The following is a 57174-nucleotide window of genomic DNA, read 5'->3' on the forward strand; positions in this document are numbered from 1 at the left end:
AGGCGCGTTGAGTTGCAGCAAGCAATGGTTATTTCCGGATTGGCAAATTATCGGTTTGAACAGCCAAAAACCGGGAAGTCCCGGCGGTTATTTGACCGGCGAGGAATTGGACTTTTTAGATCGAACCTTGGCGGCTTGCGCTTTGCCGGCCTTGCTGGCCGTGCACCACCATTGCGTTGCCAGCGGCAGCCCGTGGATGGATACGATGATGATCGAGAACGGCGAAGAATTGTTACGGATTGCGGAAAACTATCCGCAAGTCAAAGCCATTACCTGCGGCCATGTGCATCAGGAAATTGCCCAGCAACAGCGGACTATCCAAATCGTCTCGGCACCGGCCAGTTGCTTCCAATTCAAGCCCGGCGCAACCGAATTTGCATTGGATATCAAGCCCCCGGGTTACCGCGTGTTCGAACTGTACGCCGACGGCAGCCTGAAAACGGCCTGCCACAGGATCGCTGCCGAACAGCCGGAATTGCGGCTGGATTTAAACAGCTACTAGCCGGCCTCCAATCTGCCTGACAAATAACTTTCGGCATTTACGCCGACATCGTTGGCAATCAGCAAAGCGCCCAACTCGTCCATCGCCTTGCGGTAAACGCGACGTTTGAAGTAGACCACGTCTTTCAGCGGATACCAATACTCGACCCATTTCCAGCTATCGAATTCCTGTTTGTGTCCGCAATCGAAGCGCACCATCGACTCGTCGGTGTTCAGGCGCAAAATGAACCAAATCTGCTTTTGGCCGATGCATAGCGGCGTGGAATTTTTGCGGATATAACGGTCGGGTAATTTATAGCGCAACCAGTAACGGGTTCTACCCAGCAATTGCACATGTTCGGCGCGCAGTCCGGTCTCCTCCCACAACTCCCGGTACATCGCGGTTTCCGGGTCCTCGTCGCCGTCGATTCCGCCCTGCGGAAACTGCCACGAATTTGCGCCCTTGCGCTTGGCCCAAAACACACGACCCTCGTCATTGCAAAGGATAATCCCGACGTTCGGCCGGTATCCTTTCGAGTCTATCATGTAAAAAACCTGTATCATTTGCCGCCCGGTTGTTAATGCCGGAATGTTAAAATCAACAACGGTGCGGCCATTAAAATTAATGCCGCAATTGTTCCACAAATACTCGGCCGACGCTACAGGCCTTATCTTTTTCTTTACGACGACAGGTTTGCCGTGAGCTTAGCGATTTTTGATCTGGATAACACGCTGATCGCCGACGACAGCGATTTTTTATGGGGCCAATTTTTGGTCGACCGCGGCATCGTCGACAAAGACCATTACGAGCAGGCCAATAAAAAGTTTTACGAGGATTACAAACAAGGCACGCTGGACATCGTCGAATTTCTGCATTTTTCGCTGGCGCCGCTGGCGCGGCACGATGCCGAACAGCTTTATCGCTGGCGAGAAGAATTTATCGACAGCTTGATTAAACCGATCATGCTGGAGGCGGCACGGGAACTAATCGACCGGCACCGCCAGGCCGGCGACACGCTGTTGGTGATTACCGCGACCAACCGGTTCGTGACCGAACCGATCGTGAAACTTTACGGCATCGACAACTTGCTGGCGACGACGCCCGAATTCAAAGACGGCCGTTATACCGGCAAATTCGAAGGCACGCCCTGCTTTCAACAAGGCAAAGTCGAGCTGTTGCGGGATTGGTTGGCAGAATCGGCGGAAACGCTGGCAGGTTCCTGTTTTTACAGCGACTCTCACAACGATCTGCCGCTGTTGAATCTGGTGGACCGACCGGTCGCCGTCGATCCCGACGAAAAGTTGCGCCAGGCTGCAGAGCTGGCCAACTGGCCTATCATCAGCCTGCGCTAAGCGGGTTATTTTTTTTGGATGTAGAAAATTTGCCGGTCGGCGTCTTTTAAATTGTGAACCAATTGATGGCCGGCTTGATCGATGTAAACGCCGAAATCCAAATGAGCGGCCGGATCGGTGGCAATCACCTTGACCACCGAGCCGCTGTTGATTTCCATGATGGCTTTTTTCAGACGCAACAACGGCAACGGACACTGTAAGCCGCTGGCGTCGACTTCCAAATCAAATTCAATCATATCGGTATTCGCTCAATCCTAATTTAACGCCGAGTATCATAACATCAACCCCAGACCGCGAAAATCAAGGACCATGGATTACTTTCCGCTATTTTTAAAACTCAAAGACCAGCCTTGTCTGGTGGTAGGCGCCGGCGAAATCGCCAGCCGGAAAATTGAGCTATTGCTAAAAACCGGCGCCAGAATTAGCGTGGTCGCGCCGGAGATCGGCGACAGCATTGCCGAGTTGGCAAGCGAGGGCCGGGTTACCCTGTTGCAAAGAAATTTCGCCGCTAGCGATCTGGACGGCATGTGTCTGGCCGTTTCCGCTACCAACACCAGAAGCGTCAACGAAGCGGTCGCACAAGCGGCAACTACGCGCAACATACCGGTCAACGTGGTCGATAATCCGGACTTATGCAGCTTCATCTTTCCGGCCATCGTCGACCGCTCGCCATTGACCGTCGCGGTATCTTCCGGCGGCGTATCGCCCGTTTTAGCTCGCTTGCTGCGTTCCAAGGTCGAAGCAGCCATTCCCGGCGCCTTTGGCCTGCTGGCGCAATTTGCCGAAGAATTCAGATCTTTGGTCAAACAACGCTTGCCGGAAGCGGCGCGGCGCCGAGTATTTTGGGAAGACGCGCTACAAGGCAATATCGCCGAGTTGGTATTTTCCGGGCGCCGCGACCAAGCCGCCGCCGAATTGCGGGCCAAACTCGATGCGGCCGAGCAGGCTCTCCCCCGCGGCGAAGTTTATCTGATCGGCGCCGGACCGGGCGATCCGGACCTGCTCACCTTTCGCGCCTTGCGGTTGATGCAACAGGCGGACGTGGTCGTTTACGACCGGCTGGTTTCCAAAGAGATTCTGGAAATGGCCCGCCGCGACGCCGAGAAAATCTACGTCGGCAAGCAACGCAGCAACCACAGTCTGCCGCAGGAATCCATCAACGAGCTCCTCGCCGACCTGGCCTTGTCCGGCAAACGCGTGGCGCGCTTGAAAGGCGGCGACCCGTTTATTTTCGGCCGCGGCGGCGAAGAGATCGAAACCTTGCTGCAACAGGGTATTCAGTTTCAAGTGGTACCCGGCATCACCGCGGCCGCCGGCTGCGCCAGCTATGCCGGCATCCCGTTGACCCATCGCGACCACGCCCAATCCTGCACCTTTGTTACCGGCCATTTGAAAGACGGCAATATCAATCTGAATTGGAGCCAATTGGCGGCCCCCAACCAAACCATCGTGATCTACATGGGCTTGGTCGGACTGGAAAACATTTGCCAATCCTTGATCGAACACGGCTGTCCGCCCGACCAACCGATTGCGCTGATTCAACAAGGCACCACTCGCCACCAACGTGTGATTACCGGAACGCTGAGCGATATGCCGCAAAAAGTGGAAAATGCCGATATAAAGCCGCCGACCCTGATTATAGTCGGCACCGTGGTGCGCTTGCGCGAGCAATTGGAGTGGTTTCAACCCGTCTGATGGGCGGTTGCGGGACAATTTCCCGATTTCAGCCAAATTTAAGTTTTGGTTGGAAAAATCAGGCCGCAAGCGGGTTAAAGGCCGGAGCGAAACAGAAAATCGATTGAATTTTTTGCTAAAGTTCCCTATCCTTTACCCGCTTAACTTCCCAATGAGCTGCTTATTCAAAACAACAATATGCAGTTCTTTTTTTAAACACAACGAGAGAAGAAAATGAAAAAATCATTCGGTTTATTAGTAGGCGCAGCTCTTATCGCGATCAGCGGCCAAGTTGCAGCTAACGAAGCGGAAGAAATCGGCGCAAAAATTTACGAGCGCGCTTTCGGCCGTGGTTGCGGCGCTTGCCATGACATCGCTTCCAACCCACAACTGAAAGAACTGATCAAAGCCGGCAAACTGCCAAAAGACCAGTTCGCCAGCGTTCTGAAAAACGGCAAAAACGGCATGCCTAAAGCGACTGCAGCAATCATGGAAGTCGGTCCTGTCAAAAAAGCCGGTTACACTGAAGACCAAGCTATCGACGCTGTTTACGAATATCTGAAAAAATAATCGTAGCCGTCAATAGGCAAATAAAAAGCCGCTATCCAAACGGATAGCGGCTTTTTTGTTGCCTACATAAAAGTGGGCTAATCGCCTCGGCCGAGATAAGTCTGGCTACTGCGTTGATGCGTTAGACCGTAGCGGCTACGCAACCAAACTCCGGCAATGGCCGCGACCATCAAGCCGCAAGAGACGAAGGTCAGGTAAACCAAATCCTTCACATCGTTCAATTCCTTGATCAAGGCTTGGTTAACTGCGGCACCGTCTACTCTAGCCGGGGAGTCGATCGAATAGGTCGTCAGAATTTTTACGTCGCCTTTCAAATCGCGTATCGTATCCAAAGAATCGGCCACGCTGCCTTTTTTGATATTCTCTTCCAAGGTGCGCAATTTGCTTTCGATAGAGCCGCTCAACAAACCGAACAATTGCCCTTTCAAGGCGCTGATCTCGGCCGATAACGCCGGATTCTGAGTCGCATAAACCGCGGAAATGGCTTGATGTTTTTGGATTTCGGTCAGCAGGTTTTGCCGGGGCAACAACACAAAGCCCAGCACGAATACAACCGCCATCAATCCCATCACCAACAGCAACAATACGCGGTTGGCTTTTACCAATCCCTGATGCTGGTTTGCGGTCCGCAAATAGACAATCTCTCGCTTGTCGCTGGTGACTTCATCCAGATTAATCTCAGGCATGTCGCTCATTATTGTTTTAATGTTGCTAATCGGGAAGCTTTACCGCCCGCCGGCCAAGAAAATCCTACGGCCGGCGGTAAGTTATCGGGGCATTATACAAGCTTGAATAAAAATGTCCTGTTTTCTGCCCTCGCCTTCAACGGCCTTTTTTTGCGGCGATCCGCATCCGCAGCGCATTGAGCTTAATAAAGCCTTCGGCGTCTTTTTGGTTGTAAGCGCCGCCGTCTTCCTCGAAGGTCGCAATATTTTCGTCGAACAAGCTATTGGTTTCGGATTGGCGACCGACCACAATCACATTGCCTTTATACAACTTGACCCGCACTTTGCCGTTAACGTTGACTTGCGAGGCGTCGATCATGGTTTGCAACATCTTGCGCTCCGGGCTCCACCAGTAACCGTTGTAAATCAACGAGGCGTAGCGCGGCATCAATTCGTCTTTCAAATGCGCCACCTCGCGGTCGAGCGTTAAAGATTCGATCGCGCGATGGGCCTTCAACATCACGGTGCCGGCCGGAGTTTCGTAGCAGCCGCGCGATTTCATGCCCACGTAACGGTTCTCGACGATATCCAAACGGCCCACGCCGTTGGCGCCGGCGATTTTATTCAGTTTTTCCATGACTTGGTGCGGCGTATGCGGTTCGCCGTCGATAGCGACGATATCGCCGTTTCGATAGTCCAATTCGACGTAAGTGGCTTGATCCGGAGCGTTTTCCGGCGACACGCTCCAACGCCACATATCTTCTTCCGGCTCGGTCCACGGATTTTCCAGAATCCGGCCTTCGTAAGAGATGTGCAGCGAGTTGGCGTCCATAGAGTACGGCGAGGATTTGCCCTTCTTCATCTCGACCGAGATACCGTGTTGTTCGGCGTAATCCAACAGTTTCTGCCGGGAATTCAGATCCCATTCCCGCCACGGCGCAATAACTTTAATGTCCGGACGCAAGGCGTAAGCGCCCAGCTCGAAACGCACTTGGTCGTTACCTTTGCCGGTAGCGCCGTGGGAAATCGCGTCGGCACCGGTTTCGTTGGCGATTTCGATCAAACGTTTGGCGATCAGCGGCCGGGCAATGGAGGTACCCAACAGATATTCGCCTTCGTAAATGGTATTGGCGCGAAACATCGGAAATACGAAATCGCGGGCAAATTCCTCGCGCAAATCGTCGATATAGATTTCCTTGATGCCGGCTGCTTTAGCCTTGGCCCGTGCCGGCTCCAGCTCTTCGCCCTGGCCGATGTCGGCGGTAAACGTCACCACCTCGCATTGGTAAACGTCTTGCAGCCATTTCAAGATTACCGAAGTATCCAGACCGCCCGAATAGGCCAGCACCACTTTTTTAATATCCGACATAATCCGCTATACACCTAAAAAATTAAAAACCGGCGAATTATAACGGAAAACACCGCGCGCTTTCCGCCAAACCGCCGTGCCGGGTTCAAACCTTTAAACTTTCAGCCAATAACGCAGCGGCCCGCTCAGCCGCACCTTGGTTGTCGGCAACAAACTGCCTGGCGTTGCCCACCAGACGGTGTGTAAACTCGCCATCCCGATGCAGGCGCAATACCGCGGCCGACAATGCCGTGGCATCGGCGCATTGAATCGCCGCTTCCGCGGCAAGCATGCGCTCGGCAATTTCCTGAAAATTGAACATTTCCGGACCGAACACTACCGGTACGCCGACAGCCGCCGGTTCCAGCACGTTGTGCCCGCCGACCGGCACCAAACTGCCCCCGACGAATGCGGCATCGGCCGCGGCATACAGCATTTTCAATTCGCCCATGCTATCGCCGATATAAACGTCGGTCTGTGCGCTGCAAGGCCGCTGCTCGCTACGCATCACCACGCGCAAACCGCGTTGCTCGCATAACGTTCTGACCGGCTGGAAGCGTTCGGGGTGGCGCGGTACGATCAGCAACAACAACTCGGGTAGCGCCGCTTTGAGTTGCGAATACAAGTCGGCAAGCACATCCTCTTCGCCGTGATGGGTGCTGGCCGCGATTAATACCCAGCGATCCGCAAACGCCTGCGCCTTCAAACTTTGCCCTTTAGCAACCGCCGCTGGGTCGATGGTGACGTCGAATTTGATATTGCCGAGCACCCGAACTTTTCCGGGTTCAGCGCCGATCTCGATGAACCGGGCGCGATCTTCATCGGTTTGCACCGCAATCGCTACGACACTGGCCAAAGCCGGCCGCACCAAGGCCAGAATTTTTTGGTAAGAGCGCGCCGACCTCGCCGACAAACGCGCATTGACGATAAACAACGGTATGGCCGCCTCGGCACAAGCGGCAAACAGATTCGGCCAGATCTCCTTTTCCATCACCACGGCCAGGCGCGGCCGGAAATGCGCGATAAAGCGTCGCACCACGATCGGCAAATCGTAAGGCAAGTAAACATGCTCGACACGCTCGGCCAAAACCGCTCGCACCCGGGCCGAACCGGTCGGCGTAGTCGTCGTCACTAAAACCGGCAACTCCGGATATCGTGACTGCATTAATTTGATCAGCGGAAACGCCGCCTCGGCTTCGCCGACCGATACCGCGTGAAACCAAACTACGCCCTGCCGTGACCGAAACGGATAAATAGCCAGACGTTCACGCCAGCGCCGCCGGTATTCGGGAGCTTTGGCCCCGCGCCAATATAAGCGAAGCAGCACCATCGGCAACGCCAGATGAAACAGCAGTGTATAGAGGATTCTCATAAGCAAATTAATCCGTACCGGCCGGCGTAGCGGATTCCTGGCGTGCGGCATGGAGTTCTCCTGAGTAATAGGCGGAAATTATAACAACGCAGTTTGGAGAAATGGCATAGCGCGGTTTTTGCGCCTAGGCTCCGGCAACCACACAGAAAGCGGCAATTGGCGGCAGACCGCAGCCGGGCGGCACGGCAAAAGGCCTATGCAAGCAATCTAAAAAAAAACGCTTGGCTACCGCCCCAAGCGCTGTTCCAATGCCAATACTCGTTGCGTCGTCGCCAGCACAGTGTCCGGGTTCAGGCTCATCGAGTCGATGCCGATTTCAACCAGATATTCGGCCATTTCCGGATAATCCGACGGCGCCTGGCCGCACAAACCCGAATGGCGGCCGTTGCGACGCGCGCCTTCCACGGCCAGCCGGATCATGGTTTTGACGCCGGGGTCGCGCTCGTCGAAGTCGTTGGCGACGATTTCCGAATCGCGGTCGACGCCCAGCGTCAATTGGGTCAAATCGTTGGACCCTATCGAAAAACCGTCGAACAATTTGGCGAACTCATCGATCAGAATCACGTTATTGGGAATCTCGCACATCACGTAGATTTCCAAACCGTTGTCGCCGCGCTTCAAGCCGTGGCCGGCCATTGCCGCCAGTACTTTTTCGGCTTCGTCCAGCCGCCGGCAAAACGGGATCATCAGTATCAGATTGCTTAATCCCATCGTCTCGCGCACCCGCTTCATCGCCGCGCATTCCAACGCAAAACCCTCGGCGTAGGCCGGATGCACGTAACGCGAGGCGCCGCGAAAGCCGATCATCGGATTGGGTTCGTCCTGCTCGAACCAACGCCCACCCAGCAACGTGGCGTATTCGTTGGTTTTGAAATCGGACATCCTGACCACGACCGGTTTGGGATAGAACGCGGCGGCGATGGTCGCCACGCCTTCGGCCAGGCGCTGGATGAAAAACTCTTCGGCTTTGGCGTAGCCCTCGGTCAATTGGTTTAGTTGCTGCAACTCGTAGGTATCAAGGACTCGCTCCGGATGAATCAAGGCCAGCGGATGTGCCTTGATATATTCGGTGATGATGAATTCCATCCGCGCCAGGCCGACGCCGTCGTTCGGCAGGAAGCTATGCTTAAAGGCCAGTTCCGGATTGCCCAGATTCAGCATGATCTTGGTCTTGGGCCGCCGCATTTGCGCCAGATCGGTCCGCAACACGTCGAATTCGACTCGGCCTTGATAAACTTTGCCGGCATCGCCCTCGGCGCAACTGACCGTGACTTCGCTGCCGCTGGCGATTGCCGTCGTAGCGTTTTCGCAACCGATCACCGCCGGCACGCCCAGTTCGCGAGCGATGATCGCCGCATGGCAGGTACGGCCACCACGATTGGTGACAATCGCCGCGGCGGTTTTCATGACCGGCTCCCAGTCCGGCGTGGTCATGTCGGCGACTAACACCTCGCCGGGCTTGAAGCTGGACAATTGCGCAACGCCGGCGATCACCCGCGCCTTGCCGGCCGCAATCTTGCTACCGACGGCGTGACCGCGGGCGACGACCGGGCCCTGCCCCAACAATCGATATTGCTCCAACACATTGCCGCTACGTTGCGAAGCCACGGTTTCCGGTCGAGCCTGGACGATGTAGAGCCGGCCGTCGAGTCCGTCTTTGGCCCATTCCATGTCCATCGGCCGGCCGTAATGGCGTTCGATCTTGATCGCATAATCGGCCAATTCCAGCACCTCGCCATCGCTGACGCAGAAGCGGCGGCGCTCGTCGTTGGCAGTAGCGATATTGCGCACCGGTTCGCGGGTGCTGCCGTCGCTGTAGACCATCTTGATTTTTTTCGCGCCCAGATTGCGCCGCAGCACCGCGCGGTAACCTTGAGCGAAGGTGGGTTTGTGCACGTAAAACTCGTCCGGATCGACCGCCCCCTGCACCACGTTTTCGCCTAAGCCGTAAGCGCCGGTAATGAACACTGCATCCTTGAATCCGGACTCGGTATCCAACGAAAACATCACGCCGCTGGCGGCCAGGTCCGAACGCACCATTTTCATGATCCCGATCGACAGTGCCACTTTGAAATGGTCGAAGCCCTGGTCGATGCGGTAATGGATCGCCCGGTCGGTAAACAGGCTGGCAAAGCAACGCTTGCAGGCGTCCAGTAAACTCTGGCCGCCGCGGATATTCAGATAGGTATCCTGCTGGCCGGCGAAACTGGCGTTGGGCAGATCCTCGGCAGTGGCCGAACTGCGTACCGCGACGCTCATGTCGGCGCCATATTCGCACTGCAACTCGGCAAATGCGGCGTTGATTTCGGCTTGTAAATCGGCCGGCAGCGGCGCGGCGTAGACCAGCTCGCGCGCTTGTTGGGCGCGGCGCGCCAGGTCGGCGACGTCATCGGCGTCGACATCGTCCAACAGTTCGTGCAACCGCGGCCAAGCACCGGCTTGATCCAACAGGTAGCGATAGGCTTCGGCAGTGATCGCGAAACCGTTCGGCACCCGGATGCCCTCGCCTGCCAAGGCCCGGTACATTTCGCCGAGCGACGCGTTCTTGCCGCCAACCAGCGGGATATCCTGGATGCTCAGTTGGTTAAACCAACGAATGTATCGGTAGTCTTGGGACATTTGGTGCTCCTTGGCTGTTTTTATACTTATCGCTATAAGCATACGCGCTTGGAACGCGACCGCAACCAGGATTTATCGGAATGAGCGGGGCTAACGCTATCGGTTCAGCCACTCCATATAGAGCTGCACGCCCTCTTCCACCGCTTTAAACTGATGGTTGCAACCAGCGGTTCGGAGTTTTTCCAGATTGGCCTCGGTAAAACTCTGGTAGCAACCTTTCAGATGCTCCGGAAACGGAATGTATCGGATATGTCCGCGTTGGTAGTAACGAATCACCGCATTGGCGACGTCGTTGAAAGTCTGACTGCGGCCGGTACCGCAATTGAAGATGCCGCTGGCTTGGGGATGATCCAGAAACCATAAGTTCACGTCAACCACGTCGCCGACGTAGACGAAATCGCGGCGTTGTTCGCCGTCGCCATAACCGTCGCAACCTTCGAACAATTTCAGCTCGTCGGATTGCTGGATCTGGTTATGCAAATGAAACGCCACGCTGGCCATGCTGCCCTTGTGCGCCTCGCGCGGCCCGTAAACGTTGAAATAACGCAAACCGACCACCTGCGCCGTCAACTTGGTCTGGCGGCGCAGATATTGGTCAAATTGAAACTTGGAATAACCGTACACATTCAACGGCCCTTCGTAGGCCAGCTCTTCCTTGAAGGTTAGATCGGCGCCGTAAGTTGCCGCGCTGGATGCATAGATGAATGGGATTTTGTGGCTTTGGCAATAATGAAACAGGGCTTTGCTGTATTCATAATTGTTTTCCATCATGTAACGTCCGTCCCATTCCGTGGTGCTGGAACAGGCCCCCTGATGGAATACGGCCTCTATCGATTCGGCCCGGAACACGCCTTGTTGCAAGCGTTCCAGAAAAGTGGCGCGGTCGAGATAGTCGGCAATGCGGCAATCGACCAGATTGCGGAATTTAACGCCGTTGCTTAAATGGTCGACCACCAAGATATCATCGTAACCGCGGGCGTTGAGACCCAATACCAGATTACTGCCGATGAAGCCAGCGCCACCGGTTACGATGATCAAGGGTTTACTCCGCTACGACTTTGATCGGCAGCGTGGCGACGACGTCGGAGTGCAAATTAATCGCGACGTCGTATTCGCCGATGTTACGGATCACGCCGTTCGGTAGGCGCACTTCGTGTTTTTCGACGTTAACGCCGGCCGCGGCAATCGCATCGGCAATGGTCTGAGTACCGACCGAACCGAACAGGCGGCCTTCATCGCCGGTTTTGTGGGCAATCGTAATAGCCAACTTGCTTAAGGCTTCGGCGCGGGCGTTGGCAGCGGCTAATTTCTCGGCTGCTTGTTTTTCCAACTCGGCGCGGCGTTCTTCGAATTCCTTGATTTTAGCCGGAGTTGCCGGAACGGCTTTACCCTGCGGAATCAGGTAATTTCTGCCATAACCCGCTTTAATGGTGACTTTGTCGCCCAGGTTGCCCAGGTTGGCGGTTTTTTCCAGAAGAATGACTTCCATCGTTTATACCTCTTGGTTCGACTCGAATGTCGAAAAATCGGGAGCTTTACGCTCCATTGGGTTTAAATTTGTTTCGCAAATCCAGCCAAGTATCGCTCAAGCCGCATAGCACGACCACAGCAGTCACGTGCGGCACCAGCATCAGCGTGATATACAGGAACGGCACCATGAACCGGCCGCCCTTACTGCTGGCAAAAGCCGCGTGCAGCACCGCAGTGCCGACGAAGACGTACAGCACGAACGCAACCAACAACACGTTCCAGCAAAATTCGGCAATGCCTTCCGGACTCAACCAGGCCACCGCCATCAGCGCCAGCGTAACCAGCGTGAACGGCATGTGCGCTCGTAAAGTCAGAAACTCGCTTCTGAAGCCGCCGGGATTGAACAGCGCCGCCTGCCACCATCTGGCCAAAAACAGCCCCAGCAACAAGCCGCAAACGCTGCCCGCCGCCGCGACGCCGGTCATGTAATGCGCCAACGTGTCCGCGGATTGATGAATTTGCTCTACGGCGGCATCGCTCTGCCCGCTCAACATCGGCTGAATCATGAATTCCAGGACTTGCCGCCAAAATTGCGCCGGATGTTCCTGAAAGCTGTAAATGCTGAATACTGCGGCGACTCCGAGCAACACGGCGATTTCGATTGCCACGACCAGATGCCTGCCTTCGCGTAGCACGATCGAGATCAACCACACCGGCAGCCAGAACGCCAGCCCATACATCAACGAGTATTGGTAGTTACCTAGCAACAGCAGGCTCAACACCCCGGCCGCCAGGCAGGAACACACCAACACGTACATGCCTTCGCCGGCTCCGCGCCGCAACGTGACCAATGCGAGCGAGGCCGAACTAACGATACTTATCGGAGGGAACAGCAGGGAAAGCAAAGCCAAACTGGATGCAACGGTCATCGCTTGCATCCTTCCCTTCATGATGAAAGCGGCCAAGAATTGCATGCCTGCTTCCTCCGCGCTGCGAATCCGTTACTTATGCGCGTCGCAAAACGGCAACAAAGCCAGGAAACGAGCCTGTTTGATTGCTGCAGTCAACTGCCGTTGGTATTTCGCGCTGGTACCGGTAATCCGGCTTGGAATGATTTTGCCGGTTTCGGTGATGTATTCGCTGAGCAAATCCAGATCTTTGTAATCGATCACGATTGCGTCTTCGCCGCTGAAACGGCAACCTTTTTTACGTCTGATATTGTTACGTGCCATGAAAATTCTCTACGTTAAGTTGGGTTACTCTGAATCGGCGGCTACTTCAGCTTCGTCGCTGGTTTCGACTTCAGCTTCAGCTTCCACTTCTTCTTCGGCTTCTCCCTTGGCTCGGCCGGCGGATTTCTGGCCGTCGCTGCCGCTGGTGGCAATCACGGAAGGACCGGTGATAGCTTCCTTTTTCGCCAAGGTCAGGCTACGCAGAATCGCGTCGTTGAAGCGAAAACCGGCTTCCAGTTCTTCCAGAGTGGCTTGGTCGCATTCGATATTCATCAGCACGTAGTGCGCTTTGTGAATTTTCTTGATCGGATAGGCCAAATGTCTACGGCCCCAGTCTTCCAACCGGTGAATTTTGCCTGCGGCTTCTTCAACGGTGGATTTATAACGTTCTACCATAGCCGGCACCTGAGCACTTTGGTCAGGATGGACTAAGAAGACGATTTCATAATGTCGCATGATTTCTCCTTACGGTTTGAAAAGCTTCCCGCCCGCGGGCAGTGAAGCAAGGATTCGGGGCCATAAGACCCCAAAAAGCTGGGCATTATAGAAACCGGCGTTGTTTTTGCAAAGCGATTTTTGCGGCAACGCCGGTCGGGGATCAGGCGAACAGGCTCAGCAAACCGTTGCTGGCTATGGCGCGGCCGGCTTCGATTTCGTCCAGAATGTTGGCCGCGGCGACATTGGTTGCCGCAGTGTCGTTCGAATCCGGATCTTGATTGCCGCTCCGGCGCTGGTCGCCGGCCATTTGGTAGGATTCGCGGCCCTGTTTTTGTTCGGCGTGTTGTTGGGATACGTTCACGTCCGCCAAATCCAATTTTTGCTCGCTCAACATTTCGCGCAGTTTCGGCAAGGCAGCTTCGATGGCTTCTTTGACTCCGGCATGCTGAGTGGTGAACGACACGCTGGTTTGGTCCTGGTTGACGTCGATTTTGATCGAAATAGGCCCCATGTGTTCGGGGTTAAGCCGGATCTCGGCCGACGGGATATCCTGTTTGTGCATCCAAAGCAATTTTTCGCCGAGTTCGGCATTCCATTCCGGATGGTTCAAATGCCTGGAAATTTGCGGCGCGGCAGTGGGTGCGGCCGCGTCGGCCGATTTCGACAACTGGGCGATATCGGCCGCCAGCGCCGAAAATCCCTTGCCGTGCTCGGCCGAAACCGCGGCGCTTTTCGGCGCAAGCGCATCGGGCTCGGCAGCCGGTTCGTTGCTGGCGTTATCCTGAGTACCTTGCCCGGCGGCGTTCTGGCCGGACACGGCCTGCGCCAGACCGGCATCGGCAGCGGACGCAGCCGAAGGCTCGCCTTTACCCAGCAGCGACGTAGCGTCTTGCCGGCTTTGCCCGCCCGAGTCCGACGCATTTTTCTTGACCACGGCCAAGGCCTGGCCCAGCGCATCGGCATTTTTCAACGCGTTGTCCAACACCGCTTCCTGAGTCATCGGCGTTTCGACCGGTTTAGTGAAATTCTGAAGCGGCGAGCCGACGATAGCGGCCGTCTGTGCATCGGCTGCGGCATCGGCTTTGGCCTCAACGTCAGCGCCTGCGGCCGGCGCAGCGGAATCGGCAGCGACAGTTTGCGCCACGGCCGGTGCAGCATCCAGGTTCTGCAAATACTGCAAGACGTCGGCCAAAGCCGCCATCGTATCGTCCAAATCGATATCTTGATCGAGTTTGGTTGCCGCAGGCACGTTATTGCCGAACAGAGCGGCAAATTCCTGCAGGTTGCGGCCGGTCAAATTTTCGGCAGACAAACCGCCCAACTGCGGCAAATTCGCCAATTCGCCGCCGTTTCCGGCGACCTTCATTGCCAAACATTGCTGCAGTTGCGCCAGTTGATCCAGGAAAGTTGCGGAAAACAAGCCGGCATTTGTACCGTCGCCGAGCATGCCGGCGCCCAAACCGGCCGCCGCATCTGACGCGGCCAGCATAGACAGCGGATTAGAGCTTTGTATATTCATGACCATTCTCCTGACGTTTTTCTGGCATCAAGCACTTCCCGTGCCATTGCCGTTTACCATGCGCGCAGCCCGGTCGTCTTGCTCGGCCTGTTCCCGCTTTTGTTCGATTTTGACTTCTTCGGCCAACGCCAGCTCACTGACTTTCCGCAAACTTTTGGTCCGTTGCCGGGAATCTTCCCAATGCTTGCGTGCCCGTTGTACCTCGCGTTCGTATTGCGCCACCACCTGCCGTTGGCTATCGATTGCGCTGTCCAGTTTTTCCGAAAACGCTCTAAACTCCAGCAGTTGGCTGACCGGTATTCCGCTTTGCTGGCGCGCGGCGAAATTTTGCAAATACTCCACCCGGTAATTCTGCAAGCTATCCAATTGCGCTTGCTGTTCGCGCAAGCGTTGTTGAGCGGCGCCCAATGCCGCCAACGCATCCTGTTCCTGGCGGGCTTGCAGTTCGATGACCACATTCAGGCGTTGCGACTTTTTCATCAGCTTGCCAATAATTGCGCCAGCTCGCTAATGCTGCGGCTGAGATCGACCGACTCGTCCATGCTCTGTTGCAGAAAGTCCATGATCGCGGCGTTCTTGGCCACTGCGCGATCGATACGCGGATCGGAGCCGGCGCGGTAGGCGCCGACACTGATCAAATCCCGGTTCTGCTGGTAAATCGAATACAGCCGGCGTAAGTCCCGCGCCATCTGCATGTGTTCGGCCTCGACGATGTCCGGCATCACCCGGCTGATCGACGCTTCGATATCGATGGCCGGATAGTGGCCGGATTCCGCCAGGCTGCGCGACAATACGACATGGCCGTCCAGAACGCCGCGTGCCGCATCGGATATCGGATCGTTGGTGTCGTCGCCTTCGGCTAGCACTGTATAAAAAGCCGTAATCGAACCGCCGCCCTCGTCGCCGTTACCGGCCCGTTCCACCAGTTGCGGCAGTTTGGCGAATACCGACGGCGGATAGCCCTTGGTCGCCGGCGGCTCGTTGATAGCCAACGCGATTTCCCGGTAGGCCTGGGCATAGCGCGTCAAAGAATCCATCAATAGCAAAACATCCAAGCCCTGGTCGCGAAAATACTCCGCAATACTGGTCGCCAACATCGCACCGTGCATCCGCATCAACGGCGAGTCGTCGGCCGGCGACGCCACCACCACGGCCCGGCGCAAGCCTTCCTCGCCCAGGATTTTCAACACGAATTCGTTGACCTCGCGGCCACGTTCGCCGATCAGCCCGACCACGACCACGTCGGCGTTGGTAAATTTGGTCATCATCCCCAACAGCACGCTTTTACCGACCCCGGTGCCGGCAAACAGGCCCATCCGCTGGCCGCGGCCGACGCTGAGGACGGCGTTGATCGCCCTGACGCCGACATCCAAGGCTTCGCGGATCGGTTTGCGGCTCAACGGGTTGATCGGCGTGCCGGCCAACGACACCTTGGCATCGGTATCCAGCGGGCCTTTGTTGTCCAACGGATAGCCGGAACCATCCAGCACCCTGCCCAGCAGGCCGAACCCAACCCGAGCCAGACTGTTCTTTCCCATCGGAATTACCCGGCAGCCGGGCTCAAGGCCGTGAGTGTCGCCGGTCGGCATCAGGTAAAGATGGGCGCCGCTGAAACCGACCACTTCGGCGGTAATGATTTTGCCGGACTTGGTGACGACTTGGCACAACGAACCGATGGCAGCCCGACAACCCTCCGCCTCCAGGGTCAAGCCGACCATGCGCGACAATTTGCCCTCGACCACCATTTCCAACGGCTCGTGCAAGCGCTGCCGGTAAGGCCGCAAGCGCGCCAACCAAAACTCGGAACGGTCGGCATTCGGAATCATTTATCGGCGTCCTCGCGCCGGTCGCCGCCCAGCAAGTTGGCGATGACGGCCGCCAGCCGGCTTTCGACGCTGGCATCCACTCGGGATACTTCGGTTTCGACGATACAGCCACCCCGACTTAACAACGGATCTTCCTGCAACCGCCAAGGCGGCATGCTCTCGTCCAATTTCAGCGCGCTGCGTACCAATGCCGCATCCTCGGGGTGCAAATTCACGGTGACTTTCTGCGCAGCCAGCGGCAGGACTTTGATGGCTTCCCTGACCACGGCTACGATTTCGCCGGGTTCGGACTTGAGCTCGCGCCGGATCAATTGGCTGGCGATGGCAATCGCTAGTTTCACCAATTCCTGCTCCACGGCATCGTCGAGCTTTTTGAAAGGTTCGCTTAACGCGTCGAGCAAACCGGCCAATTCGGCGGCCTGGGTTTGCAGCAGATGCAGGCTTTCCTCGTAACCTTGCTTGCGGCCGGCTTCCAGGCCTTCCGCCCTGCCCTCGGCAAAACCTTGTTGCCGGCCCTGCTCGAAAGCTTCTTCGTAAGCCTGTTTTTGGATTTCCTCGATCTGTTCGACCGTCAAAACTTCGGTCGCCTGTTCCAATTCCACCGGCTCGGAATGCGGTGGCGCCTTGAAATCCTGCAGGCCGGTCCAGGGATTCAAAGCCTGTAATTCGTCTTCGGAAAACTTGGTGGGTTTAGACGAACTCATCGCCGCCGCCGCCGCCCAAGCTCAATTCGCCGGCATCCGCCAAGCGTTTGGCGATCGCCAGGATATCTTTCTGTGCAGCCTCGACTTCGCTGAGCCGCGCCGGCGGTGCAGCTTCCAGATCGTCGCGCAGCATTTCCGCGGCGCGGCGCGACATATTGGCGAACACTTTGTCGCGCAGCGCCGCCTCGACACCGCGCAAGGCCAGTAACAATTGATCGGTGGAAACTTCGCGCAGCAGGGTTTGAATACCGCGGTCGTCGACGTTGATCAGATCGCCGAACACGAACATCTTATCCTGGATGCGTTGGCCCAGATCGGCGTTGATTTCGTTGATATCCTGCATCATCGGATCGCTGATGCCGCTTTCGATGAAGTTGAGGATGTTGGCTGCGGCGTCGATACCGCCGATTTGCGAAGACTTGACGCCTTCGCTGCCGGTCAGTTGTTTTTCCATGATATCGTCCAACTCGCGCAATGCCGCCGGTTGCACGCCTTCCAACGTGGCGATCCGCATCAAAATATCGGACCGCATGTTTTCCGGCAGCAGAGTCAGCACGTCTGCGGCCTGGTCGGCATCCAGCAAAGACAAAATGATGGAGATGATCTGCGGATGCTCCAGCCGGATCAAATCGGCGATCGCGCGAGTATCCATCCACTTCAACTGCTCGATACCCTTGCTGTTGGCGCCGAGCAGAATGCGGTCGATGATGCTGCCCGCCTTGTCCGCACCCAGAGCATTGGTCAACATATTGCGGATGTATTCGTCGGAATCCAGGCCCAGGCCGGTTTCATTCTTGATTTCGATGATGAATTCTTCCAACACCTGGTCGATCATGCTGGACGTGATCGAGCCGAGCTGGGCCATGGTCGAGCCGACCAACTGCACTTCTTTGGGCCCCATGTGCCGCAGCACCGACGCCGCCCTATCCTGGCCGACCGCCAGCAGCAGCAAAGATGCGCGTTGCGCTTTGTTAAACTTGTCGTCCTCAGCCATCGTCTTTCAACCAGGATTTGATGACCTGCGCGACCAGTTTCGGGTCTTCGTCGATCATTTTTTGTACGTATTCCAAACGTTTCTCGTAGCTTTGCGGCGCTTCCAGCAATAACAAGTCTTCCATCGCGCTCGGCAAGGCATGAATTTCGCCGGTTTCCTGGTCGACCTCGACCGGAACCGCGACCGGCCGGCCCTCTTCGTCGAAACGCACCACGCCGCCGGTGGCTTCGGCAATCGCCCGCGCTTCTTCCAGAGCCTTTAATTGTTCTTCTTTGCTGATCAAACTTTTCAGCGCCGGCCGCAACACGCCCATGATCAGCAGCAGCACCACCAACACCGCACCCAACTGTTTCAGCGCGCTGGCAAACCAGGGTTGGTCCCAAATCGGTTCGGAAGGCAGGTCTTCCAAGGCCTCGGGCAGTTTGAACGCCACATTGGTTACCGTGACCTGGTCGCCGCGGCTGTTATCGTAACCCACCGCCTGTTTGACCAAATCCCGGAGTTGGTTCAAATCTTCCTGCGAATAAGCTTGTTGCGCGACCTTGCCGTCGGCTTGCACCACTTTTTTGTCGTCGACCACGACCGCGATCGACAGCCGGCGCAACGCCCCGGTCGCCAAGCGGGTATGGGTGATGGTTTTATCCAATTCGTAATTGCGCGTAGCCGACTTGCTGGCCGCACCGGATTCGCCGGCCGCCGATTTTTCCTGGCCGCTGGCCACTTCCGGCGCGACGCCGGTCGGCGGCGGCTGGTTGGACAACGCCCCCGGCACGCCTTGAACTTTAGACGAAGAATTGGTTTCTTCCTGAGTTTGTTCGCTGCGCAAGGCCGGCAAATCCGGATTGAACATCTCCTGGGTTTTTTCGGTGACGGTAAAATCCACGTCGGCCGAAATTTGCGCGCGCATGCCATCGCCGCCGACCAGCGGCGTCAGGATATTCTCGATGCGCTCGCGCAAGTGTTCTTCGATATTTTTCTTGTACTCGAATTGTTTGCTGGACAGCGAAATGTCTTCGCCGCCTTCTTTGCTGTTCAGCAGCCGGCCCTTTTGGTCGACCACGGTGACTTGGCTGGCTTCCATCAGCGGCACGCTGGACGCCACCAGATGCACGATCGATTCGATTTGCTCTTTTTCCAGCGAGCGCCCTTGGTAGAGCTCGACCACGACCGATGCGCTGGGTTTTTTTCGTTCGCGGACGAACACCGATTGCACCGGAATCGCCAGCAAGACTTTGGCGGCCTTGACGTTTTGAATGGTTTGGATGGTTAACGCGATTTCGCCTTCCAAGGCGCGCTGAAAGCGCATTTGTTCGACACTCTTGCTGGTACCGAAACCGTTCTCCTTGTCCAACAGTTCGTAGCCCAGGCTGGCGCTGCGCGGCAGACCTTGCGCGGCCAGCTTCAGCTTCAATTCCCTGACTTTATCGGCCGGCACCATGATGGCGCCGGAGCCGGTCTCGACTTTGTAGTCCACACCCAATTTGGCCAGACTATCGAGAATCTCGGCCGAATCCTTTTCGGCGACGCTGGCGAACAGCAAATCGTAAGCCGGCGCCTGCGACCACAGCACCACTGCGACGCCGATGGCCACGCTCAGCGCCAATCCCAGCATCAGACCGACTTGGCGCGACACCGGCAGCTTGCTCAGGCTGATCAGCGCCTGTTGCATTTTACCGTTCTCGGCCGTCGCTTGCGGCCGCGAATCCATCGGTAGATTTCTGTCCAACTCGCTCATGGCCGGCTTCCGCTACGCTTAAATCGACATGCCCATCACGTCTTTGTACGCATCGACCAGCTTGTTACGTACTTGCAACATGGCTTGAAACGACACGCTGGCTTTTTGCGACGCAATCATGACTTCGGCCAGGCTGACGTCGCTCTGGCCCATTTCGAAAGACTTCGCCAAATTGTTGGCGGTTTGCTGCGTCTGGTTGACCGAATCGATGGACTGTTTCAGCATCGCGGCGAAATCGCCGCCGCTATCGGCCGGCTGCGCTTTGCCGCCGGCTTCGATGGACATGGCCCGTATCTGGGCCAGGACTTGGTTGACATTGATATCTGACATGATATTGACTCGTGTGTATTGCCTGCCACTAGGCAAGCATTTTCCAGGCCAATACTCCTAGCCAGGCACAGCCACCCCCGCTTCCTTCATTCGCGCAATCTTGTAGCGCAAGGTACGGGGGCTGATGCCGAGCTTGGCTGCCGTGGCTTTACGGCTGCCGCTGGCGTCACGGAGCATTTGCAAAATAATTTTTTCTTCGGCGGAGCGCACGCCCTCGCCCAAGCTGCCGGCCTCGTGGATATCGATAGCCGGGTCGTAGGCCCAGGATTCTACGGCAATTGTTTGCCCGGCGGCAGATTGGGCCGGCAAAATCGCGGCCTCGTCGTCCAAAATCAGCTCTTCGGCGCCGATGATGCCGTTATTTTGCAAGATCAGCGCGCGCTGCACGACATTTTCCAATTCGCGCACATTGCCCGGCCACGCGTAGCAGCACAGCTTGTCCAATGCCGCGTCGTCGAAACGGCACAGCGGCCGGCCCGGCGCAGTATGTTTTTGCACCAGTTGCTGTGCCAACGGCACGATATCCGCCGGCCGCTCGCGCAAGGCCGGTATCTTCAACGGAAATACGCTGAGGCGGAAATACAGGTCTTCGCGAAACCGGCCTTCCCGGACATAGTCTTTCAACTTGCGGTTGGTGGTCGCCAAAATTCTGACATTTAGCGCGATCTTGCGTTGGCTGCCGAGTCGCTCGACCTCCTTTTCCTGCAATACCCGCAGCAGCTTGGCCTGCAGTGCGATATCCATTTCCGAGATTTCGTCCAACAGCAAAGTGCCGCCCTGCGCCGACTCGAATTTTCCTGGCGCGGACTGGATCGCGCCGGTGAATGCGCCCTTTTCGTAGCCGAACAACATGGCTTCCAGCATATTTTCCGGAATGGCCGCGCAGTTGATCGCCTCGAACGGTCCGGCGTGGTAGTGGGAATTTTTATGGATGTAGCGTGCCAAGATCTCCTTGCCGACGCCGCTTTCGCCTTCCAACAGCATCGTCACGTTGGTTTTCGCCACCTTGCCGGCCAAAGCATACAGTTTTTTCATCGCATCGTCGGCAACCACCCGCTCGACGGCAACCTGCGGCAACGGTGCGATCAACGCCGCCACCTTGTCGACCAATGCCGTCGCTTCGAACGGCTTGATCAAATAATCGGCCGCGCCGGCCTGCATCGCTTCGACCGCCTTGGGGATCGTGCCGTAAGCGGTCATCAACAGCACCGGAGTATCGGCGAATTTTTGCTGCATATTGCGCAGTAACTGAAAGCCGTCCATCACCGGCATTTGTACGTCGCTGACCACCAGTCGAACCGAATGCTTGGCTAACTGGCTGAGCGCTTCGGTACCGTTTTTGGCGGCGGCGACGCGGTAACCCTCGATTTCCAAGGTATCGCATAAGGCTTCGCACAGCGCCGCGTCGTCCTCAACGATTAATACATCAAACTGCTTCATGGCTCTTCTCCGTAGCGGCGGCGCCGGCCGACAGGCTCAACGCGTTTTGGTTGCTGCAGGGCAGCGTCAAGGTAAAGCAGGCGCCGTTTCCCGGCGCGGAGCGGCAACCGACCGTGCCGCCGTGGGCACGGGCAACGCTTTCGACGACCGCCAAACCCAGACCGGTACCGTTGGATTTGGTAGTAAAAAAAGGCTCGAACAATTTGGCGCGTTGCTCGGGTGCGATTCCGGGACCGTCGTCGGCGACGCTGATAGCGATGCCGCCAACCCCGACCGTCGCCCGCACGCTGATTTTTCGCGCACCGGCTTCCGCGGCGTTGTTGATCAAATTCAGTAACGCACCGCGCAGGGCGTCCTGGTTGCCGAACAACAACAGGTCTCCGACCGAGTTGTCGATATCCAATTCGCCGCTAAAGCCATCCTTGGCTTCGCGCAAATGCGCCATCAACCGGTTCAATGAAAAACCCTGCATCGCCATCCGCCCCTGCTTGGCGAAGATCAGCATGTCGTTGACCTGCCGCTCCAGGTAATGCAGGCGCTCCAGAATTTTTGCGGAAAACTGGCGGCGCTTGTCGTCGGCAATTCCGGGCCGATTCATTTGCGAGGCATACAGGATCGCAGTCGCCAACGGCGTGCGTACTTGATGCGCCAGACCGGCCACCATTTCCCCCATCGCGCTGAGCTGCTTTTGCTGCACCAGCGTCTCCTGCAACGAACGGATTTCGCTGACATCGGACAGCAGGATGACCTGCTCGGCATCGTTACCGAGTACGTTGTGAGTAATGTTGACTTTACGGCCGTCGCGCAATTGCCGTTCGTGCGGAGATTCGAACACCGGCTGCAAACTTCTGCCCACGACATCGGACCAGAATTGGCCGAGCAACGGTTCGCCGAGGAAATCCAGCGCATGGTTGTTGCAATCGACTACGACGCCTTGCGCATTCAACACCACTACCGCCGCCGGTAATGCCGCCAGAATTTGCTGCAAACGGCTGGCCAACCTCTCTTTTTCGACCAAGGTGCGCAGACGCTCGTCGCGGGCGGCGGCCAGTTCCCGATTCAACCTGGCGATTTGTTCTTCCAGGCCTTGGTAGGAATGAGTCAAATTCGCGGAAAGCTCGTTGAACAAGCGAAACGCGTCGGTCAGACGTTCGGCTTTTTGCTGTTGCTGAAACGATAAAGAGTTCATCGATATTTCACCAAATTACTTTAATCGCCGAAAAGCAAAAAGCAGACCACAATAATATTTAATTCAAAAACATAGCGTTACAACTCAATGCCAAGATTTTGACGGACACCATTCCGATCAAACGCAAGCCGAATGCGGACCGCGCTTCCAGACGGCAACCCAGCGCCGGACGTTATGAAATGCGGATGTCGCTTAACTGGAGACAAATCCGCTTTGCGGCTATCCTATGCCGACTTTTTGAACGAAAACGGTCCCCCCCCATGCGCATATCCAAACTACCCTCGCGTATCACTTTCGGCACATGGCTATTGGTTGCCGGTATTGCGCCCATAAACTACGCTCTAGCCGACGACGTGCTGGCCGGACAATATTACGAGCGGGCGTTGCAGGCCTATCGGGAACATAACAACGAAGCAGCCATTATCGAGCTGAAAAACGCGCTGCAGCAGAACGAACGTTACGTCGCTGCCCACGTGTTACTCGGCGATATCTACTTGCAACAAAAATCGCTTTCCGAAACGGAAGTGCAATTGAACCTGGCCAAGCAACTGGGCGCCGACCCTTCTTTAATCGTCGAGAATCTGGTCAAACTCTATACGTATGAAATCCGCTACAACGACTTGATCAAGGAAATCGATCCGGTCAAGTTCAACAATGAGTTGCGTCCGATTTTGCATGTCTACCGCGGAAACGCCTATCTTCAGCTCAATCAAATCAGCGAAGCTTTGAACGAATTCGACAGTGCGGCGCAAATCGATCCCAGCCACGTCGCCGCGGTCGTCGGCCGCGCCAATGCGCTGTTAAAGCGCGGCGACCGGAAAGGGGCCGATCTGGCTGCCGATAAAGCCATGCAGATCCAACCGGACGACCACGGCGCCTGGTTCGCCAAAGGTTCTATCAAGCATGCCAATATGGAGCTGGAGGAAGCGCTCAAGTTTTACGACAAGGCGGTCGAACTGAATCCCGACCACGTCGACACTCGTTTGGCACGGGCCGGTTTGTTGATGGACTTAAAACAGGACGATAAAGCCAAGCAGGATTTGGAATACGTGCGGAAGGCCTACCCGTTCGAACCCAAGGCTGCTTACCTAAACGCAGTGTTACTGGATAAAAATAAGCAAAAGGAAGCCGCTGCCAAGGAGCTGGTAGCCGCCGCAGATATAATTTCATCGATAAAGCCGGAATACTTATCCGCGCATGGCTCGACCTTGATGCTGTCCGGCTTAGTAAATTACAGCCTACAGCGATTCGATCTGGCTGCCGAATATCTCCGCCTTTATGTCAAGCAATTCCCCGAACAGTCCGGCCCATACACACTGCTAGCCACAATTCTGTTGAAAAAAAACGAACCGGAGCAAGCGATCGAGTTACTTCGCCCTATCCAAATCCACAACCCGCAAGACTCTCGATTGGCCTACCTATTAGGAAATGCGTTTATGCAGGCAGGCAAACACGACATGGCGAACATAATGTTCGGCAAGGCCGCCGCGTTGGGCGATGGTAAAGGAAGCCTACAAGCCGAGATCGGCTTGAATCGGCTGGCGATGGGCCAGGAGCAAGCCGCGACTCAAGACTTGGAAGCAGCTTACAAGCAAAACCCCGACTCATTACAAGCCGGCATTCCGCTGGTAGCCCTAAAAATGAGTCAAGGCGACTCGGAAAGCGCGTTACAAATCGCTCAAACGCTTTATAAAAAAGCGTCGAAAAATTTAACACTTCTTAATTTATTGGGTACAGCCCAGGTCAGCCACGGCCAATACAAACAAGCCAGGCAAAGTTTCGAGAAAGCGATCGAATTGGATCCGAATTTTCTCGCCGCGCAAATTAACCTAAGCAAACTCGACGTTGGCGAAAATAAATTCGATCAAGCTCGACAACGCCTGCAAGCCTTGAATCAAAAGGACCCGAACAATCTGGATATTTTGGTGGAATTGGCCAAAGTCGAACAAAGCGCCGGACGCCTCGACGCTGCCAGCGATTGGCTGGAGCGGGCAAAAAAGCTGGATTTAAAATCATTACCCGTGCTTTTGGCATCGGTCGATTTGAATTTAAAGATGGGTAAGGTTAGTGAAGCGACTGCGGCCGCACAAGCCGCAGAAGCCCTCGATAAGAACAACCTGCATGTTATCGATGCGTTGGCGCGCAGCTACTTGGCCAGCAACAATCGAGAAAAGGCCCTGGGCGTGTTCGTCCGAATGGCCGACCAAGCGCGCTTCAACGTAAAACAGCTCTACAAAGCAGCCCGATACCAAATCGACGCCGGCGACTATTACGAAGCCATCAAAACCCTAAAAAAAGCCGTATTGGTCGACGAAGGCCATATCCCGTCGCAAATTGCGTTGGTCGAGATGGAACTTAATCATGGCAAGCCGGTATTTGCCGCCAGCCGTGCCGAAAGCTTAATGAAACGCTACCCAAAACGGGCTTTCCCGCGCCAACTGCTGGGCGACGTTGCCCTGCACGACCAAAACTTCAGCTTGGCCAACAGCCACTACCAAGCCGCATTCGAACTGGAACCGAATACGACATCGTTAATGCAGCTCTACGACAGCTTGTACAAAACTAACCAACCGGATAAGGCATTTACCTTGCTGGAACAATGGGTAAAAAAACATTCGCAAGACTACGTACCAATGGCTGCATTCGCCAACGAATTATTGAAGAGCGGAAACTTCAAAGAAGCGGAAAAATATTACGATCTATTACTCAAACAATACCCCAACGAACCGCAATTCTTGAACAATCTGGCTTATACCTATTTGAATCTTGGCAACAACAAAGCGCTCTCGTTAGCCGAACAAGCCCATAAACTGGCCCCCGGTCAGGCGGCAACCAACGATACGCTGGGTTGGATTCTAGTTAACTCGGGCCAAGCGGAACAAGGCCTGCATTACTTGCGTAACGCCCATTCGCTGCAATCACAAGACCCGGAAATTCGCTACCATATCGGTGTGGCGTTGAGCAAAATGCAACGCAACGACGAAGCCAGGCAAGAACTCGAACAAGCGTTAAAAGCCAATACGCTGTTCAACGGCCGCGACCAAGCGAAGGTACTATTGGAAAAGTTACGCTGATAATCGAATACACAGCATCTGTCGTATTTTTTTACAACACCGCAGCCATTCGACAAAAAACAAAACGCAACCATTTGTTTAAAAAAAAAAACAATCATGGCCCAATAAATGCTTGTCAATTATCGATAAGAGCGTTTTGTCCTTTGGCCGATAGTACAATAGTTATTTTCAGACCGGCAAAGACAATGATGGAAATGAATAAAAAATAGCGAGGATTTTATGACCCGGAAATATTTGGCTGTTGCAGCTCTGTTGTTGGCACCGTTAACGGCAAACGCCACATTGTGGACCATAGGCGGCACAAACACGGTGACACCGGGTGGAGTACAAAGCATGACTGCTTACTCGGTCGGTACTTTGAGCTACTCAACATTTTCTACCGCCACCCTTCAGTGGTATGGAAGCGCTAACGGCCTGGGCGTGTTGAGCGGCTCCGAGACAACGTACAGTTATCCCGACCATGCCATCGACAACAATGGTCGCATAGAAGCGGTACTGTTTCGATTTGACGACAGTACCATCTTGGATAAACTAACGGTAGGCTGGCCGGACGCTACCACCGGCTACGATTCTGATATCTCGATTGTCAGATATACTGGTGCAGTGCCCACCACCGGCGCCCTTAGCGGTGATGCGGATATTAGCGGAAAATCCATTAACACCCTTCTCAGCAACGGCTGGGAATTCGTAGGTAGTTACAACACTATCGGAGACGTGCAAGAGGACGTTAATCCGAGCGATAAGTCGTCAAGCCTTTGGCTTATCAGCGCTTATAGCAGCAGATGGGGTTCTAACTTAGGTGATGCGGAAAACGATACTAATAAGGATTATTTCAAACTGGTATCTCTGGTTGGCTCGACTGCAAGCACCACCCCCCCTGGCACTAGCGTTCCGGAGCCGACCAGCTTATTGCTTTTGGCAAGCGGAATGCTGGGTTGGAGACTGAATCGTAAAAATCAGGCTTTCGCTGCTTAATTCAGAAAACTAAAGATCGATTGAACCGCCTGCCGGTAAAACCAGCAGGCGGTTTTTTATTGCTCGAACTTATCTAAACCTCAAGGATAAAGCGCAACCGTTTCAAGGCCTGCCGCCTCAGCCAAACCAAACATCAAGTTCATATTCTGCACCGCCTGTCCCGAAGCGCCCTTCACCAGATTGTCGATCACCGACAAAACCACCACCGTATCGCCGCCCTGCGGTTGATGCACCGCAATTTGGCAGCGGTTGCTGCCGCGCACGTTGCGGGTGTCGGCATGGCTACCGGCGGGTAACACGTCGACGAAGCGTTCTTCCCGATAACGTTGCTCGAACAGCGCCTGTAAATCCGAGCCGCTAGCGTTTAAACGCGCATAAAGCGTGGCGTGTATGCCGCGTATCATAGGCGTCAAATGCGGCACGAAAGTCAGACCCACCTCGCCGCCCGTGACGCGCGCCAATCCCTGCTTTATTTCCGGCAAATGGCGATGGCCGGCAACCGCGTAGGCTTTGAAACTTTCGCCGGCTTCGCTCATTAGCGACGCTATTTCCGCTTTGCGTCCGGCACCGCTGACGCCGGATTTGACATCCGCCACCAAGCCGCTCGCATCCACCACCCCGGCCTCCAGCAAAGGCAGGAAGCCCAATTGCACGGCAGTCGGGTAACAGCCTGGACAAGCGATCAAGCGCGCCTGTTTGATCTGCTCCCGGTTCAGCTCCGGCAAACCGTACACGGCCTCATCAATCAGGCCCGGACTGGCGTGCTGCATGCCGTACCATTTCTGCCATTCGGCCGGGTCTTTGATACGAAAATCGGCGGACAGATCGATGACTTTGACACCCAGCGCCAACAACGCTTCGGCCATCAGCATTGCCGTGCCGTTCGGCGTGGCGAAGAACACCACGTCGCAGCCTTGCAAATACTTCAGCTCCGGCGGACTGAATTGCAAATCGCAATAGCCGCGCAAACTGGGATACAACTGGTCCACCCTCGACCCGGCGTCGGCGCGGGAGGTGACGACGCTGACTTCAACTTGCGGATGCAAAACCAGAATTCTCAATAATTCGACACCGGTGTATCCCGTGCCGCCGACAATACCTGCTCGTACCATGGACTCTCTCGTGGAAACTAGACTTCTGCTAAATTGGGCCGCATATAATACACAGTCCTCCCGCAAAGCTTAACATCATGCGTGCCGTTCAGATTCAAACTAACGCCGACCTCGACCAACTCGTCGTGACCGACTGGCCGAAACCGACGCCGGGGCCCAATCAGGTTCTGATCCAAACCCACGCCGCCGGCGTCAACCGCCCCGACCTCGTGCAACGCCGAGGCCTGTATCTGCCGCCGCCGGGCGCATCGCCCATTCTTGGCTTGGAAGTCGCCGGTACCGTCGCCGAAATCGGCAGCGCGGTAACGGAAGTTGAGGTCGGCGATTCGGTCTGCGCGCTGGTCACCGGCGGCGGCTATGCCGAATATTGCCTGGCCAGCGCCTGCTGCTGTTTACCGATTCCGCGGGGATTCAGCTTTACCCAGGCCGCAGCGCTCCCGGAGGCATTTTTTACCGTGTGGAGTAACGTTTTCGACCGAGCCGGATTGCAAGCCGGCGAATCCCTGTTGGTGCATGGCGGCAGCAGCGGCATCGGCACCACCGCAATCCAGCTTGCCAAAGCCTTCGGCGCCCGTGCCATCGCGACGGCAGGCAGCGACGAGAAATGCCGGCGGTGTCTGGTGTTGGGCGCCGACCTTGCCGTAAATTACCGGCAACAGGATTTCGTCGAAGCCGTATTGGACTTTACCGGCGGTAAAGGCGTCGACGTGATTCTGGATATGGTAGGCGGGGATTATCTGCCACGTAATTTAAAATCGCTGGCAAGCGACGGCCGGCTGATGCAAATCGGGATTCAGCGAGGCAGCAAGGCCGAAATCAATTTGGCCGCGCTGCTGATGAAACGTCTGACGCTGGCCGGTTCCACCTTGCGCTCTCGCAGCGACGAGTTCAAAACTAAAATTGCCCGGCAGTTACGCGAGAAAGTCTGGCCATTGTTGGAATCCGGCCAAGTCAAACCCGTGATAGATTCTGTGTTTCCACTGGCCGAGGCCGACCGAGCCCACCGGCTGATGGAAAGCAGCCAACACATCGGAAAAATTATTCTGGAGCTATGAGCATGACCTACACCACGCTGGTTTCCGCCGCCGCCTTGGCAGCCAACCTCGACCATCCGCATTGGCGCATATTCGATTGCCGCTTCTCGCTGGCCGATACCGCCGCCGGCTATCAATCCTATCGGCAGAGCCACATACCCGGCGCGGTCTATGCCGATTTGAATAAAGACTTGTCGTCCCCGGTTCAAGCCTACACCGGCCGCCACCCGCTACCGAACTTCGAGTTGCTCGCTGCAAAACTGGGAGAGTGGGGAGTTAACAATCGCTGCCAGGTGGTCGTCTACGACGATGCCGGTGGCGCCTTTGCCGGCCGCATGTGGTGGCTACTGCGCAGCATGGGCCATACCCAGGTTGCCGTGCTGGACGGCGGCTACGGCCACTGGCGCAAACGAGGCCTGCCTACCACGGCAATATTGCCCAAAATCGCCGCCAGCGGGTTTCGCAGCTATCTCGATGACCGGCAATGGCTCAGCGCTAACCAGATTGAAACAGGTCTGGCCAGCCGCAGCATCAGATTGATCGATGCCAGAACCCAGGAGCGCTTCTTAGGCAAAGCCGAGCCGATCGACCCGGTGGCCGGCCACATACCCGGAGCGCTTAACCGGCCATTGCAATCCAATCTCGATCGAAACGGCCTGTTCCTGAGCCCCGACCAGTTACGCCGGCAATTTAGCGATTTGATTGCGCCGTGGCCGGCGGAACGCGTGGTACATATGTGCGGCTCGGGCGTGACCGCATGCCACAATTTGCTGGCGATGGAAATCGCCGGACTCAGCGGATCGAAATTGTACGCCGGCTCCTGGAGCGAGTGGATCCGCAACAAAAATCGGCCTATTGCCGGCGATGAAAGGACGGCAAAGTCACGGATTTGGATAGGGCTTGGCAGATGCGCCGGCCTGGTCTCGGAGAAACCCGGCCGACGGCTTTCGGAGTTGGTCAGCGTTCCCGAATCAGGCCGAGAACGGATTTTCCAAGACGATGGTTTCGTTGCGGTCGGGCCCGGTCGACAATATCGTGACTTTGACGCCGACCAATTGCTCGATACGGGCAATGTAAGCCTTGGCATTTTCCGGTAATTGCGCGAAATCGGTAATCCCGGCGGTGCTGCCCGACCAGCCCGGCATTTCCTCTATCACCGCCTCGCAGACGGCGTATTGGTCAGCGCCCAACGGCGCCGTTTCAGTGATTTGGCCATCGATTTTATAAGCGGTACAAATGCCGATTTTATCAAGGCCGTCCAACACGTCCAGCTTGGTCAAGCAAATGCCGGTCAAGCTGTTCAATTGGGCCGACTTTCGCATCGACACCGCATCGAACCAACCGCAGCGGCGTTTACGTCCGGTGGTGGCGCCGAATTCGTGGCCCTTTACGCCCAGATGTTCGCCGTAGCTGTCCATCAACTCGGTCGGAAACGGGCCGTTGCCGACTCGGGTCGAATAGGCCTTGGTAATACCCAGAACGTAATCCAACGCTAACGGCCCAACGCCGCTGCCGGTTGCCGCTCCGCCCGCCGTGGTATTGGAAGAGGTTACATACGGATAAGTGCCGTGGTCGATATCCAGCAGTGCGCCCTGCGCACCTTCGAATAATACGTTGTTGCCCTGTTGTTGGTGGCTATATAGAGCCTCGCCGACATCGGTCAACATAGGCTTGATGATTTCGCCCAACCGCAAGGTGTTAGCCAGAATTTCTTCGTAGTTGACCGGCTCGGCCGCGTAGTAATTGACCAACATGAAATTATGGTAATCGACCAACTCCTTCAGCCTGGCAGCAAACTCGTCCCGGTTGCGCAAGTCGCCAGCGCGCAATCCGCGACGGGCAACTTTGTCTTCGTAAGCCGGACCGATGCCGCGGCCGGTCGTGCCGATTGCCTTGCTGCCGCGCGCCTTTTCCCGAGCCTGGTCGATCGCAACGTGGACCGGCAGAATCAATGCGCAGGCTTCGCTGACTTGTAACCGGTTCCTGACCGGTACGCCCGATTTCTCCAGAATCTCGATTTCCTTGAGCAAAGCCTCCGGGCACAACACCACGCCGTTGCCGATCATGCATTGCACGCCCTCGCGCAGCACGCCGGAGGGAATCAGGTGCAGAACGGTTTTTTCGCCGTTAATCACCAAGGTGTGGCCGGCATTATGGCCGCCCTGAAAGCGTACGACAGCCGCAGCCTGTTCGGTTAACAGATCGACCAGCTTGCCCTTACCTTCATCGCCCCATTGCGTGCCGATAACAACTACATTCTTTCCCATATTTTCCAACCTTAAACTAATGGTTTAACGACCCAGCGTTGATTCTGATTTTCTAAAATTGAGTTACAGCCCATTTGCGCGGCGGCCTCAGCCTGTCCCGGCAACTGTTGGATTACCACTTCACCCTGGGCGCGTAAATCTCTGATCGCCTCCAGCAAGTCGGCATCTTCGCCGAGCGGCGCATAAACGATTTGCCGTGCGCTATCGGCGTCTTCGAACATGGCCGCCAATACTTTCAAATCGGCACTGAACCCGGTGGCGGCCCGGGCCCGGCCGAAGCGCGCGCCAATATTGTCGTAACGGCCGCCACGGGCGATTTCCTTACCCAACGCCGGCACGAATGCCGCGAACACCATGCCGGTGTGGTAGTGGTAGCCGCGCAATTCCGCCAGATCGAAACTGACGCTCAAGCCGGGAAAATCGCGGCGCAGTTTGTCGGCAATACCGCGCAAATCGGCCAGTGCAGCGCCGATAATGCCGCTGCACGGTAAACCCGCCAGCACAGCGTCAGCCTTGTCCAGCACGTCCCAACCGCCGTTCAGCTTCGGCAAAGCGTTGAAGATGGCCTGAAAGCGTTCGTCGATGGCAAAACCGGCCAACAATTCGACCAGCTCGGTTTTGGCTTTACGCTGCAACACGTCGAACAATTCCGACTCCTGCTGCTGATTCAAGCCGGCTTGCTCGGCCAGCGCCCGGTAGATCGCGACATGGCCCAAATCCAAATGCACGTTTTGCAAACCGCTGATCGCCAGCATCTCCAGCATCAAGCGGATCACTTCGTAATCGCTCTCCAATCCGGCATGGCCGTATAGTTCGGCGCCGATTTGCATCGGGCTGCGGCTCTTTTCCAACGGGTCGCCCACGGCGTGCAGCACGGTACCGGCATAGCACAAGCGGGTGGGGCCGTCATGCTGCAAATGGTGAGCGTCGATACGGGCCACCTGCGGCGTCATATCCGCACGCACGCCAAGCATTTCGCCGCTAAGCTGGTCCGTCAGTTTGAAGGTCTGCAGATCCAAATCGTGGCCGGAACCCGTCAGCAGAGAATCCAGGAAATCCACGAAGGGCGGTATCACTAGCTGATAACCCCAACAGGCAAAAGTATCGAGCAGCTTTCTGCGCAAATTTTCCAAATGCGCGGCTTGCTCCGGCAATACCTCGCCGATGCCTTCGGGCAACAGCCAGTTGTCTTTTCTTTGCATTATTTGTCTATCCCAATCACAGCAAACGCCCCGCAGAGCGGGGCGTCCGGTCGTGCAGCGTTAGATTGATGGTTTATTTCTGGTTTTTGAAAAACTTGAAGAAATCGGAATTCGGTTCCAACACCATAATATTGCCGGATTTGCCGAGTGCCTCTTTATAGGCGATCAAACTGCGGTAAAAGGCAAAGAAGTCGCTGTCTTCGCCGTAAGCTTTAGCGAAAATATCCGCAGCCCTGGCATCGCCCTCGCCGCGCAATACTTCGGAATCGCGGTAAGCGTTGGCTAAAATGATTTCGCGCTGTTTATCGGCATCGGCACGAATCCGCTCGGCGGCTTCGGAACCTTGGGAACGAAACTCGCGTGCCACCCGCGCCCGCTCGGCTTCCATCCGCTGGTATACCGAGGTACTGACTTCGTTCGGCAAATCGATGCGTTTGACCTGCACGTCGACAATATTGATACCCAATCGCGAAGCGTGCGGCGAAACGTTGGTGATCAACGAATCGCGGATCGCACTACGGTCGGTCGAAACCAATTGCCTGATTTCGCGTTTACTGAATTCGCTACGCGCAGCGTCCTTGATGATCTGGTCCAGGCGGATATTGGCCTGCCCGACATCGCCGCCCACTGTGGTGTAAAAGGTTTTCACGTCGCCGATTCGCCATTTGACGAAAGAATCGACGATAACGTTTTTCTTTTCCGCAGTCAGGAAACGTTCCGGCGTCGCATCCATAGTCAGGATACGGGCGTCGAATTTTTTTACATTATTGATGAACGGAATTTTCAGGTGCATGCCGGGCTGAAAGTCGGCCCCGACGATTTCACCCAATTGGAACTTGATGACTCTTTCGGTCTCGCCGACGGTAAACACCGACATCGACAATATAACCGCCAAAGCGCCGAAGGCTACTAGTATCTTGTTTCCCATGTTAGCGTCCTCTCACATCGCGTTCGCGGCTCGATGCGCGTATATCGTTTCTGATCTCTTTGGCTTGAGGCGCGGGCGCGACAACCGGTTCGTGCGTGGGAACCGGCGCCGAAACCGCGTCTTCTGCGGCCTTATTCACCAATTTGTCCAGCGGCAAATACATAATGCTGCCACCGGATTTAACGTCCACCAACACGTTATTCGATTTACCCAATACTTGTTCCATTGCCTCGATATACATGCGCTGTTTGGTGACCGCTGGAGCCTTCTTATACTCGGCAAGCAGTTGCGAGAAGCGGCTGACGTCGCCGTTAGCTTGCGCAATCACTTTTTCTTTATACGCTTCGGATTCCTGTACGATCCGCGAAGCGGCACCGCGTGCCTTGGGCACGACATCGTTGGAATAAGCTTCAGCCTCATTGATCAAGCGTTGCTTGTCCTCGCGCGCCTTGATGGCGTCTTCGAACGAACCCTGCACTTGTTCCGGCGGCTGCGCATCCTGCAAATTCACGCTGGTGATCAGTATCCCGGTTTTATAGGCATCCATCACCGACTGGATTTCGGTTTTGATTGCGGCAACGATTTCGCTACGGCCTTCGGTCAGCACAAAATCCATGTCGCTCCGGCCGATCACGCCGCGTTGGACGCTCTCGGTGACTTGCTTCAACGTCGAAGCCGGATCCAGCACGTTAAAGGCGTAATCCTTGGCGTCTTTGACCTGGTACTGCACAGCCAGACGCACGTCGACGATATTTTCGTCTTTGGTCAACATCATCGCTTCTTTGGGAACCGAGCCCATCGCCTGGCCGCCGCCGGAACGGTAGCCGACCTCGATGAAACGTTGCTGTTCGACGTTGATCACTTGCACTTGCTCGATCGGCGCCGGGATGTGCCAGTTCAGACCGGGTTGCGTGGTCGCCACGTAAGCGCCGAAACGCGTGACGATACCGCGGGTTCCCTCGTCCACGGTATAAAATCCGCTCAAACCCCACAGCACCAGCGCGCCGGCCGCCAAAAAGCCGATGCTTTGCATCGAAGGGCCGTTAGAACTATCGCCACGCTTGCCGCCGCCGAAAATGCCGCCCAGTTTGTCCTGCAAGGACCGGATCACTTCATCCAGATCGGGAGGATTATCCTTTTCGTTGCGACCACTCCAGGGGTCTTTTTTATCACCGCCGGGCTCATTCCAAGACATACCAAACGCTCCAAAATTGGATTTGCAAACTCAAAATTCGGCTGGCCAACAAGCGCAAAGCCGGAATTATGTTTCGAGAACGGCACGCCGCTTTCGAAAGCGCGCCATTCTATCTCAAATTACCATTAACCGAGAAAATAACTAGGTATAGAAAAACGCTATCGGGATCAGGCTACCGCTTCGACCCGGATATGTTTCAGCAGGCCCAAATGCTTTTTATCGATTTCTATCGTCAATTCGCAATCGCCGTGATCGTCGGTGACATCGCTTATTATTCTGACGAAGGCAAACAGTTTGGCTTTCAGGCCTGCCTGCCCTGCCGGCAGATAACATTTCCGAATCACTTTGCTGCTGGCGAACAATTCGCCTAATGCCTGTTGCAACAAATCGCACCCCGCCCCGCTTTGCGCCGAGATCCAGACGCAAACCGGGCGCCCTTCGGCGTCATAATCGATATGGGGTTCGAGATCGCCTAGCAAATCGATTTTATTGAATACTTTCAACTGCGCTATCTTGCCGGCACCGATATCCTCCAACACCTGGTTGACCTGGATGATGGTGTCATCTCTATCTTCAGCAGCCGAATCGATCACGTGCAGCAACAGATCGGCCTCGGCCGCTTCCTGCAACGTAGAACGGAAAGCCGCGACCAGTTCGTGCGGCAAATGCCGGATGAAACCGACCGTATCGGCCAAGATAATTTCGCCGCCATCAGGCAGCGGCAACTGGCGCAAAGTCGGATCCAAGGTCGCGAATAACTGGTCGGCGGCGTAAATCCCGGCCCCGGTCAACGTGTTGAACAAAGTCGATTTCCCGGCATTGGTATAGCCGACCAGCGAAACAGTCGGAATTTCCGCCTTTTTCCGTTTGCTGCGGCTTTGATGGCGTTGTTTTTCGACTTTTTCCAAGCGCTGTTGGATTTGTTTGATCCTTACCGCCAACAAACGCCGGTCGGTTTCCAACTGGGTCTCGCCGGGGCCGCGCAAGCCGATACCGCCTTTTTGCCGCTCCAAGTGGGTCCAACCGCGAATCAATCGAGTAGAAAGATGCTTCAACTGCGCCAATTCGACTTGCAACTTACCTTCGAAGGTCTGCGCGCGCTGAGCAAATATATCCAGAATCAAACCGTTACGGTCAACCACCCTCACCTCCAATGCCCTTTCCAGATTGCGTTCCTGACTGGGCGACAACGGATGGTTGACGATGATGATGTCGGCTTGGTGTTCGACCACGGCAGCCTTGATTTCGTCGAGCTTGCCGATGCCGACGAAATACTTGGGGTCCGGGCGGTGGCGACTGCCGGTGACCACATGAATCGGCTGGGCACCGGCGGATTTGGTGAGTTCTTTCAGCTCGTCGAGATCTTCTTGTCCGACTTGCAAATTCAGGTGAACGAGTATCGCCCGTTCGCCCGCATCGGGACGTTCAAACAAAAAAAGGCCTCTTAGCTCTCGTCGCTGGGCTCGGCATCACGGTGCATATTGACGTTTTTGCCGGGAACGATGGTGGAAATGGCGTGTTTGTAAACCATTTGGTTGACGGTATTTTTCAGCATCACAACGTACTGATCGAAAGAATCGACGCGACCTTGCAGCTTGATACCGTTCACCAAGAAAATCGACACCGGGGTATGTTCTTTTCTCAGGGCGTTCAAAAAATTGTCCTGCAAGTTTTGTGCTTTCGACATCCTATTTCTCCTTATTATTGTTCGGTGCGCTATTAATACATTAACCGCTACATCTGCCGATTTCAACAGGACAGCCGCGGCCTCATAAAAAACTAAATTCAAGTTTGGGACAAAGCCGCGCTATTTCAAGTTCAAAGCCAACTTTATTAGCCGCCGGGTCCGCCGCCATTGTCGGCGGCGAACCCTTAACCCCGGCTTAGCCGATTTTTTTGTATTTGATACGGCGCGGATTATCGGCGTCGGTTCCCAACCGGCGATGGCGATCGGCTTCGTAATCGGCGTAGTTGCCTTCGAACCAGACCACCTCGCTGTCGCCTTCGAACGCCAGCATATGGGTGGCGATCCGATCCAGGAACCAACGGTCGTGCGAGATCACTACGGCACAACCGGGGAAGCCCAGCAGCGCCTCTTCCAGCGCCCGCAAGGTTTCTACGTCCAAATCGTTGGTCGGCTCGTCGAGCAGCAACACGTTGCCGCCGCTTTTCAGCAACTTGGCCAAGTGCACCCGGTTACGCTCGCCGCCAGACAATTCCCCGATACGCTTTTGCTGATCCGAGCCTTTGAAATTGAACCGGCCGCAATAGGCACGCGACGGCGTTTCGTACTTGCCAACCGTGATCATGTCCAAGCCGTCCGAAATCTCTTCCCAAACCGTTTTATTGTTATCCATATCGTCGCGGAACTGTTCGACGTAGGACAACTGCACGGTTTGGCCGAAATTGAACGAACCGGAATCCGGCTGCTCCATGCCGGCCATCATTTTGAACAAAGTGGTTTTACCGGCGCCGTTCGGACCGATAATGCCGACGATGCCGCCCGGCGGCAGTTTGAAACTTAAATTGTTGATCAACAAGCGGTCGCCGAAGCCCTTACTAATGTTGTCGGCTTCGATGACGACGTCGCCCAAGCGCGGTCCGGGCGGAATATAAATTTCCTGGGTCTCGTTGCGCTGTTGCACTTCGACCGACGACAACTCCTCGAAACGGGCCAGACGCGCCTTGCTTTTGGCGTGGCGGCCTTTCGGATTCTGCCGCACCCACTCCAACTCGGCCTTCATGGCTTTCTGGCGGGAAGTCTCCTGCTTTTCCTCCAACTCCAGCCGTTTTTCCTTCTGCTCCAGCCAGGACGAATAATTGCCTTCCCACGGAATCCCCATGCCGCGGTCCAACTCCAGAATCCAGCCGGCGACGTTATCCAGAAAGTAGCGGTCGTGAGTCACGGCAACGACGGTGCCGGTATAATCGTGCAGGAAGCGCTCCAACCAGGCGACCGATTCGGCGTCCAAGTGGTTGGTCGGCTCGTCCAGCAACAGCATATCGGGTTTGGACAGCAATAAGCGGCACAACGCCACCCGCCGCTTCTCGCCGCCGGAGAGCTTGTTCACATCGGCATCCCAATCCGGCAAGCGCAGCGCGTCTGCGGCAATTTCCAATTGCCGGTCCAGATTATGGCCGTCGCAGGCGTTGATAATGTCCTCCAGTTTGGCTTGCTCGGCAGCCAGCTTGTCGAAATCGGCATCCGGTTCGGCATAAGCTGCATAAACCGCATCCAGTTTCGCCAAGGCATCCTTGATGTGCTGCACCGATTCTTCGATGATGCCGCGCACGTTTTTGCTCGGATCCAACTGCGGCTCCTGCGGCAAATAGCCGATGTTGATGCCTTTCAGCGGAATCGCCTCGCCTTCGATTTCCTTATCCACGCCGGCCATGATCCGTAGCAGCGTCGATTTACCCGAGCCGTTCAGACCCAACACACCGATCTTCGCGCCGGGAAAAAACGACAGCGAGATGTCCTTCAGGATGTATTTTTTAGGCGGCACCACCTTGCCGACCCGGTTCATGGAGAAAATATATTGCGCCATTGTTGCTCTGTTGCAAAAAATAAACGGCTATTATACCTTGCCACATGGAAATTCAAGCCGGCCATTTCAACTCAGCCAGCTTGCCGCCCCGCAACCGAAACCGCCGTTGCCGATAGCGATGTCGCTTCGCATCGGTAGATTAGCTTCTCCATGCCCGTATCCGCGCCATTCATCGACATTCATTGCCACGGCAGTCCGCGGGACGCGGATTGGCTAATCCGCAGCCTGGACATGTCGGAAATTGCCGAACTGCCGGCACTACTCCGCGCCGGCAACCACCGCTATGCCAGCATCGGCGCCCACCCTTGGCATATCGGCCTGCAAGACCCGGAACACGACTGGCTCGTCCAGCGCAGCCTTTGTACCGGCCCGCGTGTGCTTGCCGTCGGCGAATCCGGCCTGGATAAATGCATAGCTACGCCTCTGCAGCGGCAGACGGCAGTGTTCCGGGGCCAGATCGAATTGGCCGAGCAGCTCGGCAAACCGTTGATCGTTCATTGCGTGCGCGCCCACAACGAGCTGATCGCGGTAAAAAAATCGGCCAAACCGACTCAAGCCTGGATCGTCCACGGTTTTAGCGGCAAACCCGCACTGGCCGAACAACTGCTGAATCACGGTTGTTACCTTTCGTTCGGCAAATTCTTGTTAAAACCGGAACATCCGTCGCGACTGGCGCTATTGCACACGCCGCCGGAGCGTTTATTCCTGGAAACCGACGCCGCCACGCAGCTTTCGATTAGTGAAATCTATAGTGAAGCGGCTAAAATCCTCGGTTTGGACATCCAAACCCTGCAGCGCCGTATCGTTGCCAATTTTCAAAGAGTATTCCTGCATGACTGATTTAAGCTGGCTGTCCCGTACCGAATTGCTGATCGGCAGCCCCAAGCTGGACAAACTCCAGCAATCCCACGTGTTGGTAGTCGGCATGGGCGGCGTCGGTTCGTTTGCCGCCGAATTCATCTGCCGCGCCGGAGTCGGCAAGATGACCATCGTCGACGGCGACGTGGTCGAAACCAGCAACCGCAACCGGCAGTTGCCGGCCTTGGCCACCACCATCGGCCAAGCCAAGGCCGACGTGATGGGCGCACGCTTGCTGGAGATCAATCCGGATTTGCAGCTCACCATCAAGCACGAATTCATCACCCCGGACACCGCCGCCGCATTGCTCGACGAGACTCATTACGACTACGTCGTCGATGCCATCGACAGCCTGACGCCGAAGATCCACTTGATCCGCGCCGCCAAGACCCGAAAATTGAAAATCGTCAGTTCGATGGGCGCCGGCGGGAAGATGGATCCGACCCATCTCAAGGTGGTGGATATTTCCAAAACCTACAACTGCCCGTTCGCCCAGTTCATTCGCATCCGCTTGCGCAAACACGGCATCAGCCGTGGCGTGAAAGTGGTGTTCTCGCCGGAAGTGGTCAATAAAGATTCGTTGATGTTCACCGACGGCAGCAATTACAAAAAATCGGCCTACGGCACGATCTCGTATTTACCGGCGGCGTTCGGCGGCGTCTGCGCTTCCGTCGTCATCCGCAATCTGATCCACGATCCGGCCCACAGCCACAAACACCAAGTATGAATAGCAACAAACCAAGCGGGGGCGGCGGCTTGACGGTCGGCTTTGCCCAAAGCAGCCGGCTGCGGAAAATGCGCGAAAAAGCGCTAGGCGCCGCTACGCCTGCACCTGCCGTAACACCGGCGATTGCGGAAACCAGTGCCGGCGATACCAAACTCAGCCCGGAATTGCTGTTGGCCCGGCGTTTGATAGACCGGCGCCTGTCCGAACTGTTAGCGACATTGCCGTCCGGCAAACAACACAGCCTGTTTCGCATCCGCTTCGGCATTGAGCTGAATCGGATCAAAGACTTGCCGATTCGACAAGTGTTCAGCCGATTGAAAATCGCCGATCCGCAGTTGCCGCCCCATTCGCCGGCGATGAAGCGCATCGGCGATCTGAATTATAATGGCAAGCCTTGCGGCTGAGGCCGCGCCACCGTGTTGCTTTTCAGCCCACCCAACCATTGATGCCAGCCACGATTTACACGCTAGAACCAAACCAGGATTACCGCGACCAGAGCCTACGCCACGGCGCCGAGCTGTCCACCGCCGAACTGCAAGCCGACGCCGCCAAGCACTACGACGATTGTTATAACGATTATCTGTTCGCCTGGTGCAACCGCGACAACCTGGCTTTGCATTACGGCTATTGGGACGCAGCCCTCCCTTACGACCAGCATCAGGCCCTGCTCAATAAAAACCAGGTGCTGTATCAAAAAGCCGGCATCCAGCCCGGCGATCAGGTTTTGGATGCCGGCTGCGGCATCGGCGGCAGTACCATCTGGATGGCCAAGCAACACGGCAATCGTGTCACCGGCATTACGATCAGCGCCAAACAGGCCGCTTACGCCCGCAACCACGCCAAGCGCCATGGCGTGTCGGAATTAGTGGACTTTCAAGTGGCGGATTTTTGCGCGACGCCGTTTGCCGATGCATCGTTCGATGCGGTTTGGGCTTTGGAGAGTTCCTGCCATGCGCTAAATAAGGGCGATTTTTTAAAGGAAGCCTGGCGGCTATTGAAACCGGGCGGCCGCATCGTGGTTTGCGACGGCTTTGTGTTGCAGCGCCAGTTCAGCGCCGAGCAATGGCAAGCGGTGGTAACCTGCCTGAACGGCTGGGCCGTACCCAACTTGTGCAGTCGCGACGAATTCAACGGCCTGCTGCAACAGCAAGGCTTTTCCGATATCGTCTGCCACGACATTACCGCGCAAACCCGAGCTTCCGTCGAGCATATGTACAAGGTAGCCAAACGCCTGAAACCGGTCCAAACTATCAGCCAATGGCTGGGGCTACGTTCCAAAGCCCAAACCGCCAATTATTTGGTCGGCCTGGCGCAATATCGCCTGTTCACGGAAAAACTGACCGAATATTGCATTTTTACCGCGCACAAAAACTAAAAGAGCCGTTCATGTTGTTACCGCGTTTGAAATGGGTGCCGTTGCTGGCGACGTTGGCCGGCTGCGCCAGTGCGCCGGCCAACAGCGGGATGGACAGTTTCGCAGATTACGCCGAATCGGTATTCCGCCATCAAAACGCCATCATCAGCCGGTTGATGATGCTCAGCGACTCCGACTTGCTACCGGAGACCGATAATTTCGAAGATACCGAACAGGCAATGCACGACGCCTGCCATCTGCTGAACGAATATGCGGAACGCGAGGCCGACGGCGAGAGCATGGGCTTAAGATTCAAGGCTAAGGTGCAATCCAGCATCGAAGGTTGCGACGCCAGCGTACAAAAAATGGAAGGGCTGTTATCCGATATAGACCCAACGCCAGCCCCGCCACACGGCCAGCGCTAAGCGCCGAACGTTATACGGAACCGGTTCCCCACTGCTGGCGGTAATCGACATAATCGTAACGTTTCTGCAATACCAGCCCCGTTTGATCCACGGTGTATACGTCCGGCAAATTGTAACCGTTGAAGCGATTGGCCTTGATCAAGCTATAAGCGCCCACCTCGGCAAACACCAGCTTTTCACCGACTTCCGGAATGCGGTCGAAACGGTATTCGCCGAATACGTCGCCGGCCAGACAAGTCGAACCGGCCAAAATCGCGGACTGACCGCCATCGGCAATTTCCTCCAACAAACGCGGCTTGATTTGGTATTCGAATACCTCCGGATGGTGGTTGACCGAGGTATCCAGCACCAACACCACCTTACCGTCGCTGACGAAGCGGTCCAGCACCGTCGCCAACAAATAACCGGCGTTGCCGACTATGGCCTTACCCGGCTCCATATAGACGTCGATGGCAAACTCCGCGCGCAACCCGCCGATCAATTCGGCCAGCGGTTCAAGATCAGCAATATCCTGATACAGATAGCCGCCGCCCAGATTCAGCCATTGCAGTTGCCGGTTGCGCTCCAGCAAAGACCGCAAGGCTAGTACGGTAGTTTGCAGCGGCGCCAAATCACGACACGAAAACACGGTATGAAACTGCAAACCTGCGACACCGTCCGGCAGGCCGTTTCGCAGCAATTCGATATCAACCCCGAGCTTGGAATGCGGCCGGCACGGATCGAACCGCCGATCCGCCGCAAACGACAGCTTAGGATTGACCCGCAAACCCGGCGAATAACCATGGCCCAGCCCCTGTAAACGCTGGTACTGCGGCAAGGAATTGAAACTGATGTGACTGCATAATTCGGCCAGTTCGCCGAATTCGTCCGGACGTATCCCCGGCGTGGTCAAATGGATACTGCCTAGACCAGCCAACACTTCTTGCGCCAACTTGGCTTCGAACAACGAGCTAACCGAAAAACCGTCGACGCGGTGTTTAATCGATTCCAGTAAACGTGCAAACGGCAAGGCTTTGATCGCATACAAAACCTTACAGCCGGTTGTCTCGCGCAATGCCGCCAACGCCTGCAAATTGGCCAACACCTGCCGTTCATCCAACACAAAGGCCGGGGAACTGGAAATGCCTTGTTTCAATTCGGCAGCGTTCAACATCCGGCTCGGCCTTTGCCCGGATAAATCGCCCGCTCGGTAATTACCCGATCCATATAAACATCGTGCTGTTCCATCGCAACCTTCGGCAACAACTGCGCTTCGTAGCAGACCGCCGCCAGCACCGCGCCGGAACCCACGTTTTGCAACAACCTGTCGTAGTAGCCGGCACCGTTACCCAAGCGCCCGCCTTGCCGGTCAAAGGCCACGCCGGGGACGATGACCACATCCAGTTCCTCGGTTCTAACTTGTTTTGCCGGCTCCAGCCAGCGCTGGCGAGGCGGTTCGAGAATATTCCACATTCCCGGCTGCAACTCGTCGATGGCTTGTAGCTGCCACAAACCTAGCTGTTTTTGCCCCTCGGCATCGACCGTGCAATAAGGCACAACAATGCGCTTACCACCGGCCAATTCGGCGGCGACGGTCGACAGCGTCCGCACTTCCGAACGGCAATGCAGATACCACATCACAGTCCGCGCCGCTTGATACCAGGACTGTTCCAAAACACGCCGGCAGATTTCGGCGCTGACCGCATCCTTATCGGCTTGGGCGTTGCGAGCCGCATAGGCAATTTGGCGTTGTTCGGCTTTAGTCATACTCGCGGCAATAACTCAGAGCTTGGTTGAGTAAATCGTCAGCACCGCTAAGCAAATGCCGGGCATCCTGTTCTTTACGCAACCAGGTAAATTGGCGTTTGGCCAGTTGCCGGGTGGCGACGATGGCTTTGTCGCGCATCGTTGCCAGATCGTATTCGCCGTTCAGATACGACCAGGCTTGCCGGTAACCGACGCAACGGATCGACGGCAGGCTTTCGTCCAGATCGCCGCGTTGCCATAGGGCTCGGACCTCGTCGACAAAACCTTGCTTCAACATCAGATCGAAGCGCTCGGCAATTTTGTCGTGCAAGGTTTTACGCTGCTCCGGTGCGACGATGATTTTAATAAACCGGTACGGATGCTCGGCCGGTTGATCGGCGTCAAAAAAAAACGACAACGGCCGGCCGCTGATTTCATAGACTTCCAAAGCTCGTTGCACCCGCTGCGGATCGTTGACATGTATCCGCGCCGCCGCTTGCGGATCGACTTGCGCCAAGCGGTCATGCAGCACTTCCTTGCCCAAGGTCTGCAACTCGGCATCCAGCCGCTGCCGAATCTCGGCATCGGCTGCCGGCAGTTGCGCCAAGCCCTGGGTCAGCGCGCTGAAATACAGCATCGTGCCACCAACCAGTAACGGCAGCTTGCCGCGCGCGGTGATGTCCGCCATCAACGCCAAAGCGCGATCGCGGAATTGGCCGGTGGAAAAACTTTCGCTGGGGTCGAGAATATCGATCAAATGATGCGGCACGCCGCCGCGCTCGGTCAGGGTCGGTTTGGCGGTCCCGATGTCCATGCCGCGATAGACCAGCGCCGAATCGACGCTGATGATTTCGGTATCCAAGGCTTGCGCCAGCGCCACGCCGAGCGCGGTCTTGCCGGAGGCGGTCGGCCCCATCAACAGGATGGCGGCCGGTTTTTGCGATTCGCTCATTTATTGGCCGCGCATAAAAAACCGGTCCAAATCCTGATGGCTCAGCGCCACCCAGGTTGGCCGGCCGTGATTGCATTGGCCGATACGTTCGGTTTGCTCCATATCGCGCAGCAAGGCGTTCATCTCTTCGATGCTGAGCTTGCGTTTGGCCCGTACCGAACCGTGGCAAGCCATCGTCGCCAGAACTTGATTGATGCTTTCCTGAGCTTTATGACTGACGCCGTGAGTCGCCAAATCGGCCAAAATGTCTCTTACCAATTGGTCGACGTCGGTTTTGGCCAGCAAGGCCGGCGTGGCTCTGAGTACCACGGTTTCCGGGCCGGAACGGTTGATTTCGAAACCCAGGTTCATAAAAAATTCGTGCTCCTGCTCCGCCAGATCGGCCTCGGCGGCCGTAACTTGCAATTTGATCGGCAACAACAGCGGTTGCGAGACGATGGCCCGGTTGTGGTAATGCTGTTTCAGGCGCTCGTAAGTCACCCGCTCGTGGGCGGCATGGGCATCGACCAAAATGATGCCGTTGGCGGTTTCGGCCAGGATGTAAATGTTGTGGATGTGGGCCAGGGCAAAACCCAAGGGCGGCATCGCCGCGTCGACAGCCGGCTTTGCCGGGACCACGCCATCGCCTCCAGCTTGCGGATAGAGCTTGCCGTAGGCTTTGATTTGCTCGGACACATCCGGCATCACCGCGCGTTCGGGCGGATAACGATAGGCGCCGAAAGCTTGCGCCGGCGTAGCGGTTCGCGGCGCAGTGCTTTCCTCCGATTCTCGCTCCGGCAATGTCAACGGTAACGACGTTTGGTGGTTTAGCGGCGCTCTATGCGGTGCGGTCGATGGCGGCAGCTCCGCAAGCTCCAGAACTGTGTCGATCCGCTGCGGCAACGGCTGGGCACCGGGTCGTTGCTCGGCTAGACTACGGTGCAAGGCCTGAAACAGAAAATCGTGCACCATCCGCCCTTCCCGAAACCGCACTTCCAATTTGGTCGGATGGGCGTTGACATCGACCAAAGCCGGATCGAGTTCCAGGTACAGCACAAACACCGGATGCCGGCCGTGGTACAGCACATCTTGATAGGCCTGCTTCACGGCATGCGCCACCAGACGGTCCTTGATCAGGCGGCCGTTGACGTAAAAAAACTGCATGTCCTGCTGGCTGCGGGAAAAGGTCGGCAAGCCGACCCAACCATACAGACGCAGGCCGGAGGCGGCAAAATCGATCTTGACGCTGTTGGCGACAAAGGCCGCACCGCAAATCGCGGCGATGCGTTTTTCTTGAGCAACTTGAGTGTCGGCCGGTTTCAGATTCAGCACTTCGCGCTGGTTGTGACTTAACGCAAAACCAACATCGAAGCGGGCCAAGGCCAGTTTCTGAATCAGGCTCTCGATATGGCCGAATTCGGTTTTTTCGGCTTTTAAAAACTTGCGCCGGGCCGGCGTGTTGTAAAACAGGTCGCGCACATCGACGGTGGTGCCGGGCGGATGCGGGTCGGGTTGCGGATCGAAATTTTTTTCGGTGCCGTCGGCGCTGACTTGCCAAGCGCAGTCGGCGTCGGACGTACGGGAAATCAAAGTTAAGCGCGCCACCGAACTGATGCTGGGCAAGGCCTCGCCGCGAAAACCCATGCTGGCGACATGCTCCAAATCGTCGAGCGAGGCGATCTTGCTGGTGGCATGCCGCGACAGAGCCAACGCCAGATCGTCCTTGACGATGCCGCAACCGTTGTCGCGAATCTTGATTTGGCGAATGCCGCCCTGTTCGACGTCGATTTGAATTTGGCTGGCGCCGGCGTCGAAGCAGTTTTCCACCAATTCCTTGACCACCGACGCCGGCCGCTCGACCACCTCGCCGGCGGCGATTTGATTGACCAATTGGGTGGGTAAAGCGTGAATCCGCATCGGTGGCGCCCGCAAAAAAGCGCGTATTTTAGCGGATCGAAATGAAACGGGGCGAAATGATTCGCCCCGTAGCGGATCGGAAAATAGGCAACCGAGCGTCAGCTATCGTGCGGAATTTGCAACACCTGGCCGACGCGGACGTTACCGTCGTTCATCGAATTGGCCAGACGCAATGCCCGCATCGAAACGCCATACTGCTGGGCGATGCCGGACAAGGTCTCGCCGCGGTTGATCACATGCTGAGTAGCGGCACTGGCGCTGGCCACCGGAGAATTTGCCTCGGCCGGCACCGCGTCGTTGTCAGCCAACAAGGCTTTCGGTTCGCTTCTCGGCTTGGCCGCCGCCGGAAGCGGCCGCTCGTCCGGTACCTTATTGAGCGCGATCATACGCGGCGCTTTGGCGGAACGGTTCAATTGCGCCATCAGCGTATCGGCCGGCGCGTATTGTTTGAAGTGGCCGACGATACCGTTGAACACCGCCGCCGCCATTTTATATTGATAGGCCCTGCTAGTCAGGCGCCGCTCTTCTTCCGGATTCGAGATAAACGCCGTTTCGACCAGAATCGACGGAATTTCTTGCGATTTCAACACGACGAATCCGGCTTTCTGCACGGCGCTGCGGTGCAAATGGCCGACGCCCTTGACGCTTCTCAAGACTTTATTGCCGACATTCTGGCTGGCCTCTTTGGCGGCCTTGCTGGACAAATCCATCAACACCGAAGCCAAGGTTTCATCGCGGTCTTCGCCGCCGCCAGAACCGTCGACCGCGTTCTCGCTGGCGGCCAACCAACCGGCACCGGCACTGGAAGCGCCTTTGGTCGCCAAGGTATAGACCGAAGCGCCGTGAGCCTGGCTGTCGCTAAAGGCATCGGCATGGATGGACACGAACAAATCGGCTTTGGCCGAGCGGGCAATCTGACGGCGTTCGTTCAATTTGACGAAATAATCGCCGTTCCGGATCATCACCGCCTTCATGCCGGGCTGAGCGTTGACCAGATTTTCCAGATTTTTGGCGATCGCGAACACCACGTCTTTTTCCTGGGTGCCGTTCGGGCCTTGCGCGCCGACGTCTTTGCCGCCGTGGCCGGCATCGATCGCGACGACAATGTTGCGGCCTTTTGCTCTATTAGCCGTTTTCAATGCCACCGGTTTGATTGCCGCTTCGGATCGTTTCGGCGACTTTTCCGGCGCCGGTTGCGCCGGTGCCGCGGCTACCGCAACGGTTTTACCAGGGGCGGCAGCCACAGGCTCGCCGGCAGCCGGCAGCGGCTTCGCCGCCAACTCGATCTGCAGCGCATTGCCTTGCGCCGCGACTTTGGCATCCGCATCGGCTTTCAATTCGACAACCACCCGCAAATCGCCGCCAGCGCGCATTGCGCTGCGAGCGCCGGCAAATAACGGATGCTCGGCCGGCGGCTGGTTGATGGCTTGCGCCATTTTTGCGCCGGCGAAATCGACCACCAAACGGCTCGGGCTTTTCAAAACGAAAGCGTGGTGGCGTACCGGGCCGGACAAGTTGAATACCAAACGGTCCGCCGAGGCATAGTTGACCGCGCCTAATTCGGCTGGGGCCGCCGCCGTAAAAGCGGGAAACAATAAGCCCCAAATCCAGAAAATTCGATAAATTCGCTGCATAACCGACGCGACCGCTAGTGACAAGATTGTTGAGATTATAGCAGTAGGTCTTTGTTTTTCCAGTTTAGTTTTATTTTTCCGACGTAGCTTTCCGCTAACACATTGATTTTTGCGACACGTTGCTGTTGCGAATACGTCAAGCCGACCTCGATATCCGCGGCCGGCAATACCCCCAGCCCCATTTCCGGCCACTCGATACAAACCAAGGCTTGGGCATTCAGATAATCGTCGATGCCTATCCATTCCAACTCTTCCGGGTCTTTCAAGCGGTACAAGTCGAAATGAAAAATGCGGCGCTCGGCGACGGCGTATTCCTCGACCAAGGTATAGGTTGGGCTTTTTACCGCACCGCGATGGCCGGCCGCACGCAGCAAACCGCGCATCAGCGTGGTTTTGCCGGCCCCCAATTCGCCGCGTAAATACACCAGGCATTTTTCAGGCAGGGCCTGCCAGAGCGCTGCGCCCAGAGCTTCAGTGGCTTCGCTGTTTTCCAAATCGAGGTTCATCTATTTAATAACTCCCTGATACGTGGCGGTAAATCGCCGGCCAGCAAGCCGCGTTCGCCGAATTCGGCGGCCAGACTATCGGCCGCGGCGGCATGGACTTGCGCGCCGGCCAGTGCGGCTTTATCTAACGGAAAACCTTGGGCGATCAAGCCCCCGATCAAGCCCGCCAATACATCGCCCATACCGCCGCTGGCCATGCCCGGATTCCCGGCAGCAACGACATAACACCCAGAGCCATCGCCGATCAAAGTTCCGGCACCTTTTAACAACGCAACGCCGCCATAACGCTGCTGCAGCGCCGAAACGGCGGCAAACCGGTCCGTTCCGACTTGCCGGGTATCGCAATTCAATAACCGTGCCGCCTCGCCGGGATGCGGCGTCAGCACCCAATCGTCGCGCCTGCAATTTCGCAACGCCAGTAGATTCAAGCCGTCGGCGTCGACCACGCTGGGCTTGCCGGCAGCCAAGGCACGGTCGAACATGGCCTGGGCCCAGGCGTCACGACCCAAGCCCGGACCGATCACGACAACCGTGGCTTTTTCCAGCAACTCATCCAGATCGTCGGCCTGTTCCGCCGCCCGACACATCAGTTCCGGCCGGGCGATATTGACCAAGCCGCTGTGCGCGACTCGGGTGGCAACGCTGACCAAACCGGCGCCGGCGCGCAATGCCGCTTCTGCGGCCAAGCGAATCGCGCCGCTATAGCCCTGGTTGCCGCCGATCAATAACACGTGGCCGAACTGGCCTTTGTGCGCGCTGCGTGGGCGCTTGGGCACGCCTACGCCTGTCAACAAACGGCAGGCAGGCTCGAGTTTTTCCAACACTTCGCCAATCTGGAGATTGTCGCAAACCACTTCGCCGCGGCAATCGGCCGCCGCGCCGGTGAACAAACCTTGCTTGAGGCCGATGAAGGTCACGGTCAGCTCGGCCGCGACCGCTTCGCCCATTATGCAGCCGGTGTCGGCTTGCAAGCCGGACGGTACGTCCACCGCCACCACCGGACCGGCCGCGGCGTTGATCGCTGCTATCGCCGGCAAGTAAGCCGCCGCGACCGGCCTACTTAAGCCGATTCCGAACAAGGCGTCGACGACGATACCTGGTATCGTCGAGCGGCCCGGTTCGAACCCGGAAACGCAACCGCCGGCCTGCACAAAGTCCCGGTAAGCGCTGAGCGCATCCTCCGGCAAGCGCTCGGGGTCGGCCAATCCGTATACGTTCACCCGGCAACCTGCCTCGATTGCCAGGCGGGCAACTTCGTAACCGTCGCCGCCGTTATTGCCGGCGCCGCAAAATACCGTCAATTCTCCCGCTTCGGGCCAACGCTGCCGGATATGCCGAAATAACGCCGCGCCGGCCCGCCGCATCAACTCCCGCCCCGGTATGCCGAGCCGGTCGATGGCTTGGCGTTCGGCTGCACGAATTTGCGCGGTTGAGTAAAGAGCGGCGGTTGAAAGCTGCATAATCGATTCCGAAGGCGATAGCCCGCCATTTTATCGCCAAACCGGCCTTGGCCGGCGGAAATCGGCGAAGTTATGCCAAAATGGCTTTTTGCATTCAGGCTCGGGCCGGCACCGCAACATAGCGCCGGCACCGGACTCGCATCGATATTAACCAATATGCCATCGACCGTTTCTCTCGATTCCGAACAGTTAGCTTGCCGCATCAAACAATGGGGCCTGGAGCTGGGCTTTCAGCAAATCGGCATCAGCGACACCGACCTGCACCAGGCCGAATCCCATCTGCAAAACTGGCTGGATCAGGATTTCCACGGCGAAATGCATTACATGGCCGCGCACGGCTTGAAACGCAGCCGCCCGGCGCTGTTGCAGGAAGGCACCCGCAGCATTATCTCGGCCCGGATGGACTACTTGCCGGAGCCCTCGGCCCGCAGCCAGGCCTTATTGGCCGATCCGGCCGCCGCCTTCGTCTCGCGCTACGCGTTGGGCCGGGATTACCACAAACTGCTGCGTAACCGGCTGCAAAAACTGGCCGACAACATCGCGGCAGCCATCGGCCCGTTCGGCTACCGCGCTTTCGTCGATAGCGCTCCGGTATTGGAAAAAGCCATCGCCGAGAAGGCCGGGCTGGGCTGGATCGGCAAACACAGCAATCTGATCAACCGCCGGGCCGGTTCCTGGTTTTTCTTGGGCGAAATCTATACCGACCTGGAACTGCCGGCAGACCAAGCGGCAAACAACCATTGCGGACTATGCCGGGCCTGCATCGATATCTGTCCGACCCAGGCCATCGTCGGCCCTTACCAGGTCGATGCCCGCCGCTGCGTATCCTATTTGACCATCGAATTGCACGGCCCGATTCCGGAAGATTTACGGCCTTTGCTCGGCAACCGGATTTACGGCTGCGACGACTGCCAATTGGCCTGCCCGTGGAACCGATTTGCCAAACTCAGCGCGGAAGCCGACTTTCGGCCGCGCCAACGTTTGGATAACGCCACCTTGCTGGAATTGTTCGCCTGGGACGAGGCAGAATTTCTGCAGAAAACCGAGGGCTCGGCAATTCGCCGCATCGACCATCAGCGCTGGCTGCGCAACATCGCCACCGCGCTGGGTAACGGCCGGCCTGATCCGGAGGTGGTAGCGGCGCTAAACCGGCGTCTGCACCAGGCTTCCGATTTGGTCGCGGAGCACATCCATTGGGCGCTGCGCCGCTTGACTGGCGCTTGAGTTTTAACGCGTAAAGCGTATATTTGCGAACCAGTTAAAGTTTTCGGTGACGAGCATGTTGATAACCGCCGCGTCGAATAATCCATTCAACCTGCACGGCTCGCAAAGCCTGTCAAGGCCGGCCGCGCCGAAAACACCACCACAGTCGTCCGGCAACGGAACTGCCAGCGGCGAATTAAGCCAAGAACAACGCCAATTGCTCGAGAAGTTGAAAGCCCGCGACCGCGAAGTTCGAGCTCACGAGCAGGCGCATCTGAGCGCCGCCGGCAATCTGGCCGTCAGCGGCGCCCGTTACGATTATGTGGCCGGCCCGGACGGCCAACGCTACGCCAGCGGCGGCGATGTCGGTATCGACGTGTCCGAAGTGGCCGGCGATCCGCAAGCCACGCTGCTAAAAGCCGACACTATCCGCCGCGCCGCGCTGGCGCCGGCCAATCCGTCGGCGCAAGACCAGAGCGTCGCAGCCAGAGCCGCGGCGATGGCCAACAAAGCCCGTAGCGAATTACTGAACCTGCAACGCGCAGAGAACCCAGGCGCTACGCTAGACTTGAATGCCTGATGCCGCACTGCCGGATTGGAATGGCCGCCGAATCGGCGCAAGCTTTTCGGAGGCGAAAAATACAATCAATCCCGGCTACAGAACTCGACGGCAAAACCGGAATCGGGATCGATGCGAACCACCTTGACCAACTGCACCGGCGCGTCGTCGAATTCGGTGGTTTGGACCTCCAATAGCGTACCCATTGGCGGAATCAACGCCCGGTCACACTGCAAAAACAAACCGGTTTCCGAAAAATCCCGCATTTCCACGATACTCTCCGCCACATCGGGCGCGATCAATTTGATTTTGGCGCGATGTTTTAAACGCGGATGCCTGCGCTTATTGTCTATCACGAATTCTCCTGAATTCTGCTTAAAATTTAAGCCGGTACCGATCCGGCCACGAGCCCGGCCGACTCAACCGCCGCGGACCAACAGATAAACGCCCAAGCCCACCATCACTAATCCGCTGACCAATTTCAACCAGCGGCCCTGGTCGCGTTGCAAGCGCTGCTGGCTCAAGGTTACGACGCCCACTGCCAGCACCGCAATATCGTCTAGCATATACGCCAGATTATATAGCAGCAAATAGCCGTAATAGTCCCAGCCTTGCAACTGGCGCAAGGTCAATATTCGCGTATACAAAGCCGGAAAGCCGGAGGTACAGAACAATTCGACGATTTGCACCAATATCGCCAGCAGTACCGCGCCGACCAACGCTCCCCACAGATTGTCCGCCTGTAGAATTCGCCGCATCCGCGCATAAATATCGGGCTTGGCCGCTTGCGGGATCGATAACGACGGCCCGACGCCGAAGGCCCAGAAATCTTTCAGGTTCAGCGCACCGGCGGCAACGGCAATCGCGGCAATCGCGATTTCCGAGGCGCGCGACAAGCCTATCCATAAAAACAGATTCAACCACGCCGCCATAAACACGAAGTAAGCCAGCCCTTCGACCAGCACGAAGGCTCCGGCAACCGCCAACATTCGCGGCCGGTTCCGCATCGGCGCCAGCATCGATACCATCAGTATCAACACCCACATCGAACACGGATTGAATCCATCCAACAATCCCATCGCGACAGTAAATGCCGGCAGCCCCACCTCGTCCAACACCAGCCGCTGCCCCAGCACGGCCAGTTCGAACGGCTCGGCCGACGCCGGCGGGTTGGCGGCATCGCCTGCGGTGCAGGTTTGCTCGGTTTGCACCTCGCAACTGTCGGCTGCATCCGCGGCGGCGTCCGCCGGCCGGCTAGCCGCTAACGCCTCGCGCAACAACTGGTTGCCGGTTTCGGCCGAATAACCGATCACCAGCTTGGCGCCGACCCGGAACGCGGGCAGCTGCAGCGGGGCTGGCGGATTCTGCGCTTCTGCCAAGGTTTGCAAGCGCCGCAAAGCGTCAGGCTCGCGGCTGACATTGCGGATCAGAATGTTGAACTGCGGCCGTTCCCGCTGCAACTCGGCCAGGAACGCTTCGGCGCGTTCGCAATGCGGGCAGCCGTCGCGCACGAAAGCTTCGATATCGGCTTGGGCAATTGCCGCGGCATGCGCCGAATTGGCGCAAACCAAGGCCAGTAACCCCAGCCAGAGCCATAAGGTGCGCCTGGCCGAGTGCACGTGAAACGTGAGGATTGCAGCGAGCATGGACGGTTCTCCGACAGCGTAAGGCTGCCAGCCAAAGTCGCAGCCCCTTCAATTTTATTAGATAATAACAGGCCAACCGCATCGCGGCGCAAGCCGCCGCGACCGCCCCGTCCATTATCCGCGCCGCCGATCGCCGCAGCGCAAGCAGCAAACCGACCTGATGGCCAGAAGACCCAGAACCCGCAGTTCCACCGTTCGACGCAGAAAACCCAAATCCCGGACATCCTGGCTATTCCGCCTGCTGGTTCCGCTGGTGATCATCGCCGGTTCCGTATTGGCGGTTTACGTCGGCTATCTGGATTACACCGTGCGCCAACAATTCGAAGGCAAGCGCTGGTCGATCCCGGCCCGAGTCTATGCCAGCCCGGTCGAGCTGTATGCCGGTTACGAAATTTCGGCCAAGAATTTCGAGGATTTATTGCTGGAATTGCATTACCGGCAGGACCCGCAATTGGTCGGCGAAGGCTCTTACAGCGTCAAAGGCAATGTCGTCAACGTCCGCACCCGCGCCTTCAATTTCGGCGACACGGTGCAGGAAAGCCGCAAAATCAGCGTCGCCTTCGCCGGCGCTGCGATCGGCGGCCTGACCGACGCCGGCACCGGCGCCAACCTGGCGATCGTAAGGATGGACCCGGTGCAAATCGGCAGTTTTTACCCGACCCGTAAAGAAGACCGGATTCTGATCAAACTGGACGAAGCGCCGCCGACGCTGGTGCAAGGCCTGCTGTCGACCGAAGACCGCGACTTCTACAGCCACTTCGGCCTGTCGCCGAAAAGTATCGCCCGCGCCATGTGGTCCAACCTGAAGGCCGGCGGCATGGTGCAAGGCGGCAGCACGATCACCCAGCAGTTGGTGAAAAACTTCTTTCTGACGCCGAAACGCACCTTGCGCCGCAAGCTCAAAGAAGCCTTGATGTCGTTCATCCTGGAATACCGCTACAGCAAGGACGAGATTCTGGAAGCCTATCTGAACGAAATCTTTCTGGGCCAGGACGGCGCCAGCGCCGTGCACGGCTTCGGCTTGGCCAGCGAATTTTATTTCGGCCAGTCGTTGAAGACGCTGTCGCTGCACCAAGTTGCAACGCTGGTCGCCTTGGTGCGCGGTCCGTCCGAATACGACCCGCGCCGTAAGCCGGAACATACCCTGGAACGGCGTAACCTGGTGTTGGATTCGATGCTGAACGAAGGCTATATTACCGAGCAACAGGCCACGGAAGCCAAGAAGCAACCGCTAGGAGTCGCGGCCGTGATCCACCGTTCGGCTAACCGTTACCCGGATTTCATCGATCTGGTCAAACGCCAGTTGAAGCAGGAATATAAGGAAGAAGACCTGACCTCGGAAGGTTTGCGTATCGTCACGACGCTGGACACCCGAATCCAGGACATCCTGGAACAATCGATCGCCAATAAACTCAAGCAACTCGAAAAGAGCCCGAAAAGCAACGACCTGGAAAGCGCCGCCATCGTCACCCGCCGCGACAGCGGCGAAATCGTCGCGCTGAGCGGCGGCCGCAAAACCGAGTCCACCGGATTTAATCGAGCATTGGACGCGGTCCGGCCTATCGGCTCGCTGATCAAACCGGTGGTGTATCTGACCGCGCTGGAATACCCGGACCGCTATACCATCGCTACTCCGGTCAGCGACACCCAGATCAGCATCGAAGCCGAGCGCCGCAAATCCTGGTCGCCCGACAACTACGACAACCGCGAACACGGCATCGTCCCGCTGCATACTGCTTTGACCCATTCCTACAACATGGCGACGGTACGCATCGGTATGGACATCGGTTTGGCCAAGGTCGCCAACACCTTGAAAAATATGGGCGTCAGCCGGCCGGTGGACTTGTACCCGTCGTTCCTGTTGGGCGCGCAACCCTTGACGCCGCTGGAAGTGACCCAACTTTACCAAACCCTGGCCGGCGACGGTTTCGCCACGCCGTTGCGTTCGATCCGCGCCGTAAACGCGGCGGACGGCAAAGCTCTGCAAAGCTATCCGCTGACGGTACGGCAGGCGGTCGATCCGGCGGCTACCTTCATCACCAACACCATCTTGCAGGAAGTGATGTACGCCGGCACCGGCCACTCTGCGTATAATTACCTGCCGAAGGAAATGGCGCTGGTCGGCAAAACCGGCACGACCAACCAATTGCGCGATAGCTGGTTCGCCGGTTTCAGCGGCGATTTTCTGTCGGTGGTTTGGGTTGGACGCGACGACAACAAACCCAGCGGCTTGACCGGCGGCAGCGGCGCGCTGCAAATTTGGTCGGAAATGATGCGGCAGGTCTCGAAAAAACCGGTCAGTCTAGTACCGCCGGATAACATCCAAATGACCTGGATCGATCCGGAAACCGGCCTGCTCAGCAGCGAAACTTGCCCCGGCGCCAAATTGCTACCGTTCGTGGAAGGTTCGGCGCCGACCCAATTCGCCGAATGCGGCGCCAATGCGGAATCCGGCGAAAGCTGGCTCAATAATCTGAACCCTTTTTAATATGCTACGTAACTTAAGCTTCGCCCTGGTTTTATCGATCGCCGCCATCGCCAACGTTGCCGCCGACGAGGCGCCGATTAACCGCCTGAAAAGCTTTCTGGCGGCCAGCGCGTCGCTGGCTGCGGATTTCAAGCAAGTCAGTTTCGATAAAAGCGGCCGTCCGGCCCAGTCCAGCAGCGGCAAATTTTATTTGAGCCGGCCGGGGAAATTCCGCTGGAACTACCTAAAACCATTCGAGCAGGAAATCGTTTCCAACAGCGGTAAAGTCTGGTTTTACGATGCCGATCTGGAGCAAGTCACAGTCAAGAAACTCGACGATTCGCTGGGCTCGACGCCGGCGCTGTTATTGACCGGCCAGGTCGATATCGAGGAAAAGTTCGTGCTGCAGGAACAAGGCCAGGACGAAGGCATGAATTGGGTCAAGTTATCGCCGAAGAACGAGGACAGCGGTTTCAAATACATCCTGATCGGCATGAACGGCAACCAACTCGGCGGCATGGAACTCAGCGACAATTTCGGCCAACTGACCCGGATCTATTTTTCCAACATTCAGCTCAACCAAAAGCTGGACGACAGTTTGTTCAACTTTAAGCCTCCCAAGGGCGCCGACGTGTTCGAAAATTAAGCGCGATGGCTTCGCCTTGGCGCAGCCGCAATCGCCGATAACGACAAGACCTTCACTTTTTGCCGAGGAGCAAACATGCAACACTTCAAACCGCAACTGAGTCTATTTCTGTTGGCCGCAATGTTCGCTGTGCAAGCACCGGCCCGGGCGGAAGAGGCCGCCGACCACGATCCAGCCCATGCCCACCATACCGCGAAAGAACATCCCTGGCTGGGGGTCTATAACGGTTTCCTGCCCTGTGCCGATTGCGCCGGCATTAAAACCCAACTGGGCTTGAACAAAAACGGCAGTTATATATTGATGACGACGTTCTCCGGCCGCTCGGAACGCGAGTTCGTTGAGAAAGGCAAATTTACCTGGGACGAGAAAAAACATACCGTCACCTTAATGCCGAAGAACGCAGGCGCGCCCGGTAACCAGTATTTGATCGGCAACAATTTTCTGACGCAATTGGACAGCGCCGGTAACCTCTACACCGGCAAACTGGCCGAACGTTACGTGCTGCGCCGCAACGAGATTACCGAAAAAGAACCGGCTCACGCCCACTAAGCGGCTAACGCCGATGCGGCCAATGTTTGCCGCATCGGCAAATCCCGGCTAGAAACCGGCTTCGACCCGGTTCCGGCCTTGCCTTTTCGCTTGATACATTGCCGCGTCGGCCCGCTTCAACAGGCTATCGAACGTATCGTCGCCTTTCAAGGTAGCGACGCCCAGGCTGGCAGTCAAATTCAACACGTCCATGCCGTAGGCCAGGGTATGCGACTCGATATCGGCCCGAATCCGCTCGCCGATCACCATGGCACCGTCGATGTCGGTATCGCTA

The 57174-nt window shown here is 56.7% G+C and carries 55 protein-coding genes and 1 pseudogene (2 of these 56 only partly in view); 18 read left to right on the forward strand and 38 right to left on the reverse strand.

Going from position 1 to position 57174, the window contains the following annotated elements:
• On the forward strand, positions 1 to 502 hold the 3' portion of the coding sequence (gene cpdA, locus VXJ35_RS13855; RefSeq protein ID WP_064022009.1) for a 3',5'-cyclic-AMP phosphodiesterase. The gene continues 287 nt to the left of window position 1, outside the view; only the last 502 of its 789 coding nucleotides appear in the window; its start codon lies beyond the left edge, outside the window; its stop codon occupies positions 500 to 502.
• On the opposite strand, the gene rppH is transcribed toward cpdA, so the two are convergent.
• Entirely contained in the window at positions 499 to 1026 is a 528-nt protein-coding gene (gene rppH / locus VXJ35_RS13860) for an RNA pyrophosphohydrolase (RefSeq protein WP_064023519.1), read from the reverse strand. The two genes, cpdA and rppH, sit on opposite strands and share 4 nt — an antisense overlap.
• A gap of 153 nt (positions 1027 to 1179) precedes the next feature.
• Here rppH and VXJ35_RS13865 point away from each other — a divergent pair, with 153 nt between their 5' ends.
• Positions 1180 to 1833, forward strand: coding sequence for an HAD family phosphatase (locus tag VXJ35_RS13865; protein ID WP_064022010.1), 654 nt, complete (start codon positions 1180 to 1182; stop codon positions 1831 to 1833).
• Positions 1834 to 1838: 5 nt separating this feature from the next.
• Here VXJ35_RS13865 and VXJ35_RS13870 read toward each other — a convergent pair whose 3' ends face one another.
• Positions 1839 to 2069: a sulfurtransferase TusA family protein gene (locus VXJ35_RS13870; protein ID WP_064022011.1), complete on the reverse strand. Its 231-nt coding sequence runs from the start codon at positions 2067 to 2069 to the stop codon at positions 1839 to 1841.
• A gap of 73 nt (positions 2070 to 2142) precedes the next feature.
• Between VXJ35_RS13870 and cysG the strand changes: the two genes are divergently transcribed.
• Together cysG and VXJ35_RS13880 are read left to right on the forward strand one after the other, a co-directional pair.
• Positions 2143 to 3528: a siroheme synthase CysG gene (cysG, locus tag VXJ35_RS13875; protein WP_064022012.1), complete on the forward strand. Its 1386-nt coding sequence runs from the start codon at positions 2143 to 2145 to the stop codon at positions 3526 to 3528.
• Positions 3529 to 3741: 213 nt separating this feature from the next.
• A complete protein-coding gene (locus VXJ35_RS13880; RefSeq protein ID WP_064022013.1) occupies positions 3742 to 4077 on the forward strand; it encodes a cytochrome c in 336 nt (111 codons plus the stop codon).
• Between the two features lie 77 nt (positions 4078 to 4154).
• Here VXJ35_RS13880 and VXJ35_RS13885 read toward each other — a convergent pair whose 3' ends face one another.
• The 18 genes from VXJ35_RS13885 to VXJ35_RS13970 form a co-directional block, all read right to left on the reverse strand.
• Positions 4155 to 4763 carry a hypothetical protein gene (locus VXJ35_RS13885; RefSeq protein WP_231914751.1) on the reverse strand — a complete coding sequence of 203 codons (609 nt, stop codon included), beginning with the start codon at positions 4761 to 4763 and terminating at the stop codon, positions 4155 to 4157.
• Positions 4764 to 4899: 136 nt separating this feature from the next.
• On the reverse strand, positions 4900 to 6111 hold the full coding sequence (locus VXJ35_RS13890; RefSeq protein ID WP_054758681.1) for an argininosuccinate synthase: 1212 nt from the start codon (positions 6109 to 6111) through the stop codon (positions 4900 to 4902).
• A gap of 85 nt (positions 6112 to 6196) precedes the next feature.
• The gene (waaA, locus tag VXJ35_RS13895; RefSeq protein WP_064022015.1) at positions 6197 to 7462 is read right to left on the reverse strand and encodes a lipid IV(A) 3-deoxy-D-manno-octulosonic acid transferase; all 1266 of its coding nucleotides are present in this window, start codon (positions 7460 to 7462) and stop codon (positions 6197 to 6199) included.
• 225 nt (positions 7463 to 7687) lie between these two features.
• Complete coding sequence (gene ppsA, locus VXJ35_RS13900) at positions 7688 to 10081, reverse strand: phosphoenolpyruvate synthase (protein ID WP_064022016.1); 2394 nt, start codon at positions 10079 to 10081, stop codon at positions 7688 to 7690.
• Between the two features lie 96 nt (positions 10082 to 10177).
• Positions 10178 to 11119 (reverse strand): ADP-glyceromanno-heptose 6-epimerase, encoded by a 942-nt coding sequence (gene rfaD, locus VXJ35_RS13905; protein ID WP_064022017.1) that lies wholly within the window; start codon positions 11117 to 11119, stop codon positions 10178 to 10180.
• A 4-nt stretch (positions 11120 to 11123) separates the two neighbouring features.
• Positions 11124 to 11570: a 50S ribosomal protein L9 gene (rplI, locus tag VXJ35_RS13910; RefSeq protein WP_064022018.1), complete on the reverse strand. Its 447-nt coding sequence runs from the start codon at positions 11568 to 11570 to the stop codon at positions 11124 to 11126.
• Positions 11571 to 11616: 46 nt separating this feature from the next.
• Complete coding sequence (locus VXJ35_RS13915; protein ID WP_064022019.1) at positions 11617 to 12525, reverse strand: DUF2232 domain-containing protein; 909 nt, start codon at positions 12523 to 12525, stop codon at positions 11617 to 11619.
• 27 nt (positions 12526 to 12552) lie between these two features.
• On the reverse strand, positions 12553 to 12783 hold the full coding sequence (gene rpsR, locus VXJ35_RS13920) for a 30S ribosomal protein S18 (RefSeq protein WP_054758676.1): 231 nt from the start codon (positions 12781 to 12783) through the stop codon (positions 12553 to 12555).
• 24 nt (positions 12784 to 12807) lie between these two features.
• Positions 12808 to 13239, reverse strand: coding sequence for a 30S ribosomal protein S6 (gene rpsF, locus VXJ35_RS13925; RefSeq protein WP_064022020.1), 432 nt, complete (start codon positions 13237 to 13239; stop codon positions 12808 to 12810).
• 142 nt (positions 13240 to 13381) lie between these two features.
• A complete protein-coding gene (locus tag VXJ35_RS13930; protein WP_197495836.1) occupies positions 13382 to 14740 on the reverse strand; it encodes a flagellar hook-length control protein FliK in 1359 nt (452 codons plus the stop codon).
• Between the two features lie 27 nt (positions 14741 to 14767).
• Positions 14768 to 15220 (reverse strand): flagellar export protein FliJ, encoded by a 453-nt coding sequence (fliJ, locus tag VXJ35_RS13935; protein ID WP_054758664.1) that lies wholly within the window; start codon positions 15218 to 15220, stop codon positions 14768 to 14770.
• Positions 15220 to 16566, reverse strand: a complete 1347-nt coding sequence (gene fliI, locus VXJ35_RS13940; RefSeq protein ID WP_064022022.1) for a flagellar protein export ATPase FliI — start codon at positions 16564 to 16566, stop codon at positions 15220 to 15222. Before fliI ends, fliJ begins: the two co-directional genes overlap by 1 nt.
• Positions 16563 to 17270 (reverse strand): flagellar assembly protein FliH, encoded by a 708-nt coding sequence (locus tag VXJ35_RS13945; protein ID WP_064022023.1) that lies wholly within the window; start codon positions 17268 to 17270, stop codon positions 16563 to 16565. Before VXJ35_RS13945 ends, fliI begins: the two co-directional genes overlap by 4 nt.
• The gene (gene fliG / locus VXJ35_RS13950) at positions 17257 to 18264 is read right to left on the reverse strand and encodes a flagellar motor switch protein FliG (protein ID WP_064022024.1); all 1008 of its coding nucleotides are present in this window, start codon (positions 18262 to 18264) and stop codon (positions 17257 to 17259) included. Before fliG ends, VXJ35_RS13945 begins: the two co-directional genes overlap by 14 nt.
• A complete protein-coding gene (fliF, locus tag VXJ35_RS13955; protein ID WP_082880927.1) occupies positions 18257 to 19999 on the reverse strand; it encodes a flagellar basal-body MS-ring/collar protein FliF in 1743 nt (580 codons plus the stop codon). The genes fliG and fliF overlap by 8 nt, the downstream gene beginning before the upstream one ends.
• Positions 20000 to 20017: 18 nt before the next feature.
• The gene (gene fliE / locus VXJ35_RS13960; RefSeq protein WP_064022025.1) at positions 20018 to 20329 is read right to left on the reverse strand and encodes a flagellar hook-basal body complex protein FliE; all 312 of its coding nucleotides are present in this window, start codon (positions 20327 to 20329) and stop codon (positions 20018 to 20020) included.
• A 57-nt stretch (positions 20330 to 20386) separates the two neighbouring features.
• The gene (locus VXJ35_RS13965) at positions 20387 to 21769 is read right to left on the reverse strand and encodes a sigma-54 dependent transcriptional regulator (protein ID WP_064022026.1); all 1383 of its coding nucleotides are present in this window, start codon (positions 21767 to 21769) and stop codon (positions 20387 to 20389) included.
• On the reverse strand, positions 21756 to 22958 hold the full coding sequence (locus VXJ35_RS13970; protein WP_064022027.1) for a PAS domain-containing sensor histidine kinase: 1203 nt from the start codon (positions 22956 to 22958) through the stop codon (positions 21756 to 21758). The genes VXJ35_RS13965 and VXJ35_RS13970 overlap by 14 nt, the downstream gene beginning before the upstream one ends.
• Before the next feature lie 260 nt (positions 22959 to 23218).
• Here VXJ35_RS13970 and prsT point away from each other — a divergent pair, with 260 nt between their 5' ends.
• Entirely contained in the window at positions 23219 to 26032 is a 2814-nt protein-coding gene (gene prsT / locus VXJ35_RS13975; RefSeq protein ID WP_064022028.1) for an XrtA/PEP-CTERM system TPR-repeat protein PrsT, read from the forward strand.
• A 219-nt stretch (positions 26033 to 26251) separates the two neighbouring features.
• Positions 26252 to 27007 (forward strand): exosortase-dependent surface protein XDP1, encoded by a 756-nt coding sequence (gene xdp1, locus VXJ35_RS13980; RefSeq protein WP_082880928.1) that lies wholly within the window; start codon positions 26252 to 26254, stop codon positions 27005 to 27007.
• A gap of 80 nt (positions 27008 to 27087) precedes the next feature.
• Here xdp1 and argC read toward each other — a convergent pair whose 3' ends face one another.
• On the reverse strand, positions 27088 to 28119 hold the full coding sequence (gene argC, locus VXJ35_RS13985; RefSeq protein WP_064022030.1) for an N-acetyl-gamma-glutamyl-phosphate reductase: 1032 nt from the start codon (positions 28117 to 28119) through the stop codon (positions 27088 to 27090).
• Positions 28120 to 28196: 77 nt separating this feature from the next.
• On the opposite strand from argC, the gene VXJ35_RS13990 reads away from it, so the two are divergent.
• Positions 28197 to 29174, forward strand: coding sequence for an NAD(P)H-quinone oxidoreductase (locus VXJ35_RS13990; RefSeq protein WP_064022031.1), 978 nt, complete (start codon positions 28197 to 28199; stop codon positions 29172 to 29174).
• A gap of 2 nt (positions 29175 to 29176) precedes the next feature.
• Positions 29177 to 29980, forward strand: a pseudogene (locus tag VXJ35_RS13995) (sulfurtransferase); the annotation flags it as partial.
• A gap of 144 nt (positions 29981 to 30124) precedes the next feature.
• On the opposite strand, the gene VXJ35_RS14000 reads toward VXJ35_RS13995, so the two are convergent.
• From VXJ35_RS14000 to ettA, 7 genes are all read right to left on the reverse strand, one after another.
• Entirely contained in the window at positions 30125 to 31420 is a 1296-nt protein-coding gene (locus VXJ35_RS14000; protein WP_064023521.1) for an adenylosuccinate synthase, read from the reverse strand.
• Positions 31421 to 31431: 11 nt separating this feature from the next.
• A complete protein-coding gene (locus tag VXJ35_RS14005) occupies positions 31432 to 32622 on the reverse strand; it encodes an ATP phosphoribosyltransferase regulatory subunit (RefSeq protein WP_064022032.1) in 1191 nt (396 codons plus the stop codon).
• 73 nt (positions 32623 to 32695) lie between these two features.
• Positions 32696 to 33550: a protease modulator HflC gene (hflC, locus tag VXJ35_RS14010; protein ID WP_064022033.1), complete on the reverse strand. Its 855-nt coding sequence runs from the start codon at positions 33548 to 33550 to the stop codon at positions 32696 to 32698.
• A gap of 1 nt (position 33551) precedes the next feature.
• On the reverse strand, positions 33552 to 34745 hold the full coding sequence (gene hflK, locus VXJ35_RS14015) for an FtsH protease activity modulator HflK (RefSeq protein WP_064022034.1): 1194 nt from the start codon (positions 34743 to 34745) through the stop codon (positions 33552 to 33554).
• 167 nt (positions 34746 to 34912) lie between these two features.
• On the reverse strand, positions 34913 to 36178 hold the full coding sequence (gene hflX, locus VXJ35_RS14020) for a ribosome rescue GTPase HflX (RefSeq protein ID WP_064022035.1): 1266 nt from the start codon (positions 36176 to 36178) through the stop codon (positions 34913 to 34915).
• Between the two features lie 11 nt (positions 36179 to 36189).
• Positions 36190 to 36432 carry an RNA chaperone Hfq gene (hfq, locus tag VXJ35_RS14025; protein WP_054758645.1) on the reverse strand — a complete coding sequence of 81 codons (243 nt, stop codon included), beginning with the start codon at positions 36430 to 36432 and terminating at the stop codon, positions 36190 to 36192.
• Positions 36433 to 36628: 196 nt separating this feature from the next.
• Positions 36629 to 38293, reverse strand: a complete 1665-nt coding sequence (ettA, locus tag VXJ35_RS14030; RefSeq protein ID WP_054758644.1) for an energy-dependent translational throttle protein EttA — start codon at positions 38291 to 38293, stop codon at positions 36629 to 36631.
• Between the two features lie 150 nt (positions 38294 to 38443).
• Between ettA and VXJ35_RS14035 the strand changes: the two genes are divergently transcribed.
• From VXJ35_RS14035 to VXJ35_RS14055, 5 genes are read left to right on the forward strand one after another with little or no spacing between them, the layout of a single operon-like run.
• Positions 38444 to 39133, forward strand: a complete 690-nt coding sequence (locus VXJ35_RS14035; RefSeq protein ID WP_064022036.1) for a TatD family hydrolase — start codon at positions 38444 to 38446, stop codon at positions 39131 to 39133.
• A complete protein-coding gene (locus VXJ35_RS14040; protein WP_054758642.1) occupies positions 39126 to 39878 on the forward strand; it encodes a ThiF family adenylyltransferase in 753 nt (250 codons plus the stop codon). Before VXJ35_RS14035 ends, VXJ35_RS14040 begins: the two co-directional genes overlap by 8 nt.
• Complete coding sequence (locus VXJ35_RS14045; RefSeq protein WP_064022037.1) at positions 39875 to 40282, forward strand: hypothetical protein; 408 nt, start codon at positions 39875 to 39877, stop codon at positions 40280 to 40282. The genes VXJ35_RS14040 and VXJ35_RS14045 overlap by 4 nt, the downstream gene beginning before the upstream one ends.
• Positions 40283 to 40323: 41 nt before the next feature.
• Positions 40324 to 41253 (forward strand): methyltransferase domain-containing protein, encoded by a 930-nt coding sequence (locus VXJ35_RS14050; protein ID WP_231914752.1) that lies wholly within the window; start codon positions 40324 to 40326, stop codon positions 41251 to 41253.
• Positions 41254 to 41264: 11 nt separating this feature from the next.
• Complete coding sequence (locus VXJ35_RS14055; RefSeq protein ID WP_064022038.1) at positions 41265 to 41657, forward strand: hypothetical protein; 393 nt, start codon at positions 41265 to 41267, stop codon at positions 41655 to 41657.
• Between the two features lie 10 nt (positions 41658 to 41667).
• Here VXJ35_RS14055 and VXJ35_RS14060 read toward each other — a convergent pair whose 3' ends face one another.
• The 7 genes from VXJ35_RS14060 to VXJ35_RS14090 form a co-directional block, all read right to left on the reverse strand.
• Complete coding sequence (locus tag VXJ35_RS14060) at positions 41668 to 42810, reverse strand: carboxynorspermidine decarboxylase (protein WP_064022039.1); 1143 nt, start codon at positions 42808 to 42810, stop codon at positions 41668 to 41670.
• Positions 42804 to 43403 (reverse strand): 5-formyltetrahydrofolate cyclo-ligase, encoded by a 600-nt coding sequence (locus VXJ35_RS14065; protein WP_064022040.1) that lies wholly within the window; start codon positions 43401 to 43403, stop codon positions 42804 to 42806. The genes VXJ35_RS14060 and VXJ35_RS14065 overlap by 7 nt, the downstream gene beginning before the upstream one ends.
• The gene (gene miaA / locus VXJ35_RS14070) at positions 43396 to 44334 is read right to left on the reverse strand and encodes a tRNA (adenosine(37)-N6)-dimethylallyltransferase MiaA (RefSeq protein WP_064022041.1); all 939 of its coding nucleotides are present in this window, start codon (positions 44332 to 44334) and stop codon (positions 43396 to 43398) included. Before miaA ends, VXJ35_RS14065 begins: the two co-directional genes overlap by 8 nt.
• Positions 44335 to 46230, reverse strand: a complete 1896-nt coding sequence (mutL, locus tag VXJ35_RS14075) for a DNA mismatch repair endonuclease MutL (RefSeq protein ID WP_064022042.1) — start codon at positions 46228 to 46230, stop codon at positions 44335 to 44337.
• Positions 46231 to 46328: 98 nt separating this feature from the next.
• Positions 46329 to 47864, reverse strand: coding sequence for an N-acetylmuramoyl-L-alanine amidase (locus VXJ35_RS14080; protein ID WP_064022043.1), 1536 nt, complete (start codon positions 47862 to 47864; stop codon positions 46329 to 46331).
• A gap of 35 nt (positions 47865 to 47899) precedes the next feature.
• Positions 47900 to 48370, reverse strand: a complete 471-nt coding sequence (tsaE, locus tag VXJ35_RS14085) for a tRNA (adenosine(37)-N6)-threonylcarbamoyltransferase complex ATPase subunit type 1 TsaE (RefSeq protein WP_064022044.1) — start codon at positions 48368 to 48370, stop codon at positions 47900 to 47902.
• Positions 48367 to 49830, reverse strand: a complete 1464-nt coding sequence (locus tag VXJ35_RS14090) for a bifunctional ADP-dependent NAD(P)H-hydrate dehydratase/NAD(P)H-hydrate epimerase (RefSeq protein ID WP_064022045.1) — start codon at positions 49828 to 49830, stop codon at positions 48367 to 48369. Before VXJ35_RS14090 ends, tsaE begins: the two co-directional genes overlap by 4 nt.
• 156 nt (positions 49831 to 49986) lie before the next feature.
• On the opposite strand from VXJ35_RS14090, the gene queG reads away from it, so the two are divergent.
• Complete coding sequence (gene queG / locus VXJ35_RS14095; RefSeq protein WP_064022046.1) at positions 49987 to 51054, forward strand: tRNA epoxyqueuosine(34) reductase QueG; 1068 nt, start codon at positions 49987 to 49989, stop codon at positions 51052 to 51054.
• Between the two features lie 55 nt (positions 51055 to 51109).
• Entirely contained in the window at positions 51110 to 51613 is a 504-nt protein-coding gene (locus VXJ35_RS14100; RefSeq protein WP_064022047.1) for a putative metalloprotease CJM1_0395 family protein, read from the forward strand.
• A 65-nt stretch (positions 51614 to 51678) separates the two neighbouring features.
• On the opposite strand, the gene VXJ35_RS14105 is transcribed toward VXJ35_RS14100, so the two are convergent.
• Complete coding sequence (locus VXJ35_RS14105) at positions 51679 to 51948, reverse strand: PilZ domain-containing protein (RefSeq protein WP_054758732.1); 270 nt, start codon at positions 51946 to 51948, stop codon at positions 51679 to 51681.
• 63 nt (positions 51949 to 52011) lie between these two features.
• Entirely contained in the window at positions 52012 to 53238 is a 1227-nt protein-coding gene (locus VXJ35_RS14110; RefSeq protein WP_064022048.1) for a hypothetical protein, read from the reverse strand.
• A gap of 160 nt (positions 53239 to 53398) precedes the next feature.
• On the opposite strand from VXJ35_RS14110, the gene mrcB reads away from it, so the two are divergent.
• From mrcB to VXJ35_RS14125, 3 genes are all read left to right on the forward strand, one after another.
• A complete protein-coding gene (mrcB, locus tag VXJ35_RS14115) occupies positions 53399 to 55726 on the forward strand; it encodes a penicillin-binding protein 1B (protein WP_064022049.1) in 2328 nt (775 codons plus the stop codon).
• 1 nt (position 55727) lies between these two features.
• Positions 55728 to 56351 carry an outer membrane lipoprotein chaperone LolA gene (gene lolA / locus VXJ35_RS14120; RefSeq protein WP_064022050.1) on the forward strand — a complete coding sequence of 208 codons (624 nt, stop codon included), beginning with the start codon at positions 55728 to 55730 and terminating at the stop codon, positions 56349 to 56351.
• 75 nt (positions 56352 to 56426) lie between these two features.
• Complete coding sequence (locus VXJ35_RS14125) at positions 56427 to 56900, forward strand: copper resistance protein NlpE (RefSeq protein WP_064022051.1); 474 nt, start codon at positions 56427 to 56429, stop codon at positions 56898 to 56900.
• A gap of 48 nt (positions 56901 to 56948) precedes the next feature.
• Here the strand turns inward: VXJ35_RS14125 and VXJ35_RS14130 are convergent, their stop codons facing one another.
• A protein-coding gene (locus tag VXJ35_RS14130) for a GGDEF domain-containing protein (RefSeq protein ID WP_064022052.1) crosses the window boundary here: on the reverse strand, positions 56949 to 57174 show its 3' end. It continues 662 nt past the right edge of the window; the window shows 226 of its 888 coding nt (coding positions 663-888); its start codon lies beyond the right edge, outside the window; it ends in the stop codon at positions 56949 to 56951.

It is taken from the genome of Methylomonas sp. DH-1, from assembly GCF_046097555.1.
GTDB classification, from domain to species: Bacteria; Pseudomonadota; Gammaproteobacteria; order Methylococcales; family Methylomonadaceae; genus Methylomonas; species Methylomonas koyamae.

Coding starts and splice junctions, on each gene's coding strand:
- rppH (WP_064023519.1), bottom strand. CDS start 1,026: ATGATAGACTCGAAAGGATACCGGCCGAACGTCGGGATTATCCTTTGC.
- VXJ35_RS13870 (WP_064022011.1), bottom strand. CDS start 2,069: ATGATTGAATTTGATTTGGAAGTCGACGCCAGCGGCTTACAGTGTCCG.
- cysG (WP_064022012.1), top strand. CDS start 2,143: ATGGATTACTTTCCGCTATTTTTAAAACTCAAAGACCAGCCTTGTCTG.
- VXJ35_RS13880 (WP_064022013.1), top strand. CDS start 3,742: ATGAAAAAATCATTCGGTTTATTAGTAGGCGCAGCTCTTATCGCGATC.
- VXJ35_RS13885 (WP_231914751.1), bottom strand. CDS start 4,763: ATGCCTGAGATTAATCTGGATGAAGTCACCAGCGACAAGCGAGAGATT.
- VXJ35_RS13890 (WP_054758681.1), bottom strand. CDS start 6,111: ATGTCGGATATTAAAAAAGTGGTGCTGGCCTATTCGGGCGGTCTGGAT.
- waaA (WP_064022015.1), bottom strand. CDS start 7,462: ATGAGAATCCTCTATACACTGCTGTTTCATCTGGCGTTGCCGATGGTG.
- ppsA (WP_064022016.1), bottom strand. CDS start 10,081: ATGTCCCAAGACTACCGATACATTCGTTGGTTTAACCAACTGAGCATC.
- rplI (WP_064022018.1), bottom strand. CDS start 11,570: ATGGAAGTCATTCTTCTGGAAAAAACCGCCAACCTGGGCAACCTGGGC.
- VXJ35_RS13915 (WP_064022019.1), bottom strand. CDS start 12,525: ATGCAATTCTTGGCCGCTTTCATCATGAAGGGAAGGATGCAAGCGATG.
- rpsR (WP_054758676.1), bottom strand. CDS start 12,783: ATGGCACGTAACAATATCAGACGTAAAAAAGGTTGCCGTTTCAGCGGC.
- rpsF (WP_064022020.1), bottom strand. CDS start 13,239: ATGCGACATTATGAAATCGTCTTCTTAGTCCATCCTGACCAAAGTGCT.
- VXJ35_RS13930 (WP_197495836.1), bottom strand. CDS start 14,740: ATGAATATACAAAGCTCTAATCCGCTGTCTATGCTGGCCGCGTCAGAT.
- fliJ (WP_054758664.1), bottom strand. CDS start 15,220: ATGAAAAAGTCGCAACGCCTGAATGTGGTCATCGAACTGCAAGCCCGC.
- fliI (WP_064022022.1), bottom strand. CDS start 16,566: ATGATTCCGAATGCCGACCGTTCCGAGTTTTGGTTGGCGCGCTTGCGG.
- VXJ35_RS13945 (WP_064022023.1), bottom strand. CDS start 17,270: ATGAGTTCGTCTAAACCCACCAAGTTTTCCGAAGACGAATTACAGGCT.
- fliG (WP_064022024.1), bottom strand. CDS start 18,264: ATGGCTGAGGACGACAAGTTTAACAAAGCGCAACGCGCATCTTTGCTG.
- fliF (WP_082880927.1), bottom strand. CDS start 19,999: ATGAGCGAGTTGGACAGAAATCTACCGATGGATTCGCGGCCGCAAGCG.
- fliE (WP_064022025.1), bottom strand. CDS start 20,329: ATGTCAGATATCAATGTCAACCAAGTCCTGGCCCAGATACGGGCCATG.
- VXJ35_RS13965 (WP_064022026.1), bottom strand. CDS start 21,769: ATGAAGCAGTTTGATGTATTAATCGTTGAGGACGACGCGGCGCTGTGC.
- VXJ35_RS13970 (WP_064022027.1), bottom strand. CDS start 22,958: ATGAACTCTTTATCGTTTCAGCAACAGCAAAAAGCCGAACGTCTGACC.
- prsT (WP_064022028.1), top strand. CDS start 23,219: ATGCGCATATCCAAACTACCCTCGCGTATCACTTTCGGCACATGGCTA.
- xdp1 (WP_082880928.1), top strand. CDS start 26,252: ATGACCCGGAAATATTTGGCTGTTGCAGCTCTGTTGTTGGCACCGTTA.
- argC (WP_064022030.1), bottom strand. CDS start 28,119: ATGGTACGAGCAGGTATTGTCGGCGGCACGGGATACACCGGTGTCGAA.
- VXJ35_RS13990 (WP_064022031.1), top strand. CDS start 28,197: ATGCGTGCCGTTCAGATTCAAACTAACGCCGACCTCGACCAACTCGTC.
- VXJ35_RS14000 (WP_064023521.1), bottom strand. CDS start 31,420: ATGGGAAAGAATGTAGTTGTTATCGGCACGCAATGGGGCGATGAAGGT.
- VXJ35_RS14005 (WP_064022032.1), bottom strand. CDS start 32,622: ATGCAAAGAAAAGACAACTGGCTGTTGCCCGAAGGCATCGGCGAGGTA.
- hflC (WP_064022033.1), bottom strand. CDS start 33,550: ATGGGAAACAAGATACTAGTAGCCTTCGGCGCTTTGGCGGTTATATTG.
- hflK (WP_064022034.1), bottom strand. CDS start 34,745: ATGTCTTGGAATGAGCCCGGCGGTGATAAAAAAGACCCCTGGAGTGGT.
- hfq (WP_054758645.1), bottom strand. CDS start 36,432: ATGTCGAAAGCACAAAACTTGCAGGACAATTTTTTGAACGCCCTGAGA.
- ettA (WP_054758644.1), bottom strand. CDS start 38,293: ATGGCGCAATATATTTTCTCCATGAACCGGGTCGGCAAGGTGGTGCCG.
- VXJ35_RS14035 (WP_064022036.1), top strand. CDS start 38,444: ATGCCCGTATCCGCGCCATTCATCGACATTCATTGCCACGGCAGTCCG.
- VXJ35_RS14040 (WP_054758642.1), top strand. CDS start 39,126: ATGACTGATTTAAGCTGGCTGTCCCGTACCGAATTGCTGATCGGCAGC.
- VXJ35_RS14045 (WP_064022037.1), top strand. CDS start 39,875: ATGAATAGCAACAAACCAAGCGGGGGCGGCGGCTTGACGGTCGGCTTT.
- VXJ35_RS14050 (WP_231914752.1), top strand. CDS start 40,324: ATGCCAGCCACGATTTACACGCTAGAACCAAACCAGGATTACCGCGAC.
- VXJ35_RS14055 (WP_064022038.1), top strand. CDS start 41,265: ATGTTGTTACCGCGTTTGAAATGGGTGCCGTTGCTGGCGACGTTGGCC.
- VXJ35_RS14060 (WP_064022039.1), bottom strand. CDS start 42,810: ATGTTGAACGCTGCCGAATTGAAACAAGGCATTTCCAGTTCCCCGGCC.
- VXJ35_RS14065 (WP_064022040.1), bottom strand. CDS start 43,403: ATGACTAAAGCCGAACAACGCCAAATTGCCTATGCGGCTCGCAACGCC.
- miaA (WP_064022041.1), bottom strand. CDS start 44,334: ATGAGCGAATCGCAAAAACCGGCCGCCATCCTGTTGATGGGGCCGACC.
- mutL (WP_064022042.1), bottom strand. CDS start 46,230: ATGCGGATTCACGCTTTACCCACCCAATTGGTCAATCAAATCGCCGCC.
- VXJ35_RS14080 (WP_064022043.1), bottom strand. CDS start 47,864: ATGCAGCGAATTTATCGAATTTTCTGGATTTGGGGCTTATTGTTTCCC.
- tsaE (WP_064022044.1), bottom strand. CDS start 48,370: ATGAACCTCGATTTGGAAAACAGCGAAGCCACTGAAGCTCTGGGCGCA.
- VXJ35_RS14090 (WP_064022045.1), bottom strand. CDS start 49,830: ATGCAGCTTTCAACCGCCGCTCTTTACTCAACCGCGCAAATTCGTGCA.
- queG (WP_064022046.1), top strand. CDS start 49,987: ATGCCATCGACCGTTTCTCTCGATTCCGAACAGTTAGCTTGCCGCATC.
- VXJ35_RS14100 (WP_064022047.1), top strand. CDS start 51,110: ATGTTGATAACCGCCGCGTCGAATAATCCATTCAACCTGCACGGCTCG.
- VXJ35_RS14110 (WP_064022048.1), bottom strand. CDS start 53,238: ATGCTCGCTGCAATCCTCACGTTTCACGTGCACTCGGCCAGGCGCACC.
- mrcB (WP_064022049.1), top strand. CDS start 53,399: ATGGCCAGAAGACCCAGAACCCGCAGTTCCACCGTTCGACGCAGAAAA.
- lolA (WP_064022050.1), top strand. CDS start 55,728: ATGCTACGTAACTTAAGCTTCGCCCTGGTTTTATCGATCGCCGCCATC.
- VXJ35_RS14125 (WP_064022051.1), top strand. CDS start 56,427: ATGCAACACTTCAAACCGCAACTGAGTCTATTTCTGTTGGCCGCAATG.